Origin of the sequence: Microbacterium sp. VKM Ac-2923 (assembly GCF_022815605.1) — a bacterium.
GTDB lineage: Bacteria > Actinomycetota > Actinomycetes > Actinomycetales > Microbacteriaceae > Microbacterium.
This window is the reverse complement of sequence record NZ_JALGRP010000004.1, coordinates 1-55,147: the sequence shown is the minus strand read 5'-3', so window position 1 is coordinate 55,147 and position 55,147 is coordinate 1. Positions and strand designations below refer to the sequence as shown.

The 55,147-nt window shown below is 70.4% G+C and carries 53 protein-coding genes (1 of these 53 cut by a window edge); 32 read left to right on the top strand and 21 right to left on the bottom strand.

The genetic code is table 11. The features are described 5' to 3' along the window. Positions 1 to 927, bottom strand: the 5' portion of a protein-coding gene (locus MT347_RS08060) for an FtsX-like permease family protein (RefSeq protein ID WP_243499910.1). It extends 135 nt beyond the left edge of the window; only the first 927 of its 1,062 coding nucleotides appear in the window; its start codon is at positions 925 to 927; its stop codon lies off the left edge, out of view. A gap of 144 nt (positions 928 to 1,071) precedes the next feature. On the opposite strand from MT347_RS08060, the gene MT347_RS08055 reads away from it, so the two are divergent. The 4 genes from MT347_RS08055 (at position 1,072) to gnd (ending at position 4,564) form a co-directional block, all read left to right on the top strand. Next, positions 1,072 to 2,235 (top strand): sensor histidine kinase, encoded by a 1,164-nt coding sequence (locus tag MT347_RS08055; RefSeq protein WP_243499908.1) that lies wholly within the window; start codon positions 1,072 to 1,074, stop codon positions 2,233 to 2,235. Continuing rightward, positions 2,232 to 2,852 (top strand): response regulator transcription factor, encoded by a 621-nt coding sequence (locus tag MT347_RS08050; RefSeq protein WP_243499906.1) that lies wholly within the window; start codon positions 2,232 to 2,234, stop codon positions 2,850 to 2,852. The genes MT347_RS08055 and MT347_RS08050 overlap by 4 nt, the downstream gene beginning before the upstream one ends. Positions 2,853 to 2,915: 63 nt before the next feature. After that, a complete protein-coding gene (locus MT347_RS08045; protein WP_243499904.1) occupies positions 2,916 to 3,416 on the top strand; it encodes a bifunctional nuclease family protein in 501 nt (166 codons plus the stop codon). 86 nt (positions 3,417 to 3,502) lie between these two features. Continuing rightward, positions 3,503 to 4,564 carry a phosphogluconate dehydrogenase (NAD(+)-dependent, decarboxylating) gene (gene gnd / locus MT347_RS08040; RefSeq protein WP_243499902.1) on the top strand — a complete coding sequence of 354 codons (1,062 nt, stop codon included), beginning with the start codon at positions 3,503 to 3,505 and terminating at the stop codon, positions 4,562 to 4,564. A gap of 10 nt (positions 4,565 to 4,574) precedes the next feature. Here gnd and MT347_RS08035 read toward each other — a convergent pair whose 3' ends face one another. Beyond that, positions 4,575 to 5,102 carry a hypothetical protein gene (locus MT347_RS08035; RefSeq protein WP_243499900.1) on the bottom strand — a complete coding sequence of 176 codons (528 nt, stop codon included), beginning with the start codon at positions 5,100 to 5,102 and terminating at the stop codon, positions 4,575 to 4,577. Positions 5,103 to 5,324: 222 nt separating this feature from the next. On the opposite strand from MT347_RS08035, the gene MT347_RS08030 reads away from it, so the two are divergent. Beyond that, on the top strand, positions 5,325 to 5,891 hold the full coding sequence (locus tag MT347_RS08030; RefSeq protein ID WP_243499898.1) for a ribonuclease H: 567 nt from the start codon (positions 5,325 to 5,327) through the stop codon (positions 5,889 to 5,891). Between the two features lie 71 nt (positions 5,892 to 5,962). Here MT347_RS08030 and MT347_RS08025 read toward each other — a convergent pair whose 3' ends face one another. Then, a complete protein-coding gene (locus tag MT347_RS08025; protein ID WP_243499896.1) occupies positions 5,963 to 6,928 on the bottom strand; it encodes a reductase in 966 nt (321 codons plus the stop codon). A gap of 180 nt (positions 6,929 to 7,108) precedes the next feature. Between MT347_RS08025 and yiaA the strand changes: the two genes are divergently transcribed. Continuing rightward, the gene (yiaA, locus tag MT347_RS08020; RefSeq protein ID WP_243499894.1) at positions 7,109 to 7,576 is read left to right on the top strand and encodes an inner membrane protein YiaA; all 468 of its coding nucleotides are present in this window, start codon (positions 7,109 to 7,111) and stop codon (positions 7,574 to 7,576) included. A 1-nt stretch (position 7,577) separates the two neighbouring features. On the opposite strand, the gene MT347_RS18390 is transcribed toward yiaA, so the two are convergent. Then, positions 7,578 to 8,501 (bottom strand): GNAT family N-acetyltransferase, encoded by a 924-nt coding sequence (locus tag MT347_RS18390; RefSeq protein WP_308194221.1) that lies wholly within the window; start codon positions 8,499 to 8,501, stop codon positions 7,578 to 7,580. A gap of 74 nt (positions 8,502 to 8,575) precedes the next feature. Here MT347_RS18390 and MT347_RS08005 point away from each other — a divergent pair, with 74 nt between their 5' ends. Further along, complete coding sequence (locus MT347_RS08005) at positions 8,576 to 8,974, top strand: hypothetical protein (RefSeq protein WP_243499892.1); 399 nt, start codon at positions 8,576 to 8,578, stop codon at positions 8,972 to 8,974. A 162-nt stretch (positions 8,975 to 9,136) separates the two neighbouring features. Then, the gene (locus tag MT347_RS08000) at positions 9,137 to 9,961 is read left to right on the top strand and encodes a CPBP family intramembrane glutamic endopeptidase (RefSeq protein WP_243499889.1); all 825 of its coding nucleotides are present in this window, start codon (positions 9,137 to 9,139) and stop codon (positions 9,959 to 9,961) included. A 55-nt stretch (positions 9,962 to 10,016) separates the two neighbouring features. On the opposite strand, the gene MT347_RS07995 is transcribed toward MT347_RS08000, so the two are convergent. Then, positions 10,017 to 11,057: an LLM class flavin-dependent oxidoreductase gene (locus MT347_RS07995; RefSeq protein ID WP_243499887.1), complete on the bottom strand. Its 1,041-nt coding sequence runs from the start codon at positions 11,055 to 11,057 to the stop codon at positions 10,017 to 10,019. A gap of 90 nt (positions 11,058 to 11,147) precedes the next feature. On the opposite strand from MT347_RS07995, the gene MT347_RS07990 reads away from it, so the two are divergent. The 4 genes from MT347_RS07990 to MT347_RS07975 all read left to right on the top strand — a co-directional run bounded on the left by MT347_RS07990 (position 11,148) and on the right by MT347_RS07975 (position 18,392). Further along, positions 11,148 to 11,915, top strand: a complete 768-nt coding sequence (locus MT347_RS07990; protein ID WP_243499885.1) for a hypothetical protein — start codon at positions 11,148 to 11,150, stop codon at positions 11,913 to 11,915. 198 nt (positions 11,916 to 12,113) lie between these two features. Next, positions 12,114 to 14,702 carry an RNA helicase gene (locus MT347_RS07985; protein ID WP_243499883.1) on the top strand — a complete coding sequence of 863 codons (2,589 nt, stop codon included), beginning with the start codon at positions 12,114 to 12,116 and terminating at the stop codon, positions 14,700 to 14,702. A gap of 318 nt (positions 14,703 to 15,020) precedes the next feature. After that, complete coding sequence (locus MT347_RS07980) at positions 15,021 to 16,508, top strand: Ig-like domain-containing protein (RefSeq protein ID WP_243499881.1); 1,488 nt, start codon at positions 15,021 to 15,023, stop codon at positions 16,506 to 16,508. A gap of 423 nt (positions 16,509 to 16,931) precedes the next feature. After that, positions 16,932 to 18,392 carry an RCC1 domain-containing protein gene (locus MT347_RS07975; protein ID WP_243499879.1) on the top strand — a complete coding sequence of 487 codons (1,461 nt, stop codon included), beginning with the start codon at positions 16,932 to 16,934 and terminating at the stop codon, positions 18,390 to 18,392. 105 nt (positions 18,393 to 18,497) lie between these two features. On the opposite strand, the gene MT347_RS07970 is transcribed toward MT347_RS07975, so the two are convergent. Further along, positions 18,498 to 19,052 carry a Dps family protein gene (locus MT347_RS07970; RefSeq protein ID WP_243499877.1) on the bottom strand — a complete coding sequence of 185 codons (555 nt, stop codon included), beginning with the start codon at positions 19,050 to 19,052 and terminating at the stop codon, positions 18,498 to 18,500. A 176-nt stretch (positions 19,053 to 19,228) separates the two neighbouring features. Between MT347_RS07970 and MT347_RS07965 the strand changes: the two genes are divergently transcribed. Both MT347_RS07965 and MT347_RS07960 read left to right on the top strand, forming a co-directional pair. After that, a complete protein-coding gene (locus MT347_RS07965; RefSeq protein ID WP_243499875.1) occupies positions 19,229 to 21,037 on the top strand; it encodes a glycoside hydrolase family 15 protein in 1,809 nt (602 codons plus the stop codon). A 48-nt stretch (positions 21,038 to 21,085) separates the two neighbouring features. Next, positions 21,086 to 21,979: an SDR family oxidoreductase gene (locus MT347_RS07960; RefSeq protein ID WP_243499873.1), complete on the top strand. Its 894-nt coding sequence runs from the start codon at positions 21,086 to 21,088 to the stop codon at positions 21,977 to 21,979. Between the two features lie 170 nt (positions 21,980 to 22,149). Here the strand turns inward: MT347_RS07960 and MT347_RS07955 are convergent, their stop codons facing one another. Further along, positions 22,150 to 22,611 (bottom strand): GNAT family N-acetyltransferase, encoded by a 462-nt coding sequence (locus MT347_RS07955; RefSeq protein WP_243499870.1) that lies wholly within the window; start codon positions 22,609 to 22,611, stop codon positions 22,150 to 22,152. 85 nt (positions 22,612 to 22,696) lie between these two features. Between MT347_RS07955 and MT347_RS07950 the strand changes: the two genes are divergently transcribed. After that, complete coding sequence (locus tag MT347_RS07950) at positions 22,697 to 23,626, top strand: helix-turn-helix domain-containing protein (protein ID WP_243499868.1); 930 nt, start codon at positions 22,697 to 22,699, stop codon at positions 23,624 to 23,626. Between the two features lie 4 nt (positions 23,627 to 23,630). Here the strand turns inward: MT347_RS07950 and MT347_RS07945 are convergent, their stop codons facing one another. After that, complete coding sequence (locus MT347_RS07945; RefSeq protein ID WP_243499866.1) at positions 23,631 to 23,891, bottom strand: hypothetical protein; 261 nt, start codon at positions 23,889 to 23,891, stop codon at positions 23,631 to 23,633. A 203-nt stretch (positions 23,892 to 24,094) separates the two neighbouring features. Between MT347_RS07945 and MT347_RS07940 the strand changes: the two genes are divergently transcribed. Beyond that, on the top strand, positions 24,095 to 24,253 hold the full coding sequence (locus MT347_RS07940; RefSeq protein ID WP_243499864.1) for a hypothetical protein: 159 nt from the start codon (positions 24,095 to 24,097) through the stop codon (positions 24,251 to 24,253). 92 nt (positions 24,254 to 24,345) lie between these two features. Here the strand turns inward: MT347_RS07940 and MT347_RS07935 are convergent, their stop codons facing one another. Further along, positions 24,346 to 25,350, bottom strand: coding sequence for an epimerase (locus tag MT347_RS07935; RefSeq protein WP_243499862.1), 1,005 nt, complete (start codon positions 25,348 to 25,350; stop codon positions 24,346 to 24,348). Positions 25,351 to 25,444: 94 nt separating this feature from the next. Here MT347_RS07935 and MT347_RS07930 point away from each other — a divergent pair, with 94 nt between their 5' ends. Further along, the gene (locus tag MT347_RS07930; RefSeq protein WP_243499860.1) at positions 25,445 to 26,047 is read left to right on the top strand and encodes a hypothetical protein; all 603 of its coding nucleotides are present in this window, start codon (positions 25,445 to 25,447) and stop codon (positions 26,045 to 26,047) included. A gap of 259 nt (positions 26,048 to 26,306) precedes the next feature. After that, positions 26,307 to 27,779, top strand: a complete 1,473-nt coding sequence (locus MT347_RS07925; protein ID WP_243499858.1) for a PepSY domain-containing protein — start codon at positions 26,307 to 26,309, stop codon at positions 27,777 to 27,779. Positions 27,780 to 27,979: 200 nt separating this feature from the next. On the opposite strand, the gene MT347_RS07920 is transcribed toward MT347_RS07925, so the two are convergent. Both MT347_RS07920 and MT347_RS07915 read right to left on the bottom strand, forming a co-directional pair. Beyond that, positions 27,980 to 28,393 (bottom strand): GNAT family N-acetyltransferase, encoded by a 414-nt coding sequence (locus tag MT347_RS07920; protein ID WP_243499856.1) that lies wholly within the window; start codon positions 28,391 to 28,393, stop codon positions 27,980 to 27,982. A gap of 278 nt (positions 28,394 to 28,671) precedes the next feature. Next, a complete protein-coding gene (locus MT347_RS07915) occupies positions 28,672 to 29,139 on the bottom strand; it encodes a hypothetical protein (protein WP_243499854.1) in 468 nt (155 codons plus the stop codon). A gap of 151 nt (positions 29,140 to 29,290) precedes the next feature. Here MT347_RS07915 and MT347_RS07910 point away from each other — a divergent pair, with 151 nt between their 5' ends. Further along, complete coding sequence (locus MT347_RS07910; protein ID WP_243499852.1) at positions 29,291 to 30,283, top strand: aldo/keto reductase; 993 nt, start codon at positions 29,291 to 29,293, stop codon at positions 30,281 to 30,283. A gap of 63 nt (positions 30,284 to 30,346) precedes the next feature. On the opposite strand, the gene MT347_RS07905 is transcribed toward MT347_RS07910, so the two are convergent. After that, entirely contained in the window at positions 30,347 to 30,799 is a 453-nt protein-coding gene (locus MT347_RS07905) for an SRPBCC family protein (RefSeq protein ID WP_243499850.1), read from the bottom strand. Between the two features lie 199 nt (positions 30,800 to 30,998). Next, positions 30,999 to 32,207, bottom strand: a complete 1,209-nt coding sequence (locus tag MT347_RS07900) for an NAD(P)/FAD-dependent oxidoreductase (RefSeq protein WP_243499848.1) — start codon at positions 32,205 to 32,207, stop codon at positions 30,999 to 31,001. 283 nt (positions 32,208 to 32,490) lie between these two features. On the opposite strand from MT347_RS07900, the gene MT347_RS07895 reads away from it, so the two are divergent. The 7 genes from MT347_RS07895 (at position 32,491) to MT347_RS07865 (ending at position 41,252) form a co-directional block, all read left to right on the top strand. Next, the gene (locus tag MT347_RS07895) at positions 32,491 to 32,850 is read left to right on the top strand and encodes a sugar ABC transporter ATPase (RefSeq protein ID WP_243499845.1); all 360 of its coding nucleotides are present in this window, start codon (positions 32,491 to 32,493) and stop codon (positions 32,848 to 32,850) included. A gap of 217 nt (positions 32,851 to 33,067) precedes the next feature. Continuing rightward, on the top strand, positions 33,068 to 33,916 hold the full coding sequence (locus MT347_RS07890) for a UbiA family prenyltransferase (RefSeq protein WP_243499843.1): 849 nt from the start codon (positions 33,068 to 33,070) through the stop codon (positions 33,914 to 33,916). Between the two features lie 215 nt (positions 33,917 to 34,131). Beyond that, positions 34,132 to 35,952, top strand: coding sequence for a glycoside hydrolase family 13 protein (locus MT347_RS07885; protein ID WP_243499842.1), 1,821 nt, complete (start codon positions 34,132 to 34,134; stop codon positions 35,950 to 35,952). A gap of 204 nt (positions 35,953 to 36,156) precedes the next feature. Further along, positions 36,157 to 37,428 carry an extracellular solute-binding protein gene (locus MT347_RS07880; RefSeq protein ID WP_243499840.1) on the top strand — a complete coding sequence of 424 codons (1,272 nt, stop codon included), beginning with the start codon at positions 36,157 to 36,159 and terminating at the stop codon, positions 37,426 to 37,428. Between the two features lie 101 nt (positions 37,429 to 37,529). Continuing rightward, a complete protein-coding gene (locus tag MT347_RS07875) occupies positions 37,530 to 39,149 on the top strand; it encodes an ABC transporter permease subunit (protein WP_243499838.1) in 1,620 nt (539 codons plus the stop codon). Beyond that, a complete protein-coding gene (locus MT347_RS07870) occupies positions 39,149 to 40,105 on the top strand; it encodes a sugar ABC transporter permease (RefSeq protein ID WP_243499835.1) in 957 nt (318 codons plus the stop codon). The genes MT347_RS07875 and MT347_RS07870 overlap by 1 nt, the downstream gene beginning before the upstream one ends. 124 nt (positions 40,106 to 40,229) lie before the next feature. Then, positions 40,230 to 41,252 (top strand): LacI family DNA-binding transcriptional regulator, encoded by a 1,023-nt coding sequence (locus MT347_RS07865; RefSeq protein ID WP_243499833.1) that lies wholly within the window; start codon positions 40,230 to 40,232, stop codon positions 41,250 to 41,252. Here the strand turns inward: MT347_RS07865 and MT347_RS07860 are convergent. The 4 genes from MT347_RS07860 to MT347_RS07845 form a co-directional block, all read right to left on the bottom strand. After that, entirely contained in the window at positions 41,195 to 43,132 is a 1,938-nt protein-coding gene (locus MT347_RS07860) for an alpha-amylase family glycosyl hydrolase (RefSeq protein WP_243499831.1), read from the bottom strand. The two genes, MT347_RS07865 and MT347_RS07860, sit on opposite strands and share 58 nt — an antisense overlap. A gap of 72 nt (positions 43,133 to 43,204) precedes the next feature. Continuing rightward, positions 43,205 to 44,332 (bottom strand): NAD(P)/FAD-dependent oxidoreductase, encoded by a 1,128-nt coding sequence (locus tag MT347_RS07855; protein WP_243499829.1) that lies wholly within the window; start codon positions 44,330 to 44,332, stop codon positions 43,205 to 43,207. Beyond that, positions 44,319 to 44,984 carry a methyltransferase domain-containing protein gene (locus tag MT347_RS07850; RefSeq protein WP_243500470.1) on the bottom strand — a complete coding sequence of 222 codons (666 nt, stop codon included), beginning with the start codon at positions 44,982 to 44,984 and terminating at the stop codon, positions 44,319 to 44,321. Before MT347_RS07850 ends, MT347_RS07855 begins: the two co-directional genes overlap by 14 nt. Positions 44,985 to 45,052: 68 nt before the next feature. Then, positions 45,053 to 46,147, bottom strand: coding sequence for a type III polyketide synthase (locus MT347_RS07845; protein WP_243499827.1), 1,095 nt, complete (start codon positions 46,145 to 46,147; stop codon positions 45,053 to 45,055). Positions 46,148 to 46,314: 167 nt separating this feature from the next. Here MT347_RS07845 and MT347_RS07840 point away from each other — a divergent pair, with 167 nt between their 5' ends. After that, positions 46,315 to 46,731 carry a nuclear transport factor 2 family protein gene (locus MT347_RS07840; protein ID WP_243499825.1) on the top strand — a complete coding sequence of 139 codons (417 nt, stop codon included), beginning with the start codon at positions 46,315 to 46,317 and terminating at the stop codon, positions 46,729 to 46,731. Positions 46,732 to 46,778: 47 nt separating this feature from the next. After that, positions 46,779 to 47,972, top strand: a complete 1,194-nt coding sequence (locus MT347_RS07835) for an MFS transporter (RefSeq protein ID WP_243499822.1) — start codon at positions 46,779 to 46,781, stop codon at positions 47,970 to 47,972. A gap of 91 nt (positions 47,973 to 48,063) precedes the next feature. Here the strand turns inward: MT347_RS07835 and MT347_RS07830 are convergent, their stop codons facing one another. Continuing rightward, entirely contained in the window at positions 48,064 to 49,260 is a 1,197-nt protein-coding gene (locus MT347_RS07830) for a glycosyltransferase (RefSeq protein ID WP_243499820.1), read from the bottom strand. A gap of 280 nt (positions 49,261 to 49,540) precedes the next feature. Next, complete coding sequence (locus MT347_RS07825) at positions 49,541 to 49,726, bottom strand: hypothetical protein (protein WP_243499818.1); 186 nt, start codon at positions 49,724 to 49,726, stop codon at positions 49,541 to 49,543. A 186-nt stretch (positions 49,727 to 49,912) separates the two neighbouring features. Between MT347_RS07825 and MT347_RS07820 the strand changes: the two genes are divergently transcribed. Beyond that, positions 49,913 to 50,365 (top strand): helix-turn-helix domain-containing protein, encoded by a 453-nt coding sequence (locus tag MT347_RS07820; protein WP_243499816.1) that lies wholly within the window; start codon positions 49,913 to 49,915, stop codon positions 50,363 to 50,365. Between the two features lie 233 nt (positions 50,366 to 50,598). On the opposite strand, the gene MT347_RS07815 is transcribed toward MT347_RS07820, so the two are convergent. Continuing rightward, a complete protein-coding gene (locus MT347_RS07815; protein ID WP_243499814.1) occupies positions 50,599 to 50,946 on the bottom strand; it encodes a hypothetical protein in 348 nt (115 codons plus the stop codon). 417 nt (positions 50,947 to 51,363) lie between these two features. Here MT347_RS07815 and MT347_RS18385 point away from each other — a divergent pair, with 417 nt between their 5' ends. Continuing rightward, entirely contained in the window at positions 51,364 to 52,299 is a 936-nt protein-coding gene (locus MT347_RS18385; RefSeq protein ID WP_243499812.1) for an AraC family transcriptional regulator, read from the top strand. Between the two features lie 126 nt (positions 52,300 to 52,425). Here the strand turns inward: MT347_RS18385 and MT347_RS07805 are convergent, their stop codons facing one another. Next, positions 52,426 to 53,919 carry a SulP family inorganic anion transporter gene (locus tag MT347_RS07805; protein WP_243499810.1) on the bottom strand — a complete coding sequence of 498 codons (1,494 nt, stop codon included), beginning with the start codon at positions 53,917 to 53,919 and terminating at the stop codon, positions 52,426 to 52,428. A 117-nt stretch (positions 53,920 to 54,036) separates the two neighbouring features. Between MT347_RS07805 and MT347_RS07800 the strand changes: the two genes are divergently transcribed. Beyond that, positions 54,037 to 54,408: a MerR family transcriptional regulator gene (locus MT347_RS07800; protein WP_243499808.1), complete on the top strand. Its 372-nt coding sequence runs from the start codon at positions 54,037 to 54,039 to the stop codon at positions 54,406 to 54,408. Further along, positions 54,405 to 54,980: a GNAT family N-acetyltransferase gene (locus MT347_RS07795; protein ID WP_243499806.1), complete on the top strand. Its 576-nt coding sequence runs from the start codon at positions 54,405 to 54,407 to the stop codon at positions 54,978 to 54,980. Before MT347_RS07800 ends, MT347_RS07795 begins: the two co-directional genes overlap by 4 nt. The last annotated feature ends 167 nt before the right edge of the window (positions 54,981 to 55,147 follow it).

Genomic DNA, 55,147 nt, shown 5'->3' with positions numbered 1-55,147 from the left:
CAGCGCTCCGCCGGCGAGCGTCCCGAGCGCCGCGGTGAGCCCGATGCCGACCCCGACCCCCAGCACGAGCACGACGAGGGCCTGACCGAGCGCGTCGCGGACGAGCGCCGGGGTGCTCGCTCCGAGGGCTTTCAGCACCGCGATGTCACCCGCCCGTTGCATGGTCCAGACCGTGAAGAACGCACCGACGACGAGCGCCGAGACGCCGAAAAGCATCGCGATCATCAGGGCCAGCGAACCGATCTCGGAGCGGAAGGTGGGCAGCGCCGTCAGGCTCGAGAGCGGGGTGGATGCCACCGTGCCGGTGTCGGCGGCGACGGCGTCCCACGCTGGTTCCCCCGACACGGCGAGCACGGTCGCGGTGCCCGTGCCGCCGAGGCTTTCGTCGAGCGCGCGCCAGGCCGACGGGGTGAGGGAGATGACCGGGGTGTGGCTGTACGAGAGGTCGTCGCCGATCGCCGAGACCGCGTAGGTCGACCCCGCGACCGCGACCGTGTCGCCGACGGCGGCTCCCAGCGTCTCGGCGGCACCCGCCGAGAGCACGACCTCGCCGTCGCGGGTGGGGGCGGGGAAGCGGGTCCCCGCGTCGAGGCCGAAGAGCGCGACGGCGCCCGCGGCCCCCGGGCCCTCGGCGCGTGTCTGCCGGATGCCGACCGGGTCGACGCGAGCGACGCCCGCGGCGTCTCGCCACGCGGCGACCGTGGCGTCGTCGATCGCCGAGTCGGCGAAGGTGGCCGTCGTCGCCCCGGCGGGCTGCAGCACGAGCCGGTCACCGGGCAGCGCGAGCACGGCCGAGACGTTTTGCGCGGCGAGTCCCCCGGTGAGCCCCGAGAGGAAGCCGACGAGCAGGGTGATGAGGGCGACGACAGCCCCGATGAGGGCGAATCGCCCGCGGGCGAAACGCAGATCGCGCCATGCGACGTACACGTCGCCTCCTTCCGCCGGTGGATCTCGCCGGCTTCCCCAGCCTCGTGGTGAGGCGTCGGCGGGTCATCGGCGGCCCGGGCGAACTCCCCCTCCACCTTTCGGATGATCCGCCGGGGCCGCGGCATCCGTAGCCTGGACTCCGACATGCCCCACCGCACCCTCGCCCCGGTCTTCGCGGGCCTTCGCGCGGGTCTGCACGTGCTGTTCGGCGGACTGCTCGCGCTGGTCGTCGTGCGGGTGCTGCTGACGGGCGCGCCGGTCATCGCCCTGCTGCTCGCGGGGGTGCTCGGTGTGCTCTACCTGGCGGGTCTCGTGCTCCCGCGCGCGGGCCGCTCCGGCGCCGCGATCGCGTGGCTCGCGGCGCTGAGCGGCGTGTGGGCGGCTCTCGTGTGGCTCGTTCCCGAGGCGGCCTACCTCGTCTTCCCGCTCTTCTTCCTCTACCTGCACCTGCTCCCCGGGGTTGTCGGTCCGCTCGCGGTCGTAGCCACCACCGCGCTGACCATCGGGGCTTTCGCCGTGCACGGCGGTCTGACGGTCGGCGGGGTCGTGGGACCGGTGGTCGGTGCGGGGGTGGCCCTGCTGATCGGCCTCGGCTACGCCGCCCTCGAGCGCCGCGCGGCCGAGCGCGAGGCGCTCATGACCGAACTGATCGCCACGCGCGACCGGCTCGCCGCGGCGGAACGCGAGCAGGGGGTGCTCGCCGAACGCGCGCGCCTGGCCCGCGAGATCCACGACACCGTGGCGCAGGGCCTGTCGAGCATCCAGATGCTGCTGCACGCGGCGGAGCGGGCGGATGCCACGGGCCCGGGTATCGAGCACGTGCGCCTCGCACGGCGTGCGGCGGCCGACGGACTCGCCGAGACCCGGCGCTTCATCCGCGAGCTCGCGCCTCCGAGCCTCGACAGCGGACTGGGGGCGGCGCTCCACCGTCTCGCCGAGGGCTGGGGTGCGCGCGAGGGCGCGGCGGTCACCGTCGAGGTGTCGCGGGAGCTGGCGCTACCCATGGATGCGCAGACGGCCCTGCTGCGCGTCGCGCAGGGTGCTCTCGCGAACGTCGCGCAGCACGCTCGCGCCGGCCGAGTCGGCATCCGACTCGAGCGGGCCGACGACGCGGTGCGTCTCGAGATCGCCGACGACGGCGCGGGGTTCGATCCGCGCGTGGCCGAGCGGGCGGCATCCGCGACCGATTCCTTCGGCCTGCGCGCCATGCGGGAACGCGTCGACCAGCTCGACGGTCGCCTCGACGTCGTCAGCGCCCCCGGCGCGGGGACGACGATCACGGCGACGCTGCCGGCCGGTGCGCCGTGATCCGCGTCGTCATCGCCGACGACCACCCGGTTGTGCGGGCGGGCGTGCGGGCGCTGCTGGATGCCGAGGCCGACATCGACGTGGTCGGCGAGGCCGCTACGCCCGATGAGGCCGTGGCCCTCGCCGACGAGCTCGCACCCGAGCTCGTGCTCATGGACCTGCAGTTCGGCGATCGCGCCGCCGGAGCCGATGCCACTCGGCGGGTGCGCGCGTTGGCCGCCCCTCCGTACGTCCTCGTCCTGACCAACTACGACACCGACGGCGACATCCTCGGGGCCGTCGAGGCGGGGGCCAGCGGTTACCTCCTCAAAGACGCCCCTCCCCACGAGCTGCTCGCGGGCGTCCGCGCGGCGGCCTCCGGCCAGAGCGCCCTGGCCCCCTCCATCGCCGGCCGCCTGCTCGCCCGCCTGCGCGAACCGCGGGTGACGTTGTCGGTGCGCGAGATCGAGGTGCTGCGTCTGGTCGCCCGCGGAGCGTCCAATGCTGACGTGGCCCGTGGGCTGCACATCACCGATGCGACGGTGAAGTCGCACCTCGCGCACGTGTTCTCGAAGCTCGGCGTGTCCTCCCGCACCGCTGCGGTGTCGGCGGCGCGGGCGCTCGGCATCCTGCGCTGACATCGCCCCGCACGGTGCGTGGGCCCGCACCCTCGTGGTGGGGGAGCACCGTACGATGGGCGGATGATCCGGGTGCGCGTGGTCGGAGTGGCTCTCGACCCGGCCCAGCAGCACGTGATCCTGCTGAAGCCGGTCGACACCGAAGCGGACGGCGACCGGGTGCTCCCCGTCTGGATCGGCCCGCAGGAGGCCATGTCGATCCTCGTCGCGATCGAGGGCACACCGTCGCCGCGTCCGCTCGCGCACGACCTCATGACGGCGATGCTGGGCGAGCTGTCGGCGTCCGTCGATCGCGTCGAGGTCACCCACCTCGACGAGGGGACCTTCCACGCCCGCGTGGTGCTGGACACCCCGGCGGGGCAGCGCACGTTCGATGCCCGCCCCTCGGATGCCATCGCCCTCGGCGCCCGCGTCGATGCGCCGATCTGGGTGTCCGACGACGTCCTCGCCGAGGCGGGCGTGCCCGACGAGGCGGTCGAGCTCGACGCATCGGCCGAGGAGGAGAGGGTGGAGGAGTTCCGCCGTTTCCTCGACGACGTCGACCCCGACGACTTCCAGGGCTAGCACCGATGCCCAGGCCCCCGGGCGGCTCCTAGACTCGCGGAGGGGCCGCGCGGCGCGGTCCGTGATCCACGACGAACGGGGTACGGATGCAACTCGCCATGGTCGGACTCGGACGAATGGGCGCCAACATCGTCCGCAGGCTCATGAAGGACGGCCACGACTGCGTCGTGTTCGACGTGAATCAGGATGCCGTTGCCTCCCTGGTCGCAGAGGGCGCCACGGGGGCGACGAGCATCGCCGACCTCGCCTCGAAGCTGCAGAAGCCCCGCGCCGTGTGGCTGATGATCCCCGCCGGTCTCACCGGGAAGGTGGTCGACCAGGTCGCCGAGGTGCTCGAGCCCGGAGACATCATCATCGACGGCGGCAACTCGAACTACCGCGATGACGTGCGCCGCGCGGCGAAGCTGAACGACAGCGGCATCCATTACGTCGACGTCGGAACCAGCGGTGGTGTCTTCGGCCTCGAACGCGGCTACTGCCTGATGGTCGGCGGTCACGAGGAGGCCGTCACGCACCTCGAGCCCGTGCTGCGCACGATCGCCCCCGGACCCGGTGAGGTCGAGCGCACGCCGGGCCGTACCGGCGAGTTCACGACCGAGGAACGCGGGTATCTGCACTGCGGTCCCTCCGGCGCCGGTCACTTCGTGAAGATGGTGCACAACGGCATCGAGTACGGCATCATGGCCGCTCTCGCCGAGGGGCTCAACGTGCTGAACAACGCCGATGCGGGCCTTCATCAGGGCGAGCACTCGGCCGAGATCGCCCCCCTCGAAGAGCCCGAGTACTACCAGTTCGACATCGACACCGCCCGCGTGACCGAGCTCTGGCGCCGGGGGTCGGTGATCTCGTCGTGGCTGCTCGACCTCACGTCGGCCGCGCTCTCTCAGAACCCCACGCTCGACGGTCTGGCCGGGCGCGTGTCCGACTCGGGCGAGGGGCGCTGGACCGTCAAGGCAGCGGTCGACACGGGCGTTCCCGTCCCCGTGCTGGCGGCATCGCTGTTCGAGCGGTTCGCCTCGCGCGGCGAGGACCACTTCGCGAATCAGGTGCTGTCGGCGATGCGTCTGCAGTTCGGTGGTCACCAGGAACTCCCCGCCGGAGACGTGCTCGAAGCGGGTCAGAAGAAGTCCGAGAGCGGCCGGGACTGAGCCGCGCGGCTCAGCGCTCCAGCAGGATCTGACATACGAAGAGGCCCCCGCCGTCGCGCCACACCTCGGTGGCGGGGGCCTCGCACGTTCCTTCTTCGGGCGTGAGAAGCCGGACGCCTTCGTCGTCGTAGAGCGCGTACGGCCCGACCGTGCCGCGCACCGGGGTCGTCGCCCCCGGCGGGAGGTCGCCGACCGTCTCGAGGGCGGTCATCAGTGGCGTGCTCGCATCCTCGGTGTAGAACGTGGTGCTCTCGTAGTCGCGGCAGTTCGCGGTTCCTCCGGTGCCCACCGGGAACCCGTCGCCCAGGCAGTACCCGCCCGACGCCATGTCGGGGAGAGAACCGTTGGCCGCTCGGTACTTCTCGAACACCTCCTGCCACTGCACCAGGCGTTGCGTCGCCTCGGAGTTCGAGTCGGTCGGTGCGGCCAGCAGCCAGATAAGGAAGCCCACGGCCCCGGCGATCGCGACACCCGCGATCGCGAGGGCGGTGACGGCGGCGGGGTGCAGACGGGCACGGGGACGGGAATCTGTCGACATGACGGCGGACCTTCTCGAGGGGGACGACTCGCGCGGCGGCGCGGACCGCGCCAGATTCGCACGGTGCCGCGCCCCCTTTTGCGGCTCCTCTCGCGCTGTCTGCCGGCCGGAGGTGACGTTCACCCCCGCGCTCACCCCCGCGGAGAGTCCGTGGGGCCTCAGCAGCCCGTCCGAGCGGCATCTGCGGCGGGGTTAATGCGGGCGAGAGGGGAGACTAGAGGAATGAGCAGTTCCTCCGCGCCCGCCTCCTCCGACCGCTACATCGTCGCCACCGACGGCGCCTGCAAGGGCAACCCGGGGCCGGCCGGGTGGGCCTGGGTCGGGGAGGACGGCCACTGGGCGGCGGGATCCATCCCCGCGGGAACGAACAACATCGGAGAACTCCTGGGCCTGCTCCACGCGATCACCGACCACGCCGACGTTCGTGATCTGGTCGTGCAGGCCGATTCGAAGTACGCCATCGACACGTACTCGTCGTGGATGGACGGCCACCGCCGCCGCGGGTGGGTGACCAGCGCGAAGAAGCCCGTCGCGAATCAGGGCATCCTCGAGGCGCTCATCGCCGCGCGTGATGCGCGTCGGGCGGAGGGTCTCCCCGACGTCGTGCTGGAACACGTCCGCGGGCACAGCGGGCACGTGCTCAACTCGTGGGCCGACGAGAGGGCCGTGAGGGCGTCTCAGCACGCGGCCAAGGGGGAGGAGCTGATCTGGACGTCGCTGCGCGGGCTCGACCGACTCGAGGTGGCGTCGGCGCCGCCGCGTTCCGCCGCCGACCGCAACGGGCGCTGAACGGCTCTTCTCACAGGGTGGCGACGTGGCCGCGGTGATGCGGGGTCGTGACGCCCGCACCTTGGCCGGCCTCAGCGTGACGAGCCCGCGAGCACCTCGGCCTCGTCGGCGGGTGTGAGACCCGCACCGCGGGGTCGGTCCAGGCCGCGCGCGCGTTCGTCGTCGAGGGTGCGACGCACCGTCTCGGACAGCGGACGTCGGCGACCCCCGGATGCCAGGAAGGCGGCGTCGCTGCGCCGCGAGAACCCCCGCGCCTCGGAGGGGAGCCACAGCGGCAGCGACCGCGGACCCATCCAGTACTGCACGCCGTGGTCCTCGAGGGTCGCGTCGTCGAGCGCCACCATCTCGCTGTCTCGTCCGGACGCGTCCTTCGCAACCGCGAGCACGGCGGCGAGCGGGTACTCCTCGCCGATCGCGTTGACCGGCCCGGCGGTTCCCGCCCGCCCGGCGCGCTCGATCCAGGTGGCGAGGTCGTCGACGTCGATGCCCTGCACGTATCGACCGCCCGTCTCGGGGGTCAACACGCGTCCACCACGGGCGAAGCGCGCCGGCCAGTAGCCGAAGCGATCGGTCGGGTCGCCCGGACCCACGATGAGGCCGGCGCGGGCGAGGAGGGCGCGGTCACCCAGGCGCAGCGAGGTGAGTCGTTCCGCATGCACCTTGGCATCCGAATACTGCGAGAGGTCGACGGGCTTGACGAGGTCCGCGGTCTCGTCGGTGAACGGCACGTCGGAGCGGGAGTACACCGAAACGCTCGAGACGAGCGTCCAGTGAGCCGCACGGTCGGCGAGAGCATCGAGCCCGGATGCCACGAACCCCGGATCCCACGACAGCTCGACGACGTCGTCCCAGTCGCCGTCGAGGGCGTCGTAGGCGTGATCGTCTTCACGGTCGGCTGGCACGAACCGCGCACCCGGTGCGACCGCGCCGGCCTCGCCGCGGGCAAGGCACGTGACATCGGCCCCCGCGGCGACGGCCGCAGTCGTGATGGCGCGGCCGAGCCACGCCGTTCCACCGAGGATGAGCATGCGTCGCATGCGCCACAGCCAACCACCGCACGGGGGATGCGTCGAGCGGGTTCGCCAGCGGCGGACGGGGTGAGCGTTCCCCGTGTTGTCCACAGATCCGCGTGCATGCCCGCGCGCGCATGCACGGACCGCTACGTTCTCGCCCACGGAATATACGTGCCCTGGGGGGCGAATCGAAGGGTGAAGACGATGTCGGATGTTCAGAAGCAGCACGTGCTCGGTCGGCCGACCGGAGCGTTCGTCGGAGCGTCGTGGGTGGCGCTCGGACTCGGGGCTTCGGTGTACTTCATCGGCCTGTACAACGCGCGCATGGCGCTGTCGGAGAAGGGTTTCTTCCTCGCGGTGTTCCTGCTCGGATTGTTCGCCGCGATCTCGGTGCAGAAGGCGGTGCGCGACCGCGCCGAAGACGTCCCCGTGACCGGCGCCTACCTCGGCGTGGCGTGGGGGATGCTGCTGGTGTCGTTGACCCTGATGGTGGTCGGCCTCTGGAACGCCGAGCTCCTGCTGTCGGAGAAGGGCTTCTACGGCATCGGTTTCGCGATGAGTCTGTTCGCGGTGGTCGCGGTGCAGAAGAACGTGCGCGACCTCGCCGCGTTCCGCCGGGCCAACCCCGAGGCCGTGCCCGTCGCGCGGCCCGCGTTCCCCGCTGCTCCCTGAGTCAGTCGGGCACCGCTGTTCCCTGGTGAAACACGCACCGCGGCCGGGGATCGCCCTGCCACACCGATGATCGCCGGCTGATGCGGTCGTCGGCTCGTAGAAGGTAGGTCGGCAGCACCGTCTCCGGTCCGAGCAGCCGGCTGTCCCGCTCCTCGATGATCGGCGGACGGGCGCTCGTCGTCTCGGCGGCGAGGGCGACGATGATGTCGTCACGGGTCCACCGTCGTCCGGACCGACCGATCTCGGTGAAGTCGTCGGCGAGCAACCGGCGCAGCTCGTCGGGGTCGCGCCTCACCGCGGGAGTCAGCAGAAGCTCCTCGGCGGTCCATGCCGCGGCGATGAGCTCCCCGCCATCGGCGCGCCGCGGCTCCCCTGACCGGGGCGTCTCCGGTCCGCACGGGACGGGCGTCGTCGACCCGCTCGCCCAGTCGCGGCGCAGCACACCGTAGGCGACGGATGCCAGAGGCTCGGCACCGTCGACGGGCCAGCCGTCGCGATACCAGGCCTCGCGCACCCACCCGGCCTTGTCGAAGGCGCGGCGCATTGGGGCGTTGTCCTCGCGTGTCTGGCCCTCGAGGCGGGCTACGCCCTCGCGTGTGCGGAACACGCGATCCACGGCGAGGGCGAGGGCCCCTGCACCGAGTCCTTGCCCGCGCCACGGGTCCGCGAGACGCAGGTCGACCACCGCCGTCGGATCTGCGAGATCGTCGAGGCGGAGCAGACCGACGCGGCCCCGTTCGTCGTCATCGATCCAGAACGCCTCGGTTCGATCGTCGCCCCAGCGGCCGGTGTCGATGTCGACCGTCACCTGGGCGCCCGACAGTCGCTGTCGCACATGGAATGGCCAGAGGTTCGCGGTGAGGAAGTCCGTCAACGCGCGGCGGTCCCCGCCTGCGGCATCCATGAGTGTCAGTGTCAACGCCATCCATCCACCGTAGACAGCCCGTCCGGCATCCTGTCTACGCTGGAACGACACCCCGCTCCCCGAAGGATCCCGTCGTGCCCTCTGCCTCCCGCGCTCCCGCCGCCCGCCCCTCCGCCGACCGCGCCACCACTATCCGCCTGCTGCGCACCGCCTCGCTCGTCGTCGCCGGCGTCGGTGCATCGATCACGATGGGCGCACTCGGGTCGTGGTGGACGCCCGTCATCCTGCTCGTGGCCACCGCGGGGGCGGTGCTGGTGGTCTGGCGCGGCGGAGTGACGCCGGTGGGGGAGCGAGTCGTGGCGCCGGCGCTGGCCGTGGTGGTGGCCCTCACCGCGGCGGCCCTGTTCGGGCTCGCGGGGGTCCTGCCCTCCGGCTGGACGTGGGCGTCGCTCGGCGCCTACGGCGTGGCGTGGGGCGAGTACCTCTTCACCCAGACGCTCGCGCGCTCGCGCGCGGCGGGCTCCGCGCGCTGAACGCGAGGCTCTCGCGTCGAACGGGCGCACGCTCGTGAGGAGCCGCAGCTGAACGACGCGAAGGCACCAGCTCTGCGAGGACTCGCGCTTCTCTTCCGTCGATTCTGGGGCGAGGCATAGGTTGAACGTGCTGCCCGACGAGCGGGCGATCGGGGGTCCCTCATGAACGATGTCGTCGGTCGATCGGCCTGGAGCCGTTTCTGGAACCGCGGGCGCTGGTGGAAGGCCGTCGTCCTCGCCGCGGGCTACCTCGTCCTCTACGAACTCGCGTCCCTCGCTTTCCTCCCGCTCGTGCCGTTCGCGGGGGATTCGGGTTCCGCGTCGTTCGTGTTCATCTTCTACGTTCTACCGATCCTCGTCGGCGCCGTGATCCTCATCGTCTTCGGGGCGACGACCGGATGGTTGCGAGGACTCTTCGCTCGTCAGTCCCTCGGGGGGCGGGGGTGGATGTGGATCGCCGTCGTCGTCGTGCTCCTGTTCAACGTGCTGCACCTGTTCAGCATCGACTACAGCGCAGCCGGCATCGACTACGTGATGACCTGGCTCCTCGCGGGGCTGTTCGTCGGTTTCGCCGAAGAGGTGCTGACCCGGGGGTACGTCGTGCGGATCATGCGCGACGCGGGGCATCGGGAGATCGTCGTGGCCTTGGTCTCGGCGGGGCTGTTCGCGCTTCTGCACTCGACGAACCTCCTCGGCGGTCAGGCCCTCGTCCCGACGCTGGTGCAGATCGTCTACACGTTCTTCTTCGGCATCCTCATGTACCTCGCCATGCGCGTCACGCGCACTCTGCTCGCGCCTGTCCTCCTCCATGCCAGCACCGACCCGAGCATCTTCATGCATGCGCAGTACCCCGCCGAGGGGGCTCTGGGATCGCTGGCGAACCTCGGCAACATCGTCGTCATCGTCGTCGGGCTCGTGCTCGTCTTCTTCATCCGCGGCCGCGTCGGCCGTAACGAGGAGTCGACGTTCCCTTCCGCCTCGCGGTGACGCGGACGGCCGGCGGCATCCGACGCTCTCGGGAGAGCCGGACGCCGCGGCCCTCCTACACGGTGGCCGGCGTGTGCGTCGGTACCCAGCCGAGGGCCGGGGCGACGTGCTGGGCGAAGTTCTCGACGAGGCGCAGGTTGAACTCCACGCCCATCTGGCTCGGGATCGTCAGCATCAAGGTGTCGGCGCTCATCACCGCGGCGTCGTTCTGCAGCTGCTCCACCAGCCTGTCGGGGGTGGCCGCGTACGTCTTGCCGAAGGTCGAGCGCATGCCGTCGATGACGCCGATCTGGTCGCTGCCCGCCGAGCCGCCGAAGTACATCTCGTCTTCGTCGGTGACGATCGGGAAGATGCTGCGGCTGACAGAGGTGCGTGGCTCGCCCGCGTGCCCCGCCTCGCGCCAGGAGGTGCGGAACGCGTCGAGCTGCTGCGCCTGCAGGATGTCGAAGGGGGTGCCGTCGGCCTCGGTGAGCAGCGTCGACGACATGAGATTCACGCCGATGCGACCCGCCCACTCAGCAGTCGCCGTGGTGCCGGCGCCCCACCAGATGCGCTGTCGCAGGCCGGGGGAGTGCGGCTCGATGCGCTGCAGTCCGGTCCCGCCGCCGAAGGGGCTGTGCGGGTCGCGCTCGGCGAGTCCTTCGCCGTCGACGGCGCGCAGGAAAAGGTCGAAGTGCTCGCGGGCGATGTCGCCGCCGCGCGGGTCGTCGGATCCGGTGTAGCCGAACGCCTCATAGCCGCGGACGACGGTCTCGGGTGAGCCGCGACTCACGCCGAGCGCGAGGCGATTGCCACTGATCAGGTCGACGGATGCCGCCTCCTCAGCGAGCATGAGCGGGTTCTCGTACCGCATGTCGATGACGCCGGTGCCGACCTCGATGCGCGAGGTGCGGGCGGCGATCGCGGCGAGCAGGGGCATGGGGGCGGCCTGCTGGCGGGCGAAGTGGTGCACGCGGAACGAGATGCCGTTGACCCCGAGGTCGTCCATGCCCTGGGCGAGGTCAATCGCCTGGAGCATCGAATCGCCCGCGGTCAACTGACGACCACCGCCGAGGGGGCCGTAGTGGCCGAAGGAGAGTGTGCCGAAGGAGCGCATGTCGGGTGCAACGCCGGGCGCTCCGGTCTATTCCCGCGCATGGACCGCGAGACGACCCCGGGGTGCCTCAGGTGTGGAACCATTCAGGACATGGACGACGACGTACGCCACGAGCTGCGTCGACTGCGCGCCCGGGCGTACGGCCCTGACGCCGACATCGCCGACGACCCGACGGCGTCGGCGCGGCTCCTCGCCCTCGAAGAGCTCGAACGGCGGGAGCGGTCCGCGCCCGGGACCACGCCGGCACCGGCGCCGGACGTCCGGCCTGAGCCCGTGGCATCCGCTGTCGACGACGAGGACGTGACCCCCGCCGACGCGGAAGACGCCGACGACGAGACTCCTCGCGAGCATCGCCCGCTCGTGCGATCGAGGCGCCAACTGTGGGGGTGGGCGATCTCGCTCGCCGTCGTCACCGCGCTCGCGAGCGCGACGACGGCGCTCACCGTGTCGTTCGTACCGGTGTCGAGTTCGGTGGGAGCGCCTCAGGTCGGCACGCTGGAGTCCGATCCCGACACCGAGACCCCGGCCATCTTCGGCCAACGAACAGGCGCGGAACGCGCGTTCAAGGACTTCTACGGAGTGACCGCCTTCGTGGGCTTCGCGCAGGTCGACGCGACGGATAACCGCAGCCCGTGCGTGTATCTGCTCGAGACCTCCGAGGTGTCGCTGCGGGGCGCGCGCGGCGTGAGCGGCGACTTCGTCTACGGCGGATGCGGCGCGGGGGTCTTCCCCGCCACGGTGGAGTTCGTGGTGGCCGAGGGCATGCCGGACGCGTTCGTCGAGCAGTTCCCGATCGGCACGAGCGTGCAGTTCGTCTTCGACGGCGAGAACGTGGGCGTCTTCGCCGATCGGGGCTGAGGTGCGGGGAGGGGACCGGTGGCTTCGACAGGCTCAGCCACCTCGGCGAAGCGGTCCCCGAGCTTGTCGACGGGCGGTCCCTGAGCCTGTCGAAGGGTGGTCCCTGAGCTTGTCGACGGGTGGTCCCCGAGCTTGTCGACGGGTGGTCCCTGAGCCTGTCGAAGGGCCCGTCCGCCCGGCGGGTGAGAGGGTGGGGGAGTGACCCCCCTCCTCGAGCACGTGCCCACCGGTGCCGATCCGGATGCCGTGTACCTCGGCTTCGTCGAGTGGGCGGCCTCCCGCGGGCTGACGCTCTACCCCGCGCAAGACGAGGCGGTCATCGAGATCGTGTCGGGGGCGAACGTGATCCTGTCGACCCCGACCGGCACGGGCAAGTCGCTGGTCGCCGTCGCCGCCCACGCGGCATCCCTCTCCCGGGGCGGTCGCAGCTATTACACGGCTCCGATCAAGGCGCTCGTGAGCGAGAAGTTCTTCGCGCTCGTCGACATCTTCGGCGCAGAGAACGTCGGCATGGTCACGGGCGACTCATCGGTCAACGCGGATGCGCCGATCGTCTGTTGCACGGCCGAGATCCTCGCGAACCTCGCCCTTCGTCAGGGGGCCGATGCCGACGTCGACCAGGTCGTGATGGACGAGTTCCACTATTACGGCGAGGCCGACCGTGGTTGGGCCTGGCAGGTGCCGCTGCTGCTGCTGACGCGGGCGCAGTTCATCCTGATGTCGGCCACCCTGGGCGATGTCGAGGGCATCGCCGACGATCTTTCGCGCCGCACCGGGCGCGCAACCGCGCGCGTGACCGGCGTGGAGCGCCCGGTGCCGCTGCACTTCGAATACGCCCGCACGCCCGTGCACGAGACGGTGCAGGAGCTGCTCGACACGAGACAGGCGCCCATCTACGTCGTGCACTTCTCCCAGGCCGCCGCGATGGAGCGGGCGCAGGCGCTGTCGTCGATTCGCATCATCGGACGCGAGCAGCGCGACGAGATCGCCGAGGCCATCGGCGGGTTCCGCTTCACCACCGGGTTCGGCAAGACGCTCTCGCGCTACGTCCGCGCCGGCATCGGCGTGCACCACGCCGGGATGCTGCCGCGATACCGACGGCTCGTCGAGACTCTCGCGCAGCGGGGGTTGCTCCGCGTGATCTGCGGCACCGACACCCTCGGGGTCGGCATCAACGTCCCCATCCGCACCGTGCTCATGACCGCGCTCACCAAGTACGACGGCATCCGCATGCGTCAGCTCTCGGCGCGGGAGTTCCACCAGATCGCGGGGCGCGCGGGCCGGGCCGGCTACGACACCGCCGGCACGGTGGTGGTCATGGCCCCCGATCACGAGATCGAGAACGCCGCCCAGATCCTCAAGGCCGGCGACGACCTGAAGAAGCAGAAGAAGATCGTGCGCAGGAAGGCGCCGCAGGGCTTCGTCAACTGGACCGAGCAGAGCTACGACCGCCTCGTCGCCGCTGAGCCCGAGCCGCTGCAGCCGCAGATGAAGCTGAGCGCCGCGATGCTGATCAACGTCATCGCGCGCGGCGGCGACGTGTTCGCGAACGTCCGCTCCCTGGTGTTCGACAACCACGAGTCGCGGCCCCGCCAGTACGAGCTCGCCCGCCGCGCGATCGCGATCTTCCGCACCCTGGTGCAGGCCGGCGTGGTCGAGGCTCTCCCGCGCGAGTCGCCTGAATTTGTCGCTTCGGAGGCTTCCGAAGCGACAATTCTTGGCGACTCGCGCATCAGGCTCACCGTCGACCTGCAACCCAACTTCGCGCTCAACCAGCCGCTGTCGCCCTTCGCGCTCGCCGCGATCGAGATGCTCGACCCCGAGGTCGAGCTCGGCAGGGCACCGGACGCCACGGCTGCCGCCGGCAGCGTCGGCACCGGGCACTACGCGCTCGACATCGTCAGCGTGATCGAGGCGACGCTCGACGATCCGCGCCCGATCCTGTCGCAGCAGCAGTTCCGCGCGCGCGGGGAAGCCGTCGCGGCGATGAAGCGCGAGGGCATCGAGTACGACGAGCGCATGGAGCTGCTCGAGGAGATCACCTGGCCCAAGCCCCTCGACGACCTTCTGGCGCAGGCGTACGAGGTGTTCGCCTCCAGCCAGCCCTGGATCCGCGACTTCGAGCTGTCTCCCAAGTCGGTCGTGCGCGACATGTTCGAACGGGCCTGCTCGTTCGGCGAGTACGTCTCGCTGTACCAGCTCGCCCGCAGCGAAGGACTCGTGCTGCGCTATCTCAGCGACGCCTACCGCGCCATCCGCCAGACCGTCCCCGTCGACGCGCAGACGCCCGACCTGCTCGACCTCATCGCCTGGCTCGGCGAGCTCGTGCGCCAGGTGGACTCGAGCCTCGTCGACGAGTGGGAGCAGCTCATCAACCCGGCCGACGACCCGACCGCCCCCGTGGTCCCGCCGGCGCCGCCGTCGATCCTCACGAACCGGCGCGCGTTCGTCGTGCTCGTGCGCAACGAGATGTTCCGCCGGGTGCAACTCGCTGCGCTCCAACGCGACGATGAGCTCGTCGAGCTCGACCCCGACGTCGACTGGCCAGCAACCCTGGATGCGTTCTTCGACGAGCACGACAGCATCGGCACCGGGGGAGCGGCGCGCTCCTCGGCCCTCGTCGTCATCGACGAGTCGTCGGCCGCGGACGGCCTCTGGCGGGTCGAGCAGATCATCGACGACCCCGCCGGCGACCACGACTGGCGCATCCGGGCGGAGGTCGACCTCGCCGCCTCCGAGGAGGAAGGCACAGCGATGGTGCGGGTGACCGAGGTGCTGCGGCTGTAGTGCGTGCCGCTCCCGGGAACCCCGTGATCATGGCGCGACCTCCCGTCTCGACACGGTCCTCGGCTCGCGATCCGTCCCTGGCGGCTCCCGTCCGTCGACGGCGGTGGTGAGGTGCCGGGTGAAGGTGCGGGAGCGTACGCGGCGTGACCGCTCCGCGCGGATCGAGGGACTCGCGAGAGAGACACTGTGCCGCGGCTTCCTCTCACCAACACCGCTCATGCGCACCTCGTCGTCACTGCCCTCCCGCTGACGGGTAGAACGAACGCACGACATGACATGTGTCGATGGATGAGGCGGGAGCCTCGGGCGGAGTGCGACGTGGTTCAGCAGGTTTCTTTGGATTCGACGTCGGGCGCGAACGTCCCGACGCGCCGGACGGTTTTGGCGGGAGGGGCCTGGGCGGTTCCCGCGATCGTCGCCCTCACGGCCACTCCCGCGTTCGCTGTGTCGGGTGGGACGGTTTCGCTGGCGGTGCCGTCCGACCGGGTGACAGCATCCGGAGCGGTGACTGTCACGGCGACGGTGCGCGACGCTCGAGGGACGGGTGCGGCGGGGGAAGCGGTGTCGTTCGTCGGCCCGACGGACGCGACGTTCACTCCGCCCTCGGCGACGACTGACGGAAACGGGGCGGCGACATCGACGTTCGACCTCCGGAAGCCGTGGACCAAGCCCGGCTCGACGGTCACCGTCTCTGCGGTGTCGGGCTCCTCGAGAGCATCGAGGTCCGTCACCGTCCTCGGCGCGAATGCGCTCGTTGCGGGGGTGGGATACACCTCGACGCTCGCTCAAGCCGAGCAGGCCTTCCCCGCGCCTGTTGTGCAGATGCAGTCCTCGACGCTCGATGGCCGCGGACAAGCATTCCTGGCTCTCCTCGGTGATGGGACCGTGTGGGCCAAGGGCGATAACAGATACGGGTTGCTGGGAGATGGGACCACGACGAGCAGATCGACGTGGGCCCCCGTGACGAGCCTGGTATCGGTGACCCGGTTGTCTCTCGGTCTGTACACGGCGTACGCCCTGCAGCAGGATGGCACCCTCCGCGCGTGGGGCGCCAACGGCTCGGGTCAGTGCGGCAACGGCACGACGGCGAGCCCTCAGAAGACACCGTCGGCCGTGAGCAGTCTGACCTCGGTGACATCTTTCGTGGGTGGGAGCGGGTCCGCGTACGCAGTGTCGGGCGGAAAGGCGTACGCCTGGGGCAACGGGCAGAACTACGAGCTCGGTGACGGATCGAGGTCGGCGTCGCGGACCACGCCGCAGCTCATTCCGGGGCTGACGTCCGTGACGCAGGTCGAGGCTCACGCCGCTGGCGGCTACGCGCTGGCCTCGGGGCAGGTGTACGCGTGGGGCCAGAACTTTTACGGTCAGATCGGCGATGGCACGACGGATTCGAAGTCGACTCCTGTCGCGATCGCCGGGCTGACCGGCGTCACCCAGATCGCCTCGGCGCAGACCGGCGCGTACGCCCTGCTCTCCGACGGATCCGTCCGCAGCTGGGGCCAGAACTCGAGCGGCCAGTGCGGCGATGGCACAACCGCCGATCGTCGGTCGCCCGTTGCGCCCGCGGCCCTGGCATCCGGCGTGTCGCAGCTCTTCGCCTGCTACCGGACGGGATTCGCACTGTTGGCCGACGGCACGCTGAGCGGGTGGGGCGACGGAAGTCAGGGTCAGTTCGGCGACGGCACGCGAACCCAGCGCGCGACGCCGGCCGCTCTCACCATGCCGTCGGATTCTCCCTCCATCGATGCTCGCTCGCTCTTCACCAACCAGTGGGGACCGAGTCTCTTCTTGCCGACGACGGTGTGACCCGACGGTTCCTCGCGATGTCGCGCGCCGGCGACGTGAGCGCCTCCGTCGCCCGCCCGTGCGGGACTCTCCTTCTCGCGCGTAGCTCAATGTGCGCATGTGAACACGCGGCGTGCCGAGGTCGTTCGTATGTGAACACGCGGTACGCCGAGACCGCGGCATCCGGTGTCAGGCGAGTCCGCCGTCACGTGACCCGGACGTCAGCGGGTGAAGCGGGGGGCGAAGCCACCGGCAGTCTTCGCCGACGCGCGAAGGTCGGCGGGGCAGACGGGGCGGATGATGTCGGACTCTTCGCCAGCCGGCCGTCGACGGGCGGTCGATGGGGCGGCGCTTCAGCACTGTCAGAGTGCACGACACCAGGGTGCGCGTCCTGCTGCGCACGGGGACTGAGAAACGGAGTGACCAATGGCCGAGAAGACGCCCATGACATTCGATGAATCGCGGATCATCCCTCGGCGAACACTGGTGGCGGCAGCCGGATGGGCGGTGCCGGCGATCGCCGTCACGACGGCCAGTCCCGCCTTCGCCAGCTCAGGGCAGTCGGTGAACGTCTCGACTCCCTCGAATCAAGCGCCTGCATCGGGACCTGTGACGGCCACCTCGATCGTCACGAACGCGGCGGGGCAGGCTGTGGCGGGGCAGTCGGTGTCGTTCACGGGGCCCTCCGGATCATCGTTCATACCGGCGACCGCGACCACCGATGGCGCGGGAGCCGCGACCAGCACGCTCGACCTCGCGACGCCCTGGGCGACCCCCGGCTCATCTGTCACGATCTCCGCGGTGACTGGCTCGGGAAGTGCCTCGCGTGCCCTCAGGGTCGTGGGATCCAATGCCGTCGTCGCGGGTCGCAGCTACTCGGCAACTCCCGGGCAGACCGAGTTCGTCTTCCCCTCTCCTGTCGCATCGATGATCTCCTCGAGTGTGATCAGTACGATTTTCCTCGCGCTCCTGGTAGACGGCACCGTCTGGGCGAAGGGCGGGAACGACTCCGGCCAGCTCGGCGACGGAACGACCACCGCGCGTTCCACGTGGGCCGTCGTCCCCGGGCTCACGGGCGTCACCCAGATCGCCGCGGGGAGCTCAACCATCTACGCACTGCTGTCGAATCGAACGGTCAAGGCATGGGGGAACAATGCCCACGGTCAGATCGGCGACGGGACCTCGGGCACCAACCGGCTGGGGCCGACCGTGGTCTCGACCCTCACCAACGTCTCGTCCATCGCCGCAGGCAATCAGACGGGGTACGCGGTCGTCGGAGGCATCGTGAAGGCATGGGGGTGGAACTCGAGCGGTCAGGTGGGAGACGGCGGAACGTCGGATCGGCTCACGCCCACGACGGTGGGCGGTATCTCCGGCGGGGTGACCCAGGTCGCCGGCGGCTCCGCCTGCACGTTCGCCCTGCTCTCCAACGGCACGGTCATGGCTTGGGGCGACAACGCCTACGGCCAAATGGGTGACGGAACGACGGGCGCTGATCGTCTCTCCGCGGGCGCCGTCCCCGGGTTGAGCAACGTGACGCAGATCGCTGCGGGGGTCGGGACGGGCTACGCCCTCCGGGGCGATGGATCGGTGAAGGCGTGGGGGCTGAACACCCTGGGCCGGATCGGCGATGGGACCACCGTGAACAAAGCTGTTCCCACGCAGGTGTCCGGACTCACCTCGGGAGTCACGGAGATCGCGGCTGGAGCCGCCTCGGCCCACGCCCTGGTGACCGACGGATCCGTACGATCGTGGGGGTACAACTACTACGGACAGCTGGGCGACGGAACGAAGAACGACAGCTCCATCCCCGTCACCATGGCGCTTCCGGCCGGTCGGACGGTCCGTCGTCTCAACTCCTCGTCGGCGTCGATGACGGCGACCGTGGTCATGTCGACGAGCTGACCGTCACGACCCGCTCCACCTGCGACGTCGCTCCGTGCGTACCGGTGGATCACACACCGGATGCCGAGGCCCTGAGGCCCCGGCATCCGGTGTCTTCGATCGCGCTCAGGACTTGCGGGCGACGCGGTTCTCGGCGCTGACCATCCACGACAGCTGTTCGAGGCGCTCGAGCACGCCGTGCAGGATGTCGGCGCTCGTGGGGTCTTCCTCGTCGACGCCGTCGTGCACGTCGCGGACGGTGCCCACCGTCGCGTCGAGACGCTCGGTGATGAGGTCGATGACCTCGGCGGTGTCGACCTCGCCCTGGGGGAACTCCGGGAGGGTCGTGGTCTCGGCGACCGTGTCGCTCCGTCCGTCGGGCAGGGCGTGCAGGGCGCGCATACGCTCGGCGACCTCGTCGCTGAACTCGCGCGCGGCGTCGATGATCTCGTCGAGCTGAAGGTGGGTGTCGCGGAAGTTCTTGCCCACGACGTTCCAGTGGGCCTGCTTGCCCTGGATCGACAGTTCGATCAGGTCGACGAGCACGGCTTGCAGCGCGTCCGTCAGCTTCTCCGACGCCTGGAAGCCCTTCTCGGCGTTCTGCTCGTCCGTGGTTTCGGGGCCGCTGCCGCCACGGGCGGGACGACGGCGGTTCTTGGTGGTCTCCTGGGTGGCGGACATGCGCCTTCCTTTCCCTCGCGTTCATCAGCGACGTTAGGCCGCAATCCGAGCCGTGCGGCGGGGGTTGCGAGGCCGTCCGCGGCGAGGTACCTGCGGCGCACGAGGTCTCCGTAGCCGTTCGGCATCCTTTCGACAACCCCGCCTCGGGGTCGCCGGGCCGTTCCTAGCGTGAGGGCGTGACAACCACCCCTCCTGCCCCGTCTCGACCGCTGCGCGATTACGCGGCCATCGGCGATGGGCGAACAGTGGCGCTCATCGGCCTCGACGGGTCGGTCGATTGGCTGCCCCTACCCAACATCCACTCCCGGCCGGTGTTCGCGCGGATCGTCGACGAGTCGGCCGGAGGCTGCATCCAGCTGGCGCCGGTGGACGACTACGAGGTCACGCGACGCTACATCCCGCGCACGAACGTGCTCGAGACGACCTTCACCACCGCGACCGGTGTCGCGAAGGTCACCGACGCGATGGTCACCGGCATCGCCGGTCGTCTGCCGTGGGCCGAGCTCGCGCGTCGCGTCGACGGGGTGACGGGCGAGGTCGAGTTCGCATGGTGCGTGCAGCCGGGCACGATGCTGCGCTCGGCGGCTCCGTGGACGGAACGCATCGACGGCTTCTCGATCATGCGCATCGGCCACGTCTCGCTCGCCGTCGTCGGACACGAACACGGCCTGCACGGCGATCCGGACGCGGGGAACGAGAGCATCGACGGCGGCTTCACGACCTCGAAGGACTCGCGCCACCTGCTCGTTATCGCCGCGACCGAGGGCGAACCCCTCCGTGTGCCGGACGCGAAGAACGTCGATCGCGGCATCGACCGCACGGTCGACGGGTGGACGATGTGGTCGGACGAGTTCTCCTACGACGGTCCCTGGGCCGATGACGTCCAGCGCAGCGCGCTGGCCCTGAAGCTTCTGCTGTTCAGCCCGACCGGTGCGATCGCGGCGGCCGCGACCACCTCGTTGCCGGAGAGCCCGCGCGGCGGCAAGAACTGGGACTACCGCTACGCCTGGGTGCGCGACCTCGCCTACACCGCCCACGCGTGGGTGGGCTTCGGCCTGCGCGAGGAGACGCACGCGGCGATCTCGTGGTTGCTGCGCACGATCCGCAGGAACGGCCCCGAAGTGCAGGTCATGTACACCCTCGACGGCGACGCCGAGATCGGGCTCGAGAAGCACGACGTGCCGGGGTGGAACGGCAATCAGCCCGTCGTCACCGGGAATCCCGCGCAAGGGCAGCTGCAGCTCGGCGTCTACGGCGACCTCATCGCGCTGTGTCGCACGTACGTCGAGGCGGGCAACCGCCTCGACATCCAGACCGGGCGCCTGCTCGCCGATGTCGCCGACCGCACGTGCGATCTGTGGCGGCGCGAGGATTCAGGCATGTGGGAGCTCCCGGAGCTGCGCCACTACACGTCGTCGAAGATGGGCTGCTGGAAGGCCCTCGACGATGCCCAGTGGCTCGCCGCGGGCGGACACATCCCCGACAACGGCGACCGCTGGCGTGCGGAGCGGGACCGCGTCCACGCGTGGGTCGAGGAACACTGCTGGTCGGAGAAGGTCGAGGCCTACACGATCGCCCCCGGGAGTGAGGATCTCGACGCCTCGGTGCTGCTGCACGCCCCGACCGGTTTCGACCGCGGCGAGCGGATGTCGAAGACCCTGGATGCCATCACCGCGCGTCTCACCACCGAGAACCACCTCGTCTACCGGTACACCGGCATGGACCAGGAGGAGCAGACCTTCGTCGCCTGCGCCTTCTGGCGGGCGACGGCACTCGCGTGCGTCGGCCGCCACGCCGAGGCGGTCGAGGCCATGGACGCGCTCGTCGCCCAGGGCAACGACGTCGGCGTCTACGCGGAGATGATCGCCGAGACCGATGGCGCCTTCTGGGGCAATCTGCCGCAAGCCCTCAGCCATCTCGCCCTCATCAACGCCGCCCTCGTCATCCGCGATCTCGTCGACGACGCCGACCTCTGCGGACACTGATCCCCGCCGGTGCGGTTCCGCCCCGGCATCCCCCTGAAAGGACTCGCCATGAGCACGCAGTACACGTTCACCGATCCCACGAAGCTCTACGCCGACATCGACCCGAAGGCGCAGGATCAGCCCGAGCCGGGTCTCGACGCGGAGCTGACGCCGAAGGCGGCCCTCGGTGAGGACACCTACGTCGGATCCGACCGCCTGAAGGGGCGGAAGGCTCTCATCACGGGCGCCGACTCCGGTATCGGCGCGGCCACGGCCATCGCCTTCGCCCGTGAGGGCGCGTCGGTGGCCATGTCGTACCTCCCCGAGGAGAAGGTGGATGCCGATCGCATCGCCGGTATTCTCCGCGAGGCCGGCGCCACCGTCGTGCAGATCCCCGGCGACCTGCGCGAGCGCGAGTACGCGCGCACGCTGGTGAAGGAGGCCGTCGAGGGCCTCGGCGGCCTCGACATCGTCATCAACAACGGCGGGAAGCAGATCTTCAACGAAGACATCACCACGCTGAGCGACGAGCAGTTCGACGACACCTTCAAGACCAACGTCTACGCGATGTTCTGGATCTGCAAGGAGGCCGTGCCGCACCTGGCGCCCGGCTCCACCATCATCAACACCACCTCGATCCAGGCCTACTCGCCGGCACCGATCCTGGTGGACTACGCCTCGACCAAGGCGACCATCAACACCTTCACCAAGGCGCTCGGTCAGCAGCTCGCGCCGAAGGGCATCCGCGTGAACGCCGTGGCGCCCGGCCCGATCTGGACGCCGCTGCAGGTCACCGACGGCCAGCCCGACGAGAAGGTCGACGAGTTCGGCGAGGAGACCCCGCTCGGGCGTATGGGCCAGCCCGCCGAGCTCGCCCCGGCGTTCGTGTACCTCGCCTCGGCGGAGTCGAGCTACGTCATCGGCGAGACGCTCAACGTCAACGGCGGGATGCCGACGCCGTAAGTGCCGCGCAGGAAGGGCCGTCGTCCGGGTGCGGGCGGCGGCCCGTTCCGCGCGCGCGCGGGTCTCGGTCCCTTCGACAGGCTCAGGGACCTGTACGCATTCAGGAACTCTTGCGCGGCCCGCGACCGCACATGGGGAGGTGGCTGAGCCTGTCGAAGCCACCGGTGGCGTCAGACGAGAGCCTTCCGGTAGAAGATCTCGCCGTCGGCGGTCTCCTCGGTGCGGTGGTAGCCCTCCCGCTCGTACAGACGCTGATTCGCCTCGCTCAAGCCCCCGGTGAACAGTTCCGATCCGGTCGCTCCGGACTCACGGCCCCGTTGTTCGACCGCACCGAGCAGGAGCGTGCCGAGCCCCTCACCCTGCTGATCGGGCGCGATCGCGAGGCGCCCGATGAGCAGCAGGCCATCGTCGAGTCGCGCGCGCACGGCACCGACCATGCGGTGGCCCGCGACGGCGACGCAACCGAGGTTCTCGACGAGTTCGGCCCGCAGCTCCTCCAGGGTCTGGGTGAGCGGCGGCATGTCGGGATCGCCGTAGACGAGTGCTTCGCTCGCGAAGGCGGCGCGCTGGATGGTCAATACCTCACCGGCATCGTCGGGGGTGACGGGGCGAATGGTCGGCGCGTTCGACATGGGGTCATTTGTGAGGGAGTGTGCGGTCAGGTTAACTATCATGGGCATCTACGCCCTGGTTTCTCGCCGATGGGCTAATGCCCCCATGAACGACTTCTTCGATACGAGCGTCCGCACCGCCGATGTGGCCGAGACGCAGGCGTGGCTGCAGGCGCAGTACGGTCAGGTCGACGTCCAGGCGGACCGGGCGACGATATCCGAGCACGCCGTGGGGGATGCGGCTTTCTCGCTGCGTCGACTGGACTGGGACTGCCGGGCCGAGGTGATCTACGAGGCCGATCGCTTCTACTTCGCCACCTCGACTCCCGGGTACGCGTGGACCGTGGGGTCGACGTCGGGGGAGTACAGCGTCGAACCGGGTCTCGTGCAACCCGGTCAGGAGCTCGTGGGGCACCCCAGCGACACCACCCTGCACCTCGTCGCCTTCGACGTCGACTGGTTGACCGAGTCTGCTCGAGCCATCTATGGCGACCAGTCGCTCACCATCAGCTTCGCCGACGCCGAGCCCGTGTCGCGGAGGATGCGCGACTATTGGCTCGCGACCGTTCGATGGGCGCTGACCCAGGTGCCCGTGATGGCGGAACCCCTCGCCCGCGCGCACGTGCGGCGGTCGCTGGTGGCGGCGACACTGGAGACCTTCCCCCTGGCCGGCGACCCGCGGGAACGTCGTGCGTCCGCCCTCGAGCAAGCGTCGATCTACACCGCCGCGACGGCGTGGATCGACGATCATGCCTCGCTGGCTGTGACGGTGGACGACGCCGCCCGTGCCGTCGGGACATCTGCTCTGGGTCTCCGGCGTGCGTTCGCCGCGAATGGTCAACTCAGCGACAACCCGGAGGGATACCTGACGGCGGCCCGCGTGAGCGCGGCGCATGCCGACCTCGTCGACGCCGACCCGACCTGCGTCACGCTCGACGAGGTCGCCGCCCGCTGGGGGTTCCTCGACCGCGGCGCCTTCGCCGCGGCATACCGCGCCGCATATGGCGTGCCGCCCGAGCGAACGCTCCGACGCTGAGGGGTCAACGGTCGCGGTCGGTGTACTCGCCCGGGTCGTCGAGAGATTCGTGGGACTCGTCGCCCCCGGGTAGCTCCACGTCGGTGTACGCACCCGCCTCGTCCGACCGCGGCCGGGCATCGGTGCCGTCGGCGTTCTCGCGGTCGACGTACTCGCCCGGCAGATCGGCGCTTCCTCGGTCCGCCGTGCCATCGGGCAGCTGCAGATCGGTGTACTGGCCCTCTTCGGGTCCCGTGCCGTGTCCATTGACATCGCGCTCAGCCATTGCCGCCTCCAGGATCGTGGTGGCTCGACGGTAGACCCGCATCGGCGGAGCCGCAGCCGTCTTGACAGACGCGGCACCCGCCCGCGTTCCGCGTCGCCAAGCGAGCGCCGGCGTGTCAAGGCACAGGCGCCCGCGCGTCGCCACGGGAGCGCTCCCGTGTCAAGGCCATGGGGGTCCGCGTCGAGGCGCGACAGTGTGAGGTCATGCCCGCTCTCGCCATCATCCTCGTCATCGTCGGTCTCGTGCTCCTGTTCCTCGGCATCTTCGTCGAGGCGGTGAAGTTCCTGTTGTGGATCGGCGTCATCGTCCTGATCGTCGGTATCGTCGCCGCGGTCTTGCGTTTCGTCCGCCGAAAGGTCTGAGGTGCTCTCCGGGGCAGCGTCATCCGTGGTCCCCGGCTCCTCGTCGCGCGGCCGGACCGCGCGGCCGGACCGCGCGGCCGACCACCTGCTTCTCAGGCCGAGAACAGATCGCGAGCCCGCGGCCGGTGGAGGGACGCGACCTCGTCGAGCGCCGGGCCGAGCTCGGGGTACCGGAATGAGAAACCCGCCTCGGTGAGCGCGCGCGGTATCGCCCACCGACTCTTCAGCACGAGCTCCGGTTCGGTGCGCAGCAGCGCCATGGCCGGGTCGAGCATCCAGCGGAATGCCGGCAGGCCCCACGGCATCCTGGCCACGCGCCGGATCTCTCGCATGAGCGCGCGGTTGTCGCTGACACCGGGAGCCGAGAGGTTCACGGGTCCGGCGAGGTCGTCGCGGTCCCGGAGGAAGCGGACGGATGCCACGACATCGTCGATGTGGATCCAGCTGAACCGCTGGCGACCGGCCGTGCGGTGCCACGACGACCACGCCGGACCGGTGGGCCGCGCGCCGATTCCACGGTAGCGGCGGTGCGGGAACCACCAGCTGTCGATCTGGGGGCCGCCGAGACCTCCTCGTCCGAGGGCGAACAGCATGCGGGTCGCGGGTCCGTCACCCAGCACGATGGCCATGCGCAGCGCCACGCGCCGGGTGCCGGGCAACTCTCCCGCGAAGAGCGCCCGTTCCCAGCTCGTTGCCACATCGACCGAGAAGCCGGCGCCCAGGATCCCGTCGGTCTCGTCGTTTCCGTGCTCGGTCTCGTGCCGGTAGATCGTGGCGGTGGAGGCGTTCATCCACACCCGCGGCGGGCGCTCGGCCCGTGCGACGGCGGTGTGCAGTTCGCGGGTCGTCTCGACGCGCGAGCGGAGGATCTCGTCACGGTTCGCGTCGGTGTAGCGGCACGACACGATCTTGCCCGCGAGGTTGACCAGCACCTCGGCGCCGTCGATCAGCCGCGCGACGGCGGCGGCGTCGCCCCACACGGCGTCGCCGGTGCGGCCCACGGTGGCCACCTCGTACCCGTCGTCCTCGAACGCCGCGACGAGGGCCCGACCCACGAAGCCACTCGCTCCGGCGATCACGGCACGGGGTCGGGTCACGGCATCCTCCAGGTCTCGGTGGCCTCAGCCTAGGGGCGACCGCGCGCGTGCCTCGACGGGCGGCCGCGCGCTCCCGGCTGACACAATGGATGCCATGCGACGACACGACCGGGGCTCGCGCGTCGCGCGCGGAGCCGTCGCGGCGTGCATGGCGACCTTCGTCGCGCTCGTGTCGCACGTGTCGGCCGGGGGAGTCATCCCGGGTCTCATCGGGATCGTGGTGCCGCTCGCGCTGTCATTCGTCGTGTGTGCCGTCCTCGCCGGCCGAAGACTGTCGGCGGCGAGACTCGGCCTGTCCGTCGTGATCAGCCAGACGCTGTTCCACACGCTCTTCGTGCTCGGCAGCTACGATCTCGGCACCGGTGGACACGCACACGGCGCTGCTGTCACCGTGACCGCGGCCGGTTCATCGGGCCCCGCACTCACGATGGATGCCGGCATGGCGGCCGGTCACCTGATCGCCGCCGTCGTGACGACGGTGGCGGTCCACCGCGGCGAACGCACGATCGCGGCGCTCGGCGCCTTGGCGGTGCGCTGCGTCGCGTGGCTGCGGGCGCGCGCCCGCCTCGTCGTCACGGCGTGCGTCCCGAGCCCGGCGCGGAGCGTGCGCGCCGCGATCGTCGTCGCCGTGCAGCCGGTTTCGGCCCTTGTCGTTCGAGCGAGCGCTCGTCGCGGCCCGCCGGTCGCGGCATCCTGAGTCCCGCCCCACGCGTCCGCGTCATGGGGCGGTCGGCCGTCGAGCCGGGTGCCGTCGTGCGCCCGCCGGGGCTGCTCCGCGTCCACTGAGGACGCGTTCCGACCATCAGTACCCGCCGTCCCCGACGATGCAGCATCGCGTGTCGTCTCGGCGGGCGGCGGTCTCGGCGATGCCGTCTCGGCCGCCGGATGACGGGTGCCCCGCACCCGGAAAGCGATCTCGCAATGTCTTCACTCCGCATGAACCCGGTGGTCCGCTCGTGACCGTTACAGAACCCGCGGCCCCGAGCGCGGCCGCCTCGCCGGCCCCGGTCCGGACAGGGTGGCTCACCGCCCTGCTGCGCCGCCTGCACTTCTTCGCCGGACTTCTCGTCGGACCGTTCATCGTCGTGGCGGCCCTGAGCGGGGCGCTGTACGCCCTCACCCCGAGTCTGGAGAGGGGGCTGTACGCGCACGAGCTCACCGCGTCGTCGACGCGTGACGGCATGCCCCTGGCCGACCAGATCGACGCGGCCGAAGCGTACGTCGGCGGTGGGACGCCCGTGGCGGTGCGTCCGGCGCCGGCACCGGGCGACACCACCCGCGTGATGTTCGCCGACGATGCCCTGCCCGAGAGCACGACGCGGGCCGTCTTCGTCGATCCCGCGACCGCGGAGATCCGCGGCGACCTGCCCGTCTACGGCACGAGCGGTGCGTTGCCGCTGCGGCACTGGATCAGCGACCTGCACCGCTCCTTGCACCTGGGCGATGTCGGGCGGTGGTACAGCGAGCTCGCGGCATCCTGGCTCGGCATCGTTGCGCTCGCGGGGCTCGGCCTGTGGGTCGGGCGGTTCCTGGCCACGCGCCGGCGGTCCAGCCGTCGGGCCCGTGGCTATCGGCGCCTGTTGCGGTGGCACTCGGGGCTCGGCGTCGGGCTCGTGCTGGGAGCGTTGTTCCTCTCGGCCACCGGGATCACGTGGTCGACGTTCGCGGGGGCGCACGTGGCGGATCTGCGCGCGGCGGTCGGGGCGGGCACACCCACTCTGGTGACGACTCTCGACGGCACGGCCGGCGCGGGCGAACACGCCCACCACGGCGGAGGGCACGAGCCTGTCACCGCGGCCGACGCCGCGACGTTCGATACGGTTCTCGCCGCCGCGCGAACGGTGAACGTGAACTCCGGCGATGTCGAGATCCGTCCGCCCGCCGCCGAGGGAACGGCATGGGTCGTGCAGGAGATCCACCGCAGCTTCCCGACCGAGGTGGATGCCGTGGCGATCGACGCCTCGACCATGCGGGTGACCGACCGGGTCGACTTCGCCGACTACCCGCTCCTCGCCAAGCTCTCCCGCTGGGGCGTCGATCTGCACATGGGCACGATGTTCGGGCTCGCCAATCAGCTCGTGCTCTTCGCCCTCGCAATCGGTATCGCGGCGCTGGTCGTGCTGGGCTACACGATGTGGTGGAAGCGGCGGCCGACGCGGGGGCTCGCCACCGCGCCCGCGCGGGGCGTGCTGCGACACGCGCCGTGGTGGGGGATCGGTGCGGTGCTCGCCGCGGCGGTGGCGATCGGACTCGTGCTGCCCCTGGTCGGCTTCACCCTCGCGGCGTTCGTCGCGATCGACGTGCTTCTCGGGTGGCGGGCGGGGCGCGTGTCACCGTCCGGGCGGCGCGGAGCCGCGTCACCCGGACGCCGCGTCGACTCTCGCTGCCGCGGGGCTGCCTCTCGCTGCCGCGGGGCTGCCTCTCGCTGACGCGGGGCTGGCTCTCGCGGCTGCGGGGCTGGCTCTCGCGGCTGCGGCACGGGTTGTCGTGCCGCGGTACCGCGAGACGGCATCTCGCTGACATGTCGGTTGCAGGTTGCAAACGCGTCGTCGGCGGGATGCCGTTTCGCGGGGCATGAGCTGCCCCGCGGAACTCCGCGTCGGCGCGGCGCGATGCGGCCCCCGCCGGCTCAGGCGAGCAACTGGTGCATCGTCACCGAGCCGTTCGTCGGTTGCTCGAAACCCAGGCTCCGGTACAGCGCCTGGCCCGGCGGATCGGCCAGCAGCGTCACGTACGCCCCCTCGGGGGCCTTCGCGCGGATCTCCGCGAGGAGGTCCTCGAGGATGCGACGCCCGAGTCCACGCCGCTGATACTCGGGCAGCGTCGCCATGTCGGCGATGAGGAAGTACCACCCGCCGTCTCCCACCACGCGACCCATCGCGACCGATCGGCCCGTGGCATCCACGATCCGGCGCCAGGCCCAGCTGTTCGCCAGAGCCGGCGCCCCCTGCTCAGGGCGCTTGGGCGTCAGACCCGAGGCGCGGCGCAGCTCGAGGTAGTCGTCGAGGCTCGGGGCGAGGGGTTCCAGGCGGAGGCCGTCCATGACCCCAGCCTGGCAGGGACCGGCCTCCGACGAACGGATCCGTGGGTGGCGACGCTTCGTACGACGCCTGCCGCGCACGCCGCCCCTACCGGCTGGCGGACGCGAGAGTGACGATCGTCCGGGCGAGGGCCGCGGCGTCGACCTGTCCGGTCGTGTCCACCTCGTGGAGCGGTCCCGCGCCCAGGGCAGCGACCGGACGACCCCGCGACGGGCGCCGCTCACCACCCGACATCGGCGGGTGCCGAGCGGCCGCCGTCGATGACCGGCCCGGTAGCGCGTCAGGCGCCGTCGGGATGAGGGAGGTTCTGCGCGATCTTGCTGGATGCCGCAGAATCGCGGCCGACACCGGGCTGGAACTGCGCGATGGGGTCGTCGGCGTCGACATGGGGCTCGCCGCCGTCGCGCACCGGCGGGGAGGCCGGAGTGCGGTCGCTCTCGGCGGCGTCATCGGACGCGTGCGCCTCGCCGGCGGTGTCCTCGGTGTGGCGCGAGGTGGAGCCGCCGTCGCCGTGGTCCGTACCGCGTTCGGTCAGGCCGTCGGCCGCGCGCGTACCGACACCGGGCAGGTCGTTCTGGCTCGAGACGTTCTGGATGCGGGCCTCGTCGTCGGCGTCGATCTCAGCCGTGCCGACGGCTCCCGAGTCGGCTCCGGCGGCGCCCGCGGGCACGTCGGCGGCCACCCCCTCGGATTCGGGGACGATGTTCTCTTCGTCGGCTCCGGGGAACCGGTCGGCGGGAGTGTTCATGGCGATCCTTCCGTGGGTGTGCCGCAACGTTAGGCGCGGCACCGGCGGGGCGGGCCGGGGTTGCGCTCGGTCGCACCGCGGCATCCGTTCCCGCATGGCCCCGGTGTCGGAGGGGCTGGATAGGCTCGACGGAGCTTCGAAAGGAACCGCAATGCAGCAGCGTCCCCTCTCCCGTACCGGCCGCGAGGTCTCGGCGATCGGCCTCGGCACTTGGCAGCTCGGCCCCGACTGGGGCGGGGTGAGCGAGGATGATGCGCTCGCGGTGCTCGCGGCGGCGGCCGACGCGGGGGTGACGCTGTTCGACACCGCCGACGTCTACGGCGACGGACGCTCCGAAGAGATCATCGGGAAGTTCCTGCGCAGCACCGATGCCGCGGACATCACCGTCGCGACCAAGATGGGCCGGCGCGCCGAGCAGTCGCCCGAGCACTTCACGATCAAGAACTACCGCGGCTGGCTCGACAGGTCGCGCCGTCTGCTCGGCACCGACACGCTCGACCTGGTGCAGCTGCACTGCCCGCCCTCGGCCGTCATCGACGACGACGCCACGTGGGAGGCGCTCGACCAGCTCGTCGCGGAGGGGGTGATCGCCGCATACGGCGCCTCGGTGGAGACGATGCAGCAGGCCTTGTCGGCGCTTCGCCGACCGAACCTGACCAACCTGCAGATCATCTTCAATCCGTTCCGTCTCAAGCCCCTCGATGAGGTGCTGCCGCTCGCGGCCGAGAAGAACGTGGCAGTCCTCGCGCGCGTTCCCCTCGCGAGCGGCCTGCTCTCGGGGAAGTACACGCGCGACACCACGTTCGACAAGGACGACCACCGCACGTACAACCGCAACGGCGAGGCTTTCGATAAGGGCGAGACCTTCTCGGGCGTCCCCTTCGACGAGGGCGTGGCTGCGGCCGACGAGCTGAGGGCGTCGCTGCCCGAGGGTGTGACGCTCCCCGCGGCGACGCTGGCGTGGATCGCGTCGCGCGAGGGCGTGACCTCGGTCATCCCCGGTGCCCGATCGGTGACGCAGGCGACGGCGAACGCGGCCGCGGCCGATCTGATCACGGGCGGCTTCGACCTCGACGCGTTCGACGCCCTGGTGCGCGACGTGTACGACCGTCGACTGCGCGCGGAGATCCACCCGCAGTGGTGACGCACCCATGACGAGAGCCGGGCCCGCCCCGAAGGGTGGACCCGGCTCTCGAGGGATCGGACGTCAGCTGACGTCGCCGCGCCACGCGCCGGACTCGGCACCACGTGACTCGATGTACTTCTTGAAGTTGTCGAGGTCCTTCTTCACCGAGTGGTCGTCGGCGCCGAAGACGGCACCGAGCTTCTCGAGCAGGCCGGTGGGCTCCCAGTCGATCTGCACGGTGACGCGGGTCTCGTCGTCGGAGAGACGGTGGAAAGTCACGACACCAGCGTGGTTCTCGTCGCCGCCGACGCTGTTCCACGCGACGCGCTCGTCGGGGTGCTGCTCGGTGATCTCCGCGTCGAACTCGCGCTCGGCGCCGCCGATCTTCACCTTCCAGTGCGTCAGGGTGTCGTTCTTCTGAGTGATGGACTCCACGAAGCTCATGAAGTGCGGAAACTCCTCGAACTGCGTCCACTGGTTGTAGGCGACGCGGACGGGAACGTCGACGTCGATGGTTTCGATGACCTGGGCCATGGTGTCCTCTTTCGTGTGATTTCCGGGGCTGTCCTCAGTCTTCGCGCGGTGACGGTGAGGAGCCCCGGGGTTGAGGGATCCGTATTCGTGCCCTATACGCGCGGACGTGCCTCCGGTGTCCGCATGGGCTCGGAGACCCCGCGTACGGCGGATGGTGCTGAGCTCTTCGACGCCTCCGGCGAGCGGCGAAGAGACCGGGTCAGGCGAGCCCGCGCAGGATCAGGTGCCAGTAGACCCAGGGCAGGATACGGCGATCGGCGATCCAGGACAGGCGCCGCTCGCGATAGAGCGAACGCCAGAACGGAACCGTCGGCTGCAGCCGCCCCTCGCGGTCGAACTCCGCGAACACCACCGTGCCGCGCGACACCGTGAAGGGGACGACGCTGTAGCCGTTGTATTTCGCCGACGGCGTACGTCCTTCGCGGACGGCCTTCATGTTCTTCACGAGCGCCTTCGCCTGCTGACGGATCGCCCCGCCCGAGCGACGCGTGGCGACCGAGGCGGCATCCCCCACGGACCAGACCTCGGGATGACGCAGGTGCTGGAAGGTTTCGTGATCGACGTCGACGAAACCGTGGGGGTCATCGGATGCCGCCAGCCCGCTCCCGGCGATCCATTCCGGTGCCCGTTGCGGCGGTACCGCGTGCAAGACGTCGTACGACAGTGTCTCTTCGGCGTGGCCGTGGCCGATCACGAGCGTGCGGGCGTCGGCATCCACCGACCGGAGCTCCCTGCTGTAGCGCACCTCGATGCCGTACTCGTCGAGCTTGCGTTGCAGTTCCCTGTCGATGGCGGGGATGCCGAAGGGCACGGGGTCGGGGCAGACGAAGACGACGCGGATGTCGTCGCGCACGCCGATCGACCGCCACCAGTCGCACGCCAGATACATGGGCTTCTGCGCCGCGGCGCCGCACGACGCGGGCTCGGGCGGTTGCGTGAACACCACCGTCCCGGAGCGCAGGTCCCGCAGCAGCGGCGACGCTTTCGCCGCGAGGTCGTAGTCGTAGTTCGAGGCACCCGTCGGTGCCGCCATCGCCTCGGGGAGCCCCGGTACCTGCTCCCACGCCATGCGCATGCCGGCGCAGACCACCAGTTGGTCGTAGTCCAGCTGCCCGCCCGAGACGAGGTGCACGCGTCGGGTATCGGCATCGACCGTGAAGACCTCGTCGTGCAGCCACCGCACCCCGGACGGGATGACGTCGGACTGCGCTCGCACAGCCTCGGAGGCGCGCGCGGAACCGCCGGCGACGTGGGACTGCAAGGGTGCGAACACGTGCTGCTCGCGCGGCTCGATCACGGTGATCGTGCCGGCACGCGCTCGATGCAGGCGGCCTGCCACCGAGAGCCCGGCGTTGCCACCGCCGATGACGACGATGCGCGCGGGCACGGTGGTAGGGGAGTCGTTCATGGGGGATCCTCTCGTCTCCCTCACGGTCGCCCGGCACGCTCCGCGGCGCCAGCGCCTTGACAACGTGTGGCATCGACGACGGTCCGGTGACGCCGCCCGATTCGCGCCTCCATCCGCCGGGGATGCCGTGGGATCACCCTCGCGGGGCGGACCTGCGTCGGCTCGCGGAAACGCGGACCGGGCACGAGGCGTGTCAAGGGGCGGACCGGTCGCCTGTCCGGCGTGTGGGATGAGAGCACCGCTGTTCCCGGCGGTGACCCGCGTCCGACGGAAGGACCCCCTCATGAGCGACGCCTCGATCGACCCGACCACCGCCTCTTCGAACCCCGCCACTGACAGCGGGGTCGCTGGTATCCAGCCCCTCCGTGACGGCGACACCTCCATCGAGCCCGACCCCGCGCTCGACCCGGCGCAGGCCGAGTGGGATGCGACGACGGCGCTCGACGAGGGCGCCGACCCCGACGACATCAACCCGGCCACCGCCACGGGCGCCGACCCTGCCGAGATCCCCGCCGACGACAGCGACATCCCGCTGGAGGACATCCACCCGTTCTCCACTGGCACCGACTCGCAGGGCCAGGACCCCGGCGTGGTCGAGCTCGGCGAAGAGGGCCAGGGCGACCTCGCCCCCGAAGACCTCTGAGACCTGCGACGCCTCGGGTGTCCACCGAGGCGGATCCCGGGGCGTCGTGTGCGCCCGTCCGGTGCACGATAGGGGGCGTTCCGACGCACGCCGTGCCCGCGTCTGCCGGAGCGGTATGTCATCCGCGGCCCCGCGGTCGTGCACGTGCGGGTGGGGCGCGGCTTCGCCGGGCGGGGCCACCGCCCGCTCCTCCACGTGCCCGCGGTAGCGTCATCGGGTGACGGATGCCGCGGCGGAACCGCCCCTCGCCCGCGGGCGGTCGGGTGTCGTCGCGGCGCTGTGGGCGTCGACGCACCCCGGCCCCACGCTCGTCGTCACGGTGCTGTCGCTCGCGCTCGGGGTCGCCGCCGGCGTCGAGACCTGGTCCCTCGTGCTGCTGGTGCTCGCGGTGTTCGCCGGACAGGTGTCGGTGGGGCTGTCGAACGATGCCATCGACGCGGCGCGGGATGCCGCGGTCGGGCGCACCGACAAACCGATCGCCGGGGGAGCGGTCGCCGCCGGCCGTGCGCTGGCGGTCGGTGTGGGGGCGGTCGTCATCGCGTTGCTGCTCTCGGTGCCGCTCGGGCCCGGTTTCGTCGCCGCCCACGCGATCGCCCTCGCCTCGGCGTGGGCCTACAACGCAGGCCTGAAGTCGACGCCCTTCTCCATCGCGCCGTTCCTGTTGAGCTTCGGACTGTTCCCCTCGTTCGCTCCCCTTTCGTCGGCCGCGCCGGCGCTCGCGGCGCCGTGGGCGACGGCCGCGGGCGCGGCACTGGGGGCGGCCGTCCACCTGACCAACGTGGTGCGCGACCTCGACGACGACCGCCGCACCGGCATCCACGGTCTTCCGCACCGGCTCGGCGCGCGCCCGTCCGTGCTGCTCGCGGCCGTCGGGATCGTGATCGGTGCGCTCGCCGTGCTCCTGGGTGCGGGGGTGAGCGTGATCGGCCTCGTGTTCTTCGCGGCGGTGGCGGCCGTGGCCCTGGCGACGGTGGTGCGGGTGCTCGTCCGGCCTCCCGGTCGCGCTGTATTCCAGCTCACGATGCTCGCAGCGCTCTTGCTCGCCACGCAACTGGTCGTTGCCTGAGGGTTCGTCCCTCGCGCCGCCCTCCCGGGCGCTCCCGTATCGCCTCCCGCGCGCGATCCGGAGGGTCGAATACGCGCGATGCACCGCACGTGAACGCGATCGGAGACGAATGGAAACGCTTCCGCTACCATCGACGACTGAGCGGCCACCGCCGCCGTCAGGTGGTGATCTGTGCACGCCGACGGTCGACGTGGGCCTCGATGAGGAGGTCTGTCATGCTGTCCAACCTGTCCAGCGTCCCCCACCACGACGGGTCCGAGGCGTATGTCTCGACCCTCGCCCCGGTGCTCGGCGACGTGGTCTCCGTCGTTCTCCGCGTGCCGAGGAGCAGCGGCGTCCAACGCGCGCTCCTGCGCACCTGCATCGACGGAGAGCAGGCCCTCATCGAAACCCACGTCGACCGCGAAACCCCGCACGACGTCTGGCTCCGGGCCGAATTCACCGTCGAGAACCGTGTCGTCAACTACCGGTGGCTGCTGGATGGCGTGCCGAATGCGTACCAATGGCTCAATGGAGAAGGTCTGCACCAGCACGACGTGACCGACGCTGCGGACTTCCGCATCACGACCCACCCCGCCCCGCCGAACTGGGCGCGGGATGCCGTGCTTTACCAGATCTTCCCCGATCGGTTCGCGAAATCGATGGACCGGGCCGCGCCCGACTGGGCGATCGCGCAGGAATGGTCGGATGCCGTGATCGGCGACGGTCCCGAAACGCCGTTCCAGTACTACGGCGGCGACCTCGACGGGATCATCTCCCACCTCGACCACATCGCCTCCACCGGAGCGAACACCCTTTATCTGACGCCGGTCTTCCCGGGCCGATCGAACCACCGTTATGACGCGTCGACGTTCGACCACGTCGACCCGCTGCTCGGCGGCGACGAGGCCCTCGTGAGGCTCTGCGACGCCGTGCATGCCCGCGGGATGCGCATCATGGGCGATCTCACGACCAACCACAGCGGCGACGGTCACGAATGGTTCCGCCGTGCCGTGAGCGACGCCGGCTCGCCGGAGGCGAGCTACTTCACCTTCACCCACCACCCGCACGATTACGTCTCCTGGTTCGGGCACTCCTCGCTGCCGAAGTTCGACCACAGCAGCCCCGCCCTGCGAGAAGCGCTCTACGAGGGGCCGGGATCGACCGTGGCCCGCTGGCTGGGTCCTCACGGCCTCGACGGATGGCGCATCGATGTCGCCAACATGACCGGGCGCCTCGGCCCCGTGGATCTGAACCACGAGGTCGCAACCGCGATCAACGCGACCATGGCGAACGCGCATCCCGAGTCGTTGCTGCTCGCGGAACATTCGCATGACGCTTCCGCGGATCTTCTCGGTGACGGGTGGCACGGAGTCATGGACTACGCCGGCTTCTCCCGTCCGCTCTGGCAGTGGCTTCGACCTCCCGCGCCGATAGAGCTCCAGCCCGGCCCCTTCACGCCCATTCCCACCCTGGATGGGCACGCGATGGTCGCTGCCATGCGCGCCTTCGACGCCGCCGTGCCGTGGCGCTCTCGAGCGCACGCGTTGACCCTGATCGGCTCGCACGACGTCGCCCGGGTCGCGACCTTCCTCGAGCGGGACACGGACCTCGTCACCGTGGCCTTCGGGATGCTCGCCGCCATGCCCGGCATCCCGATGCTCTGGGCCGGAGACGAGATCGGGCTGGAGGGAGTGAACGGGGAGGACGGCAGGCGCCCCTTCCCCTGGCAGGACCCCTCGCAGTGGGACACCGCTCGGCTGGCGCAGACGCGAGCTCTGTTCGGCGCGCGCGCCGGCAGCGCGGCTCTCCGACGCGGCGGGCTGCGCTGGCTGGCCGTCGGTGCCGACGTCGTCACGTTCGTTCGAGAAGCTCCGGATGAGAGCGTCCTCGTGCACGCGGCACGATCACCGCACGAACCGGTTCTGTTGTCACCGGGAATCGCTGACGGCATTCTTCACGGTCTGGCGGGTACCGCCGACGTGAAGACCGACGCCGACGGCGCTCTTCGGCTCCCGGCACACGGTCCGGGTTTCTCGATGTGGCGACTGCCCTAGCTGCCCGACGGCGTCCGGGGATTTGTTGCAGCACCCGACGATTTCGGCGCCTTCTCGATCGCGAGCCCCCGTAACAAATCTGTGACCTTCCGAGCAATGGAAACGCTTCCAAAGTAGCCGCCGTTGGCGTTACTGTCCTACTCAACGCAGAGCCGCGTTCCTCCGGGATCGCGCTCTTCGCCCACCGATTCCCTGAGGAGCATCATGCGCAAGACCGCACCGGCCGCCGTTCTGGCCGGCCTCTCCCTGCTGCTGGCGGGTTGCACCGCAAGCGGCGGAGGCACCGCCCCCACCGCCGACGCCGGAGCCTCGCCCGACTCGACCGCCGCTGCCCGCGGCGGCGAGGACCTCGTCATCTGGGCCGAGCCCACTCGCGTCGACTACATCCAGAAGCTCGCCGACGCCTTCGCCGAGGAGAACGGCATCACCGTCGGAGTCCAGGGCATCGTGGACACCCGGCAGAGCTTCATCACGGCCAACTCCGCGGGCAACGGGCCCGATGTCGTCGCCGGTGCGCACGATTGGATCGGACAGCTCGTCCAGAACGGCGCCATCGACCCTCTGCAGATCTCCGCGAGCGATCTGCAGGGCTACCTCCCCGTGGCCGTGCAGGCCGCCACCTACGACAGCCAGCTGTACGCGCTGCCGTGGGCGGTCGAGTCGGTCGCGCTGTATTGCAACACGGCCTACGCGCCCGGCACCTACGCCACCATCGAAGACGTCATCGCGGCGGCGCAGCCGGCCGTCGATGCCGGAACCATCGAGGTTCCGATGATCCTCCAGCAGGGCGAACTCGGCGACGCGTACCACATGCAGCCCCTGTTCACCTCCGCCGGCGGATACGTCTTCGGCCGTGACGCCGACGGGAACTACGACCCCTCCGACCTCGGACTCGACACGCCGGAGTCGATCGCCGCTGCGCAGAAGATCGCCGCGCTCGGCTCCGCGGGTGACGACACCATCCGTACCTCGATCAGCAGCGACAACTACCTCTCCCTGTTCACCGAGGGCAAGGCCGCCTGCATGGTCTCCGGCCCCTGGTCTCTCCCCGACGTCAAAGAAGCGCTCGGCGATGCGTACACAATCCAGCCGGTTCCCGGGTTCGCGGGTGGGGCCACGGCTCAGCCGTTCATGGGCGCGCAGGGCTTCATGGTCGCGTCCGAGGGCAAGAACAAGTCCTTCGCGCAGGAGTTCGTGACCAACTACCTCAACAGCGACGACGCCATGCAGCAGCTGTACGACCTGAGCGGCCAGCCGCCGGCCTCTTCGGCGGTGCTCGCGGGAGTCACCGACGAGGACGTCCTGAACTTCGAGAGCGCGGTCACCAACGCCGCGCCGATGCCCGCCATCCCGGCGATGGCGGAAGTGTTCGCACCGCTCGGCCTGGCCTGGGCCGCGATCATCAGCGGCGAGGACCCGGCCGCCACGATGGACAGCACGAAGAAGACCATCGCGACCGCAATCGGCGACAACTGATCGGGACGGCGGTGGGGCGGGAGGTCGCTCTCGCTCCACCGCCGTCGCCATCCCACCCTGGACCCCGTGGGGTCTTCGCAATGAGCTTTGGAGCGTGACCCGTGGCTATCCAGTTTGACAACAGAGCGCAGAAGAAGAAGAGCAGTCGTCTCGATCCGAGCTCGCCGGGGGAGAAGCAGCCCACGACCGTGAGCGGACTCCTCGTCAGGATCCTCTGCCTGGGGATCATCGCCGCTCTCGCGGTCATGTTGACCCCGGCCCTCATCAGCACCGGCCAATGGGCGTTCCTCGCGGTCATCTGGGGAATCGTCGCGGTGCTCGTGGTGGTCTACGCCACCAGACGATTCGTCCCGGCGAAGTACCTCGTGCCGGGAACGCTGCTGCTCGTCCTCTTCGTCATCTACCCGATCATCGTCACGTTCCAGCTCTCGTCCACCAACTACGGCGACGGCACACGGACGACGAAAGAAGTCTCGGTCTCGCGAATCATCGCGAACTCGGCCGTGCAGGCCGATGGCGCACGCACCTTCAATCTCTCGGTCGGCAGCGAGGGCTCGTCCACCGGCGGTCCCTACACGTTCCTCCTCGTCGACGAGTCGACCGGTGATGCTTTCGCGGGCAGCCCCGACGGCCTGCGCGAGCTCGATCCCGGCTCGGTCACAGTCGACAACGACGTCGTCACCGCGGCCGACGGCTACACGATCCTGAGCAGAGTCGAGGTCAACGAGCTGAGCCAGGGCGAGGGGCCGCTGGTGGGCTTCGCCGTCCCCACGGACAACGGCGTGATCACCCAGCAGGGCTTCCGCGCCGTCGAGCTCTCCTCGCCCCTCGTGTACGACGAGGCGACCGACACGATCACGAACACTCAGACCGGTGTCGACTACTCCCCGGTCCAGGTCGGCGACCGCAAGTACTTCACCAGCGCGGACGGCGAGCGGCTGTCGGACATCTCCTGGGGTGAGAACGTCGGTTTCGGGAACTACATCCGGGCCTTCACCGACCCCGCCATCAGCGGCGATTTCCTCGGCATCTTCGCCTGGACGCTCATCTTCGCCGTGCTCTCCGTCGCGACCACTTTCGCGCTCGGACTCTTCCTCGCCACCGTCCTCAACGACGACAGGGTGAAGGGCCAACGGGCGTTCCGATCGACTCTGCTCCTGCCCTACGCCATCCCCGCATTCATCTCCCTCCTCGTGTGGTCGAGCTTCTTCAACCCGGAGTTCGGCCTCATCAATTCGACGACCGGCCTCGGGATCGACTGGCTCGGCGACCCGTTCTGGGCGAAGGTGGCCGTGCTGCTGGCGAACCTCTGGCTCGGGTTCCCCTACATGTTCCTGGTGTGCACAGGAGCGCTCCAGGCGATCCCGTCCGACCTCAAGGAGGCGGCGTCGATCGACGGAGCGACCGGGCTGACCAACTTCCGCAAGATCACGTTCCCGCTGCTGCTGGTCGCCGTCGCCCCCCTGCTCGTCTCGTCGTTCGCGTTCAACTTCAACAATTTCGGTGCGATCTTCCTCCTCACGGAGGGCGGCCCATTCAGCCCCGATAATCCGACAGCCGGGGGCACCGACATTCTCATCAGTTACACCTACCGCCTCGCCTTCGGCGGCGGAGCACAGCAGATCGGCTTCGCCTCGGCGATCTCCGTGATGCTCTTCATCCTCACCGGCATTCTCGCCGCCATCCAGTTCCGCGCCACGAAGAAGCTCGAGGAGTACTGATGACACAGGTCAACCCCCAGGCGGGCCAAGTCGTCCCCTCCGCAACCCTCACCGATCCGAACGAGAGCGGCCCGGTCTTCCAGCACCCGCAGATGAACAAGATCTCGCGTGGCCGATGGTTCAAGGAGGTCGGCTGGCGCTACATCGTCGGCGTTCTGGCGGTCGTTTATGCGCTCATTCCGATCGTCTACATCCTCTCGGCGTCGCTGAACCCCAACGGCAGTGTGTCGTCGGCGTCGATCCTGCCGACGGCGTTCAGTCCCGAGAACTACATCGCGTTGTTCACCGACCCGACGTTGCCGTTCGCGCGCTGGTTCCTGAACACGGTGATCGTCGCCACGGTCGTCGTCGTCGTCTCGATCTTCTGCAGCGCGGCCGGGGCGTACGCGTTCTCGCGATTCCGTTTTCGAGGGCGCCGGGGAAGCCTTTTCGCTCTCCTGCTCGTGCAGATGTTCCCGCAGTTCCTCGCAGCGGCCGCCCTGTTCACCATCTTCACGACCGTCGGACAGGTTGCGCCGTTCATCGGGCTGGACACCCTGGCGGGTTACATCGTGGTCCTCCTCGGCGGCGCTCTCGGCCAGGTCTGGCTCATCAAGGGCTTCTTCGACTCCATCCCGCGCGAGCTCGACGAAGCGGCGATCATGGACGGCGCGACTCACACGCAGGTGTACTTCCGTATCATCCTGCCGCTGGTGACGCCGATCCTCGCGGTGACCGGGGTGCTCTCGTTCGTCAGCGTGATCGGTGAATTCATCCTCGCGTCCATCTTCCTTCGCGACACCGAGGTCAAGACTCTCGCGGTGGGCCTGTACGGTCTGCTCGACTCCGACAGGACCGGCAACCTCGGCGTTTTCGCAGCCGCGGCAGTCCTCACGGCCGTACCCGTCGTGCTGTTGTTCCAATACCTCCAGCGCTACATCGTCGGAGGCATCACCGCGGGGTCGGTCAAGGGCTGAGCTGCGCCCCCACCACGGGGCTCGGGCGAGCGAGTTCCGTGGTGGGGTGGGGGCGCACTCGCGCTGGGCTATCCTCACGTTGAGCGGTCCGGACCCAGCCGAGGCCTCAGGAAGCAGGGGCATCATGGTCGGTATCGAAGACGTGGCCCGTGCGGCCGGCGTCTCGGCCGCGACCGTGTCACGTGCCCTCACCGGTCGCGGATCCGTCGCTGGTCTCACTCAGAAGCGCGTCGTCTCCGTAGCGGCCGATCTCGGCTACGTGGCATCGGCCACCGCAGCCGGACTGGCGACGGGGCGATCCCGCGCGATCGGCATCATCGTGCCGATGGTGCGGCGGTGGTTCTATGCGTCGGTGCTGGAAGAGGCGCAGAACGAACTCATCCGCGCGGGATTCGACCTCACCCTGTACAACCTCGGCGGTGGCGCGGACACCCGCGGGAGCGTCTTCACCCAACTCCTCCACCGAGGCCGCACCGACGGGCTGATCGCGATCAGCCTCGAGGTCGGCGCGGAGGAGGCGCGCAGTCTGCTCGCCGTCGGGAAGCCCGTCGTCTGCGTCGGCGGTCCCATCGCCGGACTGCACACGCTCAGCGTGGACGACGTCGAGATGTCGAGACTCGCCACCGACCATCTCGCCTCCCTCGGTCATCGCAGGATCGCCCTGATCGGCGGTGCACCGGGGCAGAAGGACTTCCATCTCCCCGTCAAGCGACAGGTCGGCTACGAACTCGCCCTCCAGCAGAACGGCTTGCAGGTCGACGCCGCGCTCCTCGAGACGGGCAGCTTCTCGATCGAGAGCGGTTATCAGGCGGCGATGCATCTCCTCACCGATGACTCCCGTCGCCCGACAGCGATCTTCGCCGTGTCGGACGAGATGGCGATGGGAGCGATCCTGGCGGCTCGTCACCTGGGACTCCGGGTCCCGGAGGACATCTCCGTCGTGGGCATCGACGATCACGAGCACGCGCAGTTCTTCGGCCTGACCACGATCGCTCAGTACCCGGGAGCGCAGGGCGCGCAAGCCGTGAAGATCCTGCTGAAGCAGTTGGACGGCGGCGCGGGTATCGACGACCCGGGGGATCACACCTCTCAGCCGTTCGACCTGATCGTTCGATCGAGTACTGCTGCGCCGTCTGACGCCCGGTGAGGCGCGGCCACCCCGGGAAGTGACCACGCCGCGAAGACCGGCCCCGAGGCGGTGAGTGCCGCCCCGCCGCTCTCGTCGAACGCAAGAGCGGCGTCACCGAAGACCGACGTCGCCGAACGGGCACCCGCGAGCACGACGGGGTCGAGGTCGACGACGACATCGCCGAGGGCGGCGAGGACCAGGATCGACTCCCCCTCTCCCTCGCGGAGGAAGACGATCGCGTTGTCGTCCACGTGGACCCAGCGCAGGCCGCCGTCGCCGAGGACGTGGTGGTCACGGCGCACGGCGACGAGCGAGCGATACAGCGCGAACCGGGCCGCACGCCCGGGTTCATCGACACGATGCCAGGGCATCGGCGTGCGACTCATCTCACCGTCGACGCCCTGCTCGCCGAACTCGTCGCCGGCCCACACCACGGGGACCCCTGGAAGGGTCATCGACAAGCCGACGGCCAACGGGATCACGGCGGCATCGGCGTGCGTGGCGAACCGGGCGGTGTCGTGACTGTCCAGGGTGTTCATCGTCCCCAGGCGCACCGACCAGGGGATGCCGCTGAGGAAGCGGTTGTGCGTCTCGACGAACTGTCGTGCGGTGAACCGCGGGATCTGCGCGACCGGCTGACCGAAGTACCAGGGAGCCGCCACCGTCTCCCCTTGCGCATTCCGGTACGGCGTCGTCGATGTCTCGCCGAGCCAGTTCCAGAGCGGTCGAGTGAAGGGCACATAGGTCATCGCACCGTGCCACGCATCGCCCTGCAGGTCGTGTGTCGCGTCGGCCGTCGACTCCGCGACGAGGTATGTGTCGGGATTCACGGCCGTCATCGTGCGGCGGATCGCGCGGCGGACGACGGCGTTTCGATCCTCTGCCCTCCGGCGTCCGGTCATGTTGGCGACGTCGATGCGCCACCCGTCGAGCGAGAACGGCGGGTGCATCCACCGAGCGACGACGGAATCCGGGCCGTCCACGAACCGGCGAGCCAACTCCGAACTCGCCCAGTCGAATTTCGGGAGGCTCGGGAATCCCAGCCAGGACGTGTACTGCGTGTTGGCATCGTCCGTGAAGTAGTAGAAGTCCTCCTCCGCGGCGCCCGGATGCCCGTATGCCGCACGGAACCAGTCGTGTCCGTCGCCCGAGTGATTCACGGTGAGGTCGCCGATGACTCGAATCCCGCGATCGTGCGCGGCCGCGATGAGACCCGCGTATGCCGCATCGCCGCCGAGAACCGGGTCCACGTGGTCGAAGGTCGACGCGTCGTACCGATGGTTGGAGGAGCCGGGGAAGACCGGCGTGAGGTACATCACCGTCACACCGAGATCGACGAGGTGGTCGAGGTGTTCGCGGATGCCGTCGAGATCGCCACCGTAGAACTGCCGCGTTCGCGCGGGGGACACCGGATCCACGGGATCGTCCCACGCCGCGGGAAGCGCCCACGAGGGCACGGGTCGACGGTCTGCCGTGGCCGACCGCGCGAATCGATCGGGGAAGATCTGGTACATCACCGCACCCGGCAGCCATGACGGGGGAGGGTTGTCCGCGACGAGCGCGAAGTCCTCGGAGTCGCGGGTCTCGATGGCGGACAGCCCGGCCTGGTTGAGCCAGACGACCCGGTTCCCGGAGAGGGTGAGCATCCACCGATACCCCGTACGCGGGTTCGCGACGGGCAGCGGCGCCTCCCACCAGTGCCACCCGTCGACGGTACCGAGCGGGCGTGCTTCGACGAAGAAGGGCTCGGCGTCGGCCGTCGAGCGGATCCGTACGGCGACCACGTCCTCGTGCTCGACGGGTATCCGAAGTCGCACGCGAACGAGATCCCCCATCTGGGGAGAAGACTCCGAAACGTGCAGTGGTGAACCGTCGTGATGGGGGAGCAGGGGGTTCATGCGACGACGCTAGCGTCGCAGGGACCTCATCGGGAAGAACCGCTCATCGTCGCGCCGACGCACGCCACGTGGTCACGCTCCCCGCGCCGCCCGGTCGAACCGCATCGCGTACGCGCGCGTGAACGCCGCCCCGCCCGGTCCCCGCAGGAGCGTCCGCAGCGTGCCGGTCCGCATCCGGTGCGCTGCCGGACCCGCCGCGCGCCCGAGCAGGGTGTTGAGGAAGGCCAGTCGCGCCGCGTGCCGGGCCGAGGCGAGACGGTCGCGTTCCCACCGGGCCAGGGACGCGTCGTCGCCCCGCCGCACCCACGGGGCCAGCAGCGGGGAGAGCGTGAGGGCATCGAGAAGACCGAGGTTCATGCCCTGCCCGCCGATGGGACTCACCTCGTGCGCGGCGTCGCCCACGACGACGATGCGCCCGCGCCGGAGGGCCGGGGCGACCGCGCGCCGCACGCCGAACGAGGAGGCCCCCGCGATGTCGACGTCGACTCCGGTGCGGGCGGCGACCGCGTCGCGGAGGAAGCCGTCGGCATCCGCCACCTCGTCCGATCCGGCCCACGCGACGAGCCGCCGACGCCCCCCGGGCAACGGGAACGACTCCACAACGCCGTCGCGTTCGAGGTGCACGCGCGCCACCGGACCCCCGGATGCCACGACATCGGCCATGACGTAGCGGTCGGGGTAGTGGAGCGTGCGCACGGCCGCCGGGCGGTAGACCAGTCCGCGTCCCGCCCAGCCGGATGCCACGACGACCACGCCGGCGCGCAGTACGGCCCGTCCGTCGGGTCCCGCCACCTCGGCCCGCACGCCGTCGCCGTCGGGATGCAGCGCCTCGACGGTTGTTCCGTGGCGCACCGGAGGGGCCAGAGCGGACAGCACCCGCATCGTGTCGGTCTGCGCCAACGCCGCGACGTAGGGATGCCGCGCCCGCAGGCTGTCGAAGCGGATCTCGGCGATCACCCGTCCGTCGGCGCGCGCCTCGCCCCGGGCGATCTTCACCGCTTCGGCGCGGATGCCGTCTGTCGCGCCGCACGCCTCGAGCAGCGCCAGAGCGGGGGAGTGGATGCCGATGGCGCGTGTTCCGCCGCCCGCGTCGGCGCGACGTTCGACGACCTCGACGTCGACTCCCCTGGAGTGCAGGTCGGCGGACAGGGCGAGGCCCACGGGTCCCGCGCCGACGACGAGTACCTCAGGCATCGGCATGCGCCCGTCCGCGGGCGACGGCGAGCACGCGGAACGGTGCCGGCGTCTCCACCCGCCACGGGGAGCCGAGCGCGGCGGCCAGTTCGGGCGCGCGATAGCTGCGACGGATCGAGCGCAGTCCATCGACGCGCAGGAACGTGCCGGCCGAAAGAGGGGTGATGCCGACGGCGTAGAGGGCGTACGCCGGACGGCTGCGCGCGATGTCGGCGTGCAGGACGGCGCCACGCGACAGGGCGAGCGAGTCGTCGGCGAACGAGCGCAATCCCTCGGTGTCGAGATGGTGCAGCACATGGTTGCTCACGACGAGGTCGAACCTCTGGCCCGCCTCCAGCAGCTCGCGCGAACCCGCGGCGACGAACCGCACGCCCGACCGTTGCCGTTCGAGGGCGGCGGTGTGCGCGCGGGGGTCGGGGTCGGCGCCCACCCAGTCGACGGCGAGACCGTCCCGGGCGGCGAGGGCGGCGAGGCGCACGACGACATCGCCTCCGCCGCAGCCGAGATCGAGTACCCGCGCCCGACGACCGAGCGAGCGCAATTCGGGCGCGACGTGCTCGCGGTACACGCGTCCCCAGGCGGACACGAGACGGTTCACCAGGTCGAACCGGCGGTAGGTCGCGGCCAGCGCCCGAGGGTCGCAGTCGGGGTCGTCCATGAGTTCGGTCAGCGACGTGTCGCGTCGCGACAGCCCCCGGGGCCGGGCGGCCGACGTCACGGGGCGGTTCACGCCGCCGGGCGCCGGACGGTGATCTTGGCCGCCTCGACGGTGAGTCCCGGCCCGAAGGCGAGCGCCGCGACCCGATCGCCCTCGATACGCGCGGTGTCGGCGAGCAGGTCGCGCAGGATGAACAGGAGCGTGGCACTGGACATGTTGCCGTGACGGCGTAGCACCTCGCGCGAGGGCGCGAGGGCGGCGGCATCCAGGCCGAGGGCGTTCTCGACGCGGTCGAGGATGCTGCGCCCTCCGGGATGGACGGCCCACGCGTCGACACGGTCGAGGTCTCCCACGACATCGGCGGCGATGGCGGAGATCTCCCGCCCGATGATGCGCGGCACTTCGGGCGTCAGCGTCATCTCGAAGCCCGAGTCGCCGACGGTCCACGACATGTCCTTCTCTCCCTCGTCGGTCACGTGGGTGGCGAAGTCGTCGAGGTCGAGGCCGTCGTGGGAGGCGTTCCCGGATGCCACGACCGCCGCGCCCGCACCGTCGGCGAACACGGACGCGGCGACGATCTGGTCGGGGTTCGACGACGTCTGCCAGTGCAGGGAGCACAGCTCCGCGCAGGCGACGAGGACGACCGCCGCGGGGTCGGCGCCGACGATGCGCGCCGCCAGTCGCAGCGCGGGGATGGCCGCGGCACACCCGATGAAGCCCAGGTGGTAGCGCTCGACGGACGGTGCCAGGTCGAGGTCGCGGACGAGGTGGTAATCGGGCCCGGGCGCGAACATGCCGGTGCACGAGACCGTCACGACGTGCGTCACGGCATCCGCCTCATATCCCGACCCGGCGATCGCGGCGCGGGAGGCTTCCGCGAACAGCGCGGGCGCCGTGCGGCGGTACTCGTCGTTGCGGGCTCCGGTGGGCGGCATGAGCAGCGTGTCGCCGTCGCGCACGCCGAGGCCGTCCCCGGCGTGTCCGGCCAGCTGCGGCAGCACCACGTGGCGGGTGTCGATCGCGGCGGCATCGAAGGCCGCGCCCACCAGCCGCTGGCTCTTGCGGTCGAAGCCGGGCTGTGCGGCGAAGAGGTCGCGCAGTGCCGACTGGTCTACGCGCGTGTCCGGCAACGCCGTGCCGATCGAGAGGATGCGCGCGGTCATGTCTCACAGTAGGCATGGCATCCGGTGCGCGCTGCAGGGATAGCGCACCGTGAGTGGGGCGTCTATGGTGCCGCGGGGCCGAGAGGGCGGGCGCCGGCGCCCCGACGGCATCCGCTCGGCTGAGAGTCCCGCGGGACATCGCGCCCGCCCGGTGCCATAGTTCACTCATGAGCGAGACCTTCCCGACCCCGCACGACACCCCGCAGATGACGCCTGAGGTGCTGGCCGCGTTCAGCGACGCCTGGACCCGCCGCGACCTGGACGCCCTCATGAGCCACGTCACGGACGACTGCGTCTACAGTGCGTCGGTGGGTCCCGAGCCGGGCCGCACCTGGTCGGGAAGGGAGCGGGTCCGGGAGGGGTTCGCGCTGATGCTCGCCTTCGACACCGGACAGGAACGGCACGAGGAGGAGCAGCCCCTCATCGCCGGAACCCGGGGCGCGGCGACCTGGTCGTTCACGGGCCCCGGTCCCGACGGAACGATCCTGACCACGCGCGGCTGCGACATCTACGAGTTCCGCGACGGCAAGATCGCCCGCAAGGACGCGTTCCGCAAGGTCTACCAGCCCGATCAGCCGGAGTGACGTCTCCTCGACGGCCCCGCGGTGGCCCAGCCGGTGATGAGGGTGCGGTGACTGTCGGCCCGCAGGCCCGATCCTGGCTTCTCGTCGCCCCGGCGGTGATCGTCCTGGCCTGGGGCGGCAATCACTTCCTGCCCTTGATGCAGTACTACCGGCAGGTCGAGGGCTTCTCCCAGGTCCAGGTCGACATCCTGCTCGGCGCCTACGTGTTCGGGATTATCCCGGGGTTCGCTCTGTCGGGCGCCTGGTCCGACCGGTACGGTCGGCGACCGGTGCTGCTCGTCGGGCTCGGCCTCGGTGTCCTCGGGAGCGTCGTCCTCGCGAGCTCGAGCGCGAGCTTCGTCGGTCTCGGCGCCGGGCGGTTCATCTGCGGTCTCAGCGTGGCGGCCGGGATGGTCGTCGGCACGTCGTGGATCAAGGAGCTCTCCATCGCGGAGGGGCGGTCGTCGGCGGGTGCGCGGCGGGCCGCGGGCATGCTGACGATCGGCTTCGGAGGTGGCGCGGGGATCGGCGGGGCGTTGGCGCAGTGGGGTCCGTGGCCGGCGGTGGTGCCCTATCTCGTGCAGATCGTCGCGTGCGTGGTCGCCGCCGTGGTCCTCCTCCGGGCGGCCGAGACGCGCCCCTTCACTCCCGGCGTGACTCGGCTGTACGGCGACCTGCGACTCCCGCGGTCGGCCCGACCGACGTTCCTGCGCGTCATCCTTCCGCTCGCACCCTGGGTGTTCGCCGCCCCGGCCCTGTCGTTCGCCGTCGGTCCGAGCCTGGTGAGCGGTCGCCTCCCGGGGTTCACCGTCGGCTTCGCAACGCTCGTGGTGGTCATCACGCTCGGCGCGGGCTGGGTGACGCAGTTCTTCTCGGGTCACCTCGCCACGTTCTTGCGCGGACGTATGGGGGTGGTCGGTGGCTCGCTCATCGCCCTGGGCGCCGTCCTGCTCATGCCCGCCGCCGCCCTGCAGCAGGTGTGGATCGTGCTGGTCGCAGCTCCCGTCTTCGGAGCCGGCTACGGTCTCGCGATGGTCGCCGGACTCGCCGCCGCCCAGGCACTCGCCACACCCCGGGACCTCGCCGGCATCACGGCCGTGTACTACTCGCTGACGTATCTCGGATTCCTGCTGCCGGCAGCCCTCGCAGCGTTGACCGTGTTCGCGCCGATGTGGGTGCTCCTCGGAGGGACGGCCGCTGCGTGCGCGCTGTGCACGGCGCTCGCCGCCCATGGGTTGCGACGCACCGTCACCGTCGGCTGACCCCTCCGCAGGTTCGGGCCGAGGTGTGGCGGCCGTAATGCTCGCCCGCCGCCGCCGCCGCCGCCGGTGCGCCGCGGGGCGACCTCCGACGTCAGGCCGCCATGACGCTCGGCAGCAGCAGACCCGCGATCGCCCCGCGGTAATCGTCGATCATGCGTCGCCGGTCCAGCCGCCCGCGAGCGCCGAGGGCGGCTGCGCGCAGGGTCGTCCGATGCCGGAGAGCTTCGCCCCACGCCGCCACGATCGCATCCTCGTTCCGTGATGTGACCAGCCCGAAGCCTTCGACCACGCGTGCGGCGTCGCCGACGTCGGTCGTGACGGGCACGGCCCCGGATGCCGCACCCTCGACGAGGCAGAGGGGCGACGCCTCGCCGAACGCGCTGGTGAGGGCGACGACGTCGGCGGCGCGGTACAGCTCGGGCATGTCCTCGCGCAGGCCCAGGGCGTGCAGGGGCACCTCGGCGCCGACACCGCTCTCGGAGCGCAGCGCGACGAAGGCGGGGTTGGCGGCGGTCATTCCCGCCCCGCACACGACGTAGTGCGTCTCGGGGCTGCGACGCGCGTGTCCGGCGACCGCCCGCAGGAACAGTCCCGGGTCCTTCATCGCATCGAACCTCGCGGCCAACATGATCACGGGTGCAGACTCCGGGATGCCGAGACCGGCGCGGACGCGTCGACGTTCGGCCCGGGTGCCCGGGCGGAACCGCCGCGTGTCGATGCCGTTGTCGATGACCCACGAGGTCGCGGGGGCGACGCCGGCGCGCGCGTACGCCGTCGAGGTGGACTCGGCGCACGCGATCGTCGCCGTCACCGCACCCGAGGCGGCCGCATCGGCCAGCCACCCGAGGGCGGGACCCGAGTGCGTCGGGTCGGAGCGGTGCAGACACGCGGCGATCGGACGGTCGGGCAGCAGACCCGCGCGCTGCAGGGCGACGACGAGGCTGAGGGGCTGTTCCTTCAACGACAGCACGACGTCGGTCTCGGCGAAGAGCTCCGCGGCGCGCGTCAGTTCGTCGACCGTGAAGTCCTCGGGTGCGAGGGGGCGGTCCCCGGCGATGCGGTCGAAGGCGTCGATCGCAACGCCTGCGGCCCGCAGCCGGCGAAAGCGTGTGTCGTCGCGCGCCAGCTGCAGCGAAGCGTCGCGGCGGGCGGCGGAGGTCAGCGAGAGCACGCGGTGCTGCTGCGACCCGTCGCGGGCCAGACCCGCCACGACGTCGGAGTGAAGGATGCGCGCACCACCCGCGAAGAACCCTTCGTACAACGACAGCACACGGACCGGTCGAATCATCGGGTCGCCTCCGGGTCGGGACTCCAGCACCGCGGGAGCGGTCGTCCCATGCTGAAGGCTCGACCCGGCATCGTGGGTTACGCCCGGACGACCATCGAATGAACGCCCGCGCACGCCGGGGCGGTCAGCCCGCCGGCATCCGGATTCCTCGATGCCCCCGTGATCCGCGAGGGTCGACGGCCCAGCGGGCGCCGCGGCGCGAGGCGACCTCGGAAGGGAAAAAGCCGACGCGCCGACTCCAGGGGGTGGGAGCCGACGCGCCGGGGGGAGGGGCTGCGGATCAGGCGCGGCGCAGGGCCGCCATCGACTCACCCGCGTCACGCGTGCGCGACCAGGGCCAGCGCAGCGCGGTGCGCGCGCGAGGTTCCTCGATCGAACGAGGCACGATGCCGTTGCCCATGGCGGTCGACATCGCGATGCCCCACACCGAACCCGCCTGCTGTCCGCTCTGCTGTCCGTGGATCATGGTGCTCTCCTTGCTCCCGTCTCCCGACGGGGTGCTGTTGGTCTCAGTCCTATCGTCGGTCGGGACCGCCCGCGCCCCGCTTGACAACGGCGACGAGCTGCGCGTGGCGCCCGCCGACGGCGACGCGCAGACGCGCGGAGCGCATGCTGCACGCGTCCATCGCGGAACTGGGTACGATCGGGGGTCGTGCTCCCCTCATCCGAGATCTCCTCGTCGCCCGTGCCCGGGTCGACGCTCGGACACGCCCTTCTCGCCTACGGAGAGGCGCGGCGGATCGCCGCTGCCGGGGCTCGTCGCGAGCTGGGGCTGAACGAACTCGACGCACGCGCTCTGCTGTTCGTCGCCGACAACCCCGGAGCCCGGCCTTCGCACGTGCGCGACCACCTCGGCATCACCTCGGCGGGAGTGACGACCCTCATCGATCGTCTCGTGCAGCGAGGGGCGGTACGCCGCGATCTCGACGACGACGACCGCCGTGTCAACCACATCACGGCGACCGTCGACCTCGGAGCTCCGCCGTGGTCGTCGCTGCGGGCCTTCGATGCCGACATCGAAGCGGCGATCGCGACGATCAATCCGGCCGAGGCGGGGCGGACGGCGGATCTTCTGCGGCGAATCGTCGCGACGGCCGCAGGCTGACGCACCGCGGTCTCGGCGTGCAGGACCCGACCTGGGCTGCCGCGAAGTAGCAGCTTGCCATGGGTGTCGCCGTCCCGGCGCGCGGGCGCAGTCGGCCCCGCCCGATCCAGGATGCCGCTGACGACCGGCAGCTGCGAGTCTCGGGAGCGGGGCCGGGTGCCGTAGGCAGGTCGTCCGTCCCCCGCTGGGCGGCTTCGTCCGAGGATGCCGCCGACGTCGGCGGTCGGCTCCGATCAGTCCGGAACGGAGGCGAGGAACGCCTCGGATCGCGCCTGCAGGAAGGAGCAGAGTGCCGCGAGGGTCGCCAGTTCGCCGGCGAGTGCCATGACCCGGCCGGCGGGCAGAGGGGCGGCGTCTTCACGCGGTTCGAATGTGACAGCCCACTCCGTCGAGCCCTCGGCCGCTCCGGGTGCCACGTAGAACGTCGTCGACACGCTGCGCAGACGCGCCGCGATCAATCCGGCGTCTTCGCCCGCGTCGCTGTCCTGGGGGATGACGCGCAGGATTTCTGCGTCGTCGTACCCCAGAGCGCGGAAATCGTCGACCCAGGTCTGCAACGTCGTCATTGTGCGAAACGGCATCGGCATCCCTTCGAGAAAGGCCGCCGAGCGGCGACCCCCCTCATTATCGCGGGACGGAGGGCGTCTCGGCGCGGCGTCACGAGCGCCACGCCGAGACACCGCCCGACCGACCGCGTCGGGGAACGACGAACGCTCGGTCAATGCCGCCCCGTCCCGGAGAATGCTCCCCTGCTCGGGCCGCCCGAGCAACGATGAAAAGGCGACGATGCGCGGGACGGACGGAGGTGCGCGCGTTGCGGCCACTCCTGCGAAATGCGCACCACAGCCGACTCAAAGGTTACGGTGGAGTGCGGGTGCGGGGGCATCGGTGGTCAGTACCGACTTCTTCGTCCAACGCATGAGAGCGGTCCCATACCTTCTCGTATTTCCCGGCGCAATGGTCTTGCCGCATACTTTCGGACGATTTAGGAAAAACCCGTGGAGCACACCAATATCGAAACGCGCGACGCCGAGACCGTCGAGCATCTCTGGCAGACGATCGTCCCCGGCGCGCGCATTTCGCGCGCCGAGGCGATCCAGCCGGCGCTCGCCTGGCACGCGGCATCGGAGCCCGGCTTCGGGTTCTGCGACTACACGATGGGCTCCACGATGACGGTCGAGTCCGACCCTCTCGACCAGGTCGTGGTCGGCCGCATCGCCGGCCCTCGGGTGACGGGGACGTATCGGCGCGAACGCATCGACACCGCCGTGCCGTTCATGGTGGTGGACCGCCCGATCGAGCTCGCCTTCACCGGCCGCATCGCCGGCACCGCCGTGTCCTTCGCCCGAGCGGAGTTCGACGAGGCCGCGCGTCGGCTCTCGGGCGACGACACCCTGCGCGTCCGACCCACCGGGTATGCGCCGGTCAACGAGCAGCGGCTGCGGTACTGGACACGCACGTGGGAGTACGCCCGCGACGTGCTGTTGCGCTCGCCGGAGCGCACCCCGATCATCGAGCAGCAGGCGCGGACGCTCATGCTGGAGGCCTCGCTCCTGGCCTTCCCGACCACCTTCACCGATGCCCTCGCCGCCGGCAGGCCGGCGCGTCCGCTCCCCGCTCCGGTGCGGCGTGCCAAGGCCTATGTCGAGGCCCACGCCGCCGAGCCGGTGGTGCTGGCCGACATCGCTCAGGCGGCGCGTCTATCGCCGCGCGGTCTGCAGTATGCCTTCCGTTCGGCGACGGGCCGCACCCCGATGCAGTACCTCCGCCGCGTGCGTCTCGATGCGGCTCGCGCGGAGCTGCGCAGCGCCGACCCGTCGGTGGAGACGGTGGCCGCCATCGCCGCACGCTGGGGCTTCTCCAACCTGGGCCGCTTCGCGGCGATGTACCGCGGGGAGTTCGGCGAGACCCCGTCGACGACGCTGCGGACCTGACGCCCGCCGCTCCGCACCGGCCCGCCGCGCCACGCTCTGCCTCGCCACGCGATACCGGCATCACCGCGCACCGCCCCATTCACGGCCGCACCGTCCCGGCCCGGCTATGCCGCCTCGCGCCCGGGGTCAGTGGCCCACGCCGAGCCCGCCGGTGAGGCGCCCGTGGAAGCGCCTGGCGGCGTCGTTCATCCCGTGCAGCTCGACGGCGGTTCCGAGGCGGGCGTACTTCGTCTGCACGGCATCCAAGGCTGCCACGGTCGAGGCATCCCAGACGTGCGAGCGCGACAGGTCGATCACGACGCGAGCCGGGTCGCGGTGGTAGGCGAACTTCGTCGTCAGGTCGTTGCTCGAGGCGAAGAACAGCTCGCCCTCGACGGTGTAGCGCGCGACCTCGTCGTCCGCGACGCGGGTGACGGTGGTCAGGCTCGCCACGCGGCGGGCGAACAGGACGGCTGCGGCGACGACACCCACGCCGACACCGATCGCGAGATTGTGCGTCCACACCGTGACCGCCACCGTCAGCACCATCACGATGGTCTCGCTCACCGGCATCCGGCGCAGCGTCGAGGGGCGGATGCTGTGCCAGTCGAACGTGGCGACCGAGACGACGATCATGACCGCGACGAGCACCGCCATGGGGATGATCGCCACCACATCACCGAACACCAGGACGAGAACGAGCAGGAAAACGCCGGCCAGGAAGGTCGAGATGCGGGTGCGGGCGCCCGATGCCTTGACGTTGATCATCGTCTGGCCGATCATGGCGCAACCGCCCATTCCGCCGAAGAAGCCCGACAGCACGTTCGCCGCGCCCTGGCCGAGCGACTCACGCGTCTTCGAGGACGGGGTGTCGGTGATGTCGTCGACGAGGGATGCCGTCATGAGCGACTCCAGCAGCCCCACGATGGCCATGGCCACCGCGAAGGGGAAGATGATCGCCAGGGTGTCGGGGGTGAACGGCACGTTCGGGATCAGCAACGCGGGCAGGCTCTCGGGCAACGCACCCTGATCGCCCACCGTCGGCACCGAGATGCCGAACACCACGGCAGCGCCGGTCAGCAGCACGATGGCGACGAGGGGCGCCGGTACCGCCTTGGTGACGCGCGGGAGCAGGTACATGATCAGGAGTCCCACCGCGGCGATCGGGTACACCGCCCACGGCACGCCGATGAGCTGCGGCACCTGCGCGGTGAAGATGAGGATCGCCAGCGCGTTGACGAAACCGACCATCACGCTGCGCGGGATGTAGCGCATGAGCTTGGCGACGCCGAGGAGGCCGAGCACCACCTGCAGGATGCCGCCGAGAATGACCGTGGCGAGGAGATAGTCGACCCCGTGCTCGCGGGCGACGGGTGCGATGACCAGGGCGATCGCCCCGGTCGCGGCCGAGATCATGGCGGGGCGCCCACCGAGGAAGGCGATCGCGACGGCCATCACGAACGACGAGAACAGACCGAGCCGCGGGTCGACCCCGGCGATGATCGAGAAGGCGATCGCCTCGGGGATGAGGGCGATGGCCACGACGAGGCCGGCGAGGACCTCGCGGGTGAGCAGGCGCGGTGAGCGCAGGGCCTGCAGCACGGTGGGCTCGGGCCGCGGGCGCGCGAGGACGTCGGTCATGAAGATGCTCCGGGAGGTGGGAGGGAACCCGCGTCGGCGCGGGGAAGAATAGGGGGGTCGCGATCGCGACCGATACGAACTCTACCGTAACGAGAGGGTTGCGGAACGGGGGATGCCATGACCGCCCAGCGACCGATGCAGATCGGCGAGCTCGCCGAGCGCACCGGGCTGTCCATCCGCACGCTCCGCCACTACGACGAGATCGGTCTGCTGCGCCCCTCGGCGCGGAGCGACGGCGGATTCCGGCTCTACACCCCCGACGACGAGTCGCGGCTCCTGCTCATTCGCCGGATGAAGCCGCTGGGGTACTCGCTCGAGCAGATGGGCGACCTGCTCGCCGTCGTCGGCGGGCTCGACGCCGACCCTCGCGATACGGCTCTCGCCGCCCGCTTGGCCGACATCCGCGACGAGGCCGTCACGCGCCGCGATGATCTGCGCCGCAAGCTCGACGCCGCCGACGAGTTCGTCGCGCAGTTGGAGGCGCGATGACCGTTCACGACATCGTGCTCGAGGGGCATGGCATCCGGCTCACCCCCGCGCACCCCGACGACGCGCCTGCCGCGTGGCCGCTCACCGACCCGGCCTTGTGGGCAGGGATGACGACGCCCTGGCCGGACTCGGTGGGGGCCTACGCCGACCGCGTCGCGCAGCAGCTCGAGACGCCGGGGATGTACGCCTTCACGGTGCGGGATGCCGAGACGGCGGTGATCCACGGCTCGACGACGTTCTACGACTTCGCACCGGCCCAGGGCCGGATCGAGATCGGCACGACCTGGTACGGCCGCGCGTTCCAGGGTGGGCGGACGAATCCGGCGGCGAAGCTGCTGCTGCTGCAGCAGGCGTTCGACACGTGGGTCCTGAACCGCGTGGCGCTGCGCTGTGACGCGCGCAACGCGCGCAGCGCGCGGGCGATCGAACGACTCGGGGCCACGCCCGAGGGGCGGTTGCGTCACCACCGCATCGCGCCCGACGGCAGTGTCGGAGACACCCTCTACTTCTCGATCCTGCGCGAGGAATGGCCCGCGGTGCGCGCCGGGCTGGAGGAGCGCCTGCGCGGCTGAGCGCGTGCGCCTGGCCCTGTCCCGGGCCGGACCGTGCCGGCAGGCGTGTCGCCCCAGGAGGAGATCCGGCCAGGGGAGGATGCCGCCGAGGGCGGTCTCATTGGGTCAGTGCAACACCCTGATTGAGGGGCGTGGCTGTGTTCAGCGTTTTGCGGAGTGTGAAGCGG

What these genes read in the sequence shown, in the direction of transcription:
- MT347_RS08055 (WP_243499908.1), top strand. Translation starts at nt 1,072, where the DNA reads ATGCCCCACCGCACCCTCGCCCCGGTCTTCGCGGGCCTTCGCGCGGGT.
- MT347_RS08045 (WP_243499904.1), top strand. Translation starts at nt 2,916, where the DNA reads ATGATCCGGGTGCGCGTGGTCGGAGTGGCTCTCGACCCGGCCCAGCAG.
- gnd (WP_243499902.1), top strand. Translation starts at nt 3,503, where the DNA reads ATGCAACTCGCCATGGTCGGACTCGGACGAATGGGCGCCAACATCGTC.
- MT347_RS08035 (WP_243499900.1), bottom strand. Translation starts at nt 5,102, where the DNA reads ATGTCGACAGATTCCCGTCCCCGTGCCCGTCTGCACCCCGCCGCCGTC.
- MT347_RS08030 (WP_243499898.1), top strand. Translation starts at nt 5,325, where the DNA reads ATGAGCAGTTCCTCCGCGCCCGCCTCCTCCGACCGCTACATCGTCGCC.
- MT347_RS08025 (WP_243499896.1), bottom strand. Translation starts at nt 6,928, where the DNA reads ATGCGACGCATGCTCATCCTCGGTGGAACGGCGTGGCTCGGCCGCGCC.
- yiaA (WP_243499894.1), top strand. Translation starts at nt 7,109, where the DNA reads ATGTCGGATGTTCAGAAGCAGCACGTGCTCGGTCGGCCGACCGGAGCG.
- MT347_RS18390 (WP_308194221.1), bottom strand. Translation starts at nt 8,501, where the DNA reads ATGGCGTTGACACTGACACTCATGGATGCCGCAGGCGGGGACCGCCGC.
- MT347_RS08000 (WP_243499889.1), top strand. Translation starts at nt 9,137, where the DNA reads ATGAACGATGTCGTCGGTCGATCGGCCTGGAGCCGTTTCTGGAACCGC.
- MT347_RS07995 (WP_243499887.1), bottom strand. Translation starts at nt 11,057, where the DNA reads ATGCGCTCCTTCGGCACACTCTCCTTCGGCCACTACGGCCCCCTCGGC.
- MT347_RS07990 (WP_243499885.1), top strand. Translation starts at nt 11,148, where the DNA reads ATGGACGACGACGTACGCCACGAGCTGCGTCGACTGCGCGCCCGGGCG.
- MT347_RS07975 (WP_243499879.1), top strand. Translation starts at nt 16,932, where the DNA reads ATGACATTCGATGAATCGCGGATCATCCCTCGGCGAACACTGGTGGCG.
- MT347_RS07970 (WP_243499877.1), bottom strand. Translation starts at nt 19,052, where the DNA reads ATGTCCGCCACCCAGGAGACCACCAAGAACCGCCGTCGTCCCGCCCGT.
- MT347_RS07960 (WP_243499873.1), top strand. Translation starts at nt 21,086, where the DNA reads ATGAGCACGCAGTACACGTTCACCGATCCCACGAAGCTCTACGCCGAC.
- MT347_RS07955 (WP_243499870.1), bottom strand. Translation starts at nt 22,611, where the DNA reads ATGTCGAACGCGCCGACCATTCGCCCCGTCACCCCCGACGATGCCGGT.
- MT347_RS07950 (WP_243499868.1), top strand. Translation starts at nt 22,697, where the DNA reads ATGAACGACTTCTTCGATACGAGCGTCCGCACCGCCGATGTGGCCGAG.
- MT347_RS07945 (WP_243499866.1), bottom strand. Translation starts at nt 23,891, where the DNA reads ATGGCTGAGCGCGATGTCAATGGACACGGCACGGGACCCGAAGAGGGC.
- MT347_RS07940 (WP_243499864.1), top strand. Translation starts at nt 24,095, where the DNA reads ATGCCCGCTCTCGCCATCATCCTCGTCATCGTCGGTCTCGTGCTCCTG.
- MT347_RS07930 (WP_243499860.1), top strand. Translation starts at nt 25,445, where the DNA reads ATGCGACGACACGACCGGGGCTCGCGCGTCGCGCGCGGAGCCGTCGCG.
- MT347_RS07920 (WP_243499856.1), bottom strand. Translation starts at nt 28,393, where the DNA reads ATGGACGGCCTCCGCCTGGAACCCCTCGCCCCGAGCCTCGACGACTAC.
- MT347_RS07915 (WP_243499854.1), bottom strand. Translation starts at nt 29,139, where the DNA reads ATGAACACTCCCGCCGACCGGTTCCCCGGAGCCGACGAAGAGAACATC.
- MT347_RS07910 (WP_243499852.1), top strand. Translation starts at nt 29,291, where the DNA reads ATGCAGCAGCGTCCCCTCTCCCGTACCGGCCGCGAGGTCTCGGCGATC.
- MT347_RS07905 (WP_243499850.1), bottom strand. Translation starts at nt 30,799, where the DNA reads ATGGCCCAGGTCATCGAAACCATCGACGTCGACGTTCCCGTCCGCGTC.
- MT347_RS07900 (WP_243499848.1), bottom strand. Translation starts at nt 32,207, where the DNA reads ATGAACGACTCCCCTACCACCGTGCCCGCGCGCATCGTCGTCATCGGC.
- MT347_RS07895 (WP_243499845.1), top strand. Translation starts at nt 32,491, where the DNA reads ATGAGCGACGCCTCGATCGACCCGACCACCGCCTCTTCGAACCCCGCC.
- MT347_RS07885 (WP_243499842.1), top strand. Translation starts at nt 34,132, where the DNA reads ATGCTGTCCAACCTGTCCAGCGTCCCCCACCACGACGGGTCCGAGGCG.
- MT347_RS07880 (WP_243499840.1), top strand. Translation starts at nt 36,157, where the DNA reads ATGCGCAAGACCGCACCGGCCGCCGTTCTGGCCGGCCTCTCCCTGCTG.
- MT347_RS07870 (WP_243499835.1), top strand. Translation starts at nt 39,149, where the DNA reads ATGACACAGGTCAACCCCCAGGCGGGCCAAGTCGTCCCCTCCGCAACC.
- MT347_RS07865 (WP_243499833.1), top strand. Translation starts at nt 40,230, where the DNA reads ATGGTCGGTATCGAAGACGTGGCCCGTGCGGCCGGCGTCTCGGCCGCG.
- MT347_RS07860 (WP_243499831.1), bottom strand. Translation starts at nt 43,132, where the DNA reads ATGAACCCCCTGCTCCCCCATCACGACGGTTCACCACTGCACGTTTCG.
- MT347_RS07855 (WP_243499829.1), bottom strand. Translation starts at nt 44,332, where the DNA reads ATGCCGATGCCTGAGGTACTCGTCGTCGGCGCGGGACCCGTGGGCCTC.
- MT347_RS07850 (WP_243500470.1), bottom strand. Translation starts at nt 44,984, where the DNA reads ATGGACGACCCCGACTGCGACCCTCGGGCGCTGGCCGCGACCTACCGC.
- MT347_RS07845 (WP_243499827.1), bottom strand. Translation starts at nt 46,147, where the DNA reads ATGACCGCGCGCATCCTCTCGATCGGCACGGCGTTGCCGGACACGCGC.
- MT347_RS07840 (WP_243499825.1), top strand. Translation starts at nt 46,315, where the DNA reads ATGAGCGAGACCTTCCCGACCCCGCACGACACCCCGCAGATGACGCCT.
- MT347_RS07830 (WP_243499820.1), bottom strand. Translation starts at nt 49,260, where the DNA reads ATGATTCGACCGGTCCGTGTGCTGTCGTTGTACGAAGGGTTCTTCGCG.
- MT347_RS07825 (WP_243499818.1), bottom strand. Translation starts at nt 49,726, where the DNA reads ATGATCCACGGACAGCAGAGCGGACAGCAGGCGGGTTCGGTGTGGGGC.
- MT347_RS07815 (WP_243499814.1), bottom strand. Translation starts at nt 50,946, where the DNA reads ATGCCGTTTCGCACAATGACGACGTTGCAGACCTGGGTCGACGATTTC.
- MT347_RS07805 (WP_243499810.1), bottom strand. Translation starts at nt 53,919, where the DNA reads ATGACCGACGTCCTCGCGCGCCCGCGGCCCGAGCCCACCGTGCTGCAG.
- MT347_RS07800 (WP_243499808.1), top strand. Translation starts at nt 54,037, where the DNA reads ATGACCGCCCAGCGACCGATGCAGATCGGCGAGCTCGCCGAGCGCACC.
- MT347_RS07795 (WP_243499806.1), top strand. Translation starts at nt 54,405, where the DNA reads ATGACCGTTCACGACATCGTGCTCGAGGGGCATGGCATCCGGCTCACC.